This is a genomic window from Streptomyces sp. NPDC026673 (genome assembly GCF_040638135.1).
Lineage (GTDB): Bacteria > Actinomycetota > Actinomycetes > Streptomycetales > Streptomycetaceae > Actinacidiphila.
In genome coordinates, this window is the sequence record NZ_JBEZXR010000031.1 from 1 (window position 1) to 57,266 (window position 57,266).

General features: G+C 72.4%; 47 protein-coding genes and 1 pseudogene (1 of these 48 running past the window's edge). 32 read left to right on the top strand and 16 right to left on the bottom strand.

All coding sequences use genetic code 11. The features are described 5' to 3' along the window. Window positions 1–87 precede the first annotated feature (87 nt). Window positions 88–1,263, bottom strand: a complete 1,176-nt coding sequence (locus AB0F62_RS21415; RefSeq protein WP_361801128.1) for a hypothetical protein — start codon at window positions 1,261–1,263, stop codon at window positions 88–90. A gap of 206 nt (window positions 1,264–1,469) precedes the next feature. Here AB0F62_RS21415 and AB0F62_RS21420 point away from each other — a divergent pair, with 206 nt between their 5' ends. The 4 genes from AB0F62_RS21420 (at window position 1,470) to AB0F62_RS21435 (ending at window position 7,789) form a co-directional block, all read left to right on the top strand. After that, window positions 1,470–2,579, top strand: a complete 1,110-nt coding sequence (locus AB0F62_RS21420) for an aspartate aminotransferase family protein (protein ID WP_361801345.1) — start codon at window positions 1,470–1,472, stop codon at window positions 2,577–2,579. A 67-nt stretch (window positions 2,580–2,646) separates the two neighbouring features. Further along, a complete protein-coding gene (locus tag AB0F62_RS21425) occupies window positions 2,647–4,950 on the top strand; it encodes an IucA/IucC family protein (protein ID WP_361801131.1) in 2,304 nt (767 codons plus the stop codon). 21 nt (window positions 4,951–4,971) lie between these two features. Further along, a complete protein-coding gene (locus AB0F62_RS21430; RefSeq protein WP_361801134.1) occupies window positions 4,972–5,721 on the top strand; it encodes a GNAT family N-acetyltransferase in 750 nt (249 codons plus the stop codon). A gap of 79 nt (window positions 5,722–5,800) precedes the next feature. Beyond that, on the top strand, window positions 5,801–7,789 hold the full coding sequence (locus tag AB0F62_RS21435; protein WP_361801137.1) for an ATP-dependent DNA helicase: 1,989 nt from the start codon (window positions 5,801–5,803) through the stop codon (window positions 7,787–7,789). A gap of 84 nt (window positions 7,790–7,873) precedes the next feature. On the opposite strand, the gene lexA is transcribed toward AB0F62_RS21435, so the two are convergent. After that, window positions 7,874–8,644, bottom strand: a complete 771-nt coding sequence (gene lexA / locus AB0F62_RS21440) for a transcriptional repressor LexA (RefSeq protein WP_361801140.1) — start codon at window positions 8,642–8,644, stop codon at window positions 7,874–7,876. A 537-nt stretch (window positions 8,645–9,181) separates the two neighbouring features. Between lexA and nrdR the strand changes: the two genes are divergently transcribed. Both nrdR and AB0F62_RS21450 read left to right on the top strand, forming a co-directional pair. After that, a complete protein-coding gene (gene nrdR / locus AB0F62_RS21445; protein ID WP_361801143.1) occupies window positions 9,182–9,694 on the top strand; it encodes a transcriptional regulator NrdR in 513 nt (170 codons plus the stop codon). Between the two features lie 128 nt (window positions 9,695–9,822). Next, the gene (locus AB0F62_RS21450) at window positions 9,823–12,738 is read left to right on the top strand and encodes a vitamin B12-dependent ribonucleotide reductase (protein ID WP_361801146.1); all 2,916 of its coding nucleotides are present in this window, start codon (window positions 9,823–9,825) and stop codon (window positions 12,736–12,738) included. 653 nt (window positions 12,739–13,391) lie between these two features. Here the strand turns inward: AB0F62_RS21450 and AB0F62_RS21455 are convergent. From AB0F62_RS21455 to AB0F62_RS21465, 3 genes are all read right to left on the bottom strand, one after another. Further along, complete coding sequence (locus AB0F62_RS21455) at window positions 13,392–14,858, bottom strand: DHA2 family efflux MFS transporter permease subunit (protein WP_361801149.1); 1,467 nt, start codon at window positions 14,856–14,858, stop codon at window positions 13,392–13,394. 99 nt (window positions 14,859–14,957) lie between these two features. Beyond that, complete coding sequence (locus AB0F62_RS21460; RefSeq protein WP_361801152.1) at window positions 14,958–15,134, bottom strand: VOC family protein; 177 nt, start codon at window positions 15,132–15,134, stop codon at window positions 14,958–14,960. A 124-nt stretch (window positions 15,135–15,258) separates the two neighbouring features. After that, the gene (locus AB0F62_RS21465) at window positions 15,259–15,381 is read right to left on the bottom strand and encodes a hypothetical protein (protein ID WP_361801155.1); all 123 of its coding nucleotides are present in this window, start codon (window positions 15,379–15,381) and stop codon (window positions 15,259–15,261) included. A gap of 85 nt (window positions 15,382–15,466) precedes the next feature. Here AB0F62_RS21465 and AB0F62_RS21470 point away from each other — a divergent pair, with 85 nt between their 5' ends. Then, complete coding sequence (locus AB0F62_RS21470) at window positions 15,467–16,075, top strand: YdbC family protein (protein ID WP_361801158.1); 609 nt, start codon at window positions 15,467–15,469, stop codon at window positions 16,073–16,075. Between the two features lie 45 nt (window positions 16,076–16,120). Here AB0F62_RS21470 and AB0F62_RS21475 read toward each other — a convergent pair whose 3' ends face one another. Next, window positions 16,121–16,912, bottom strand: a complete 792-nt coding sequence (locus AB0F62_RS21475; RefSeq protein WP_361801161.1) for a VOC family protein — start codon at window positions 16,910–16,912, stop codon at window positions 16,121–16,123. 369 nt (window positions 16,913–17,281) lie between these two features. Between AB0F62_RS21475 and AB0F62_RS21480 the strand changes: the two genes are divergently transcribed. From AB0F62_RS21480 to AB0F62_RS21490, 3 genes are all read left to right on the top strand, one after another. Next, entirely contained in the window at window positions 17,282–17,947 is a 666-nt protein-coding gene (locus AB0F62_RS21480; RefSeq protein WP_361801164.1) for a phosphoglycerate mutase family protein, read from the top strand. Between the two features lie 55 nt (window positions 17,948–18,002). After that, window positions 18,003–18,905 carry an ADP-ribosylglycohydrolase family protein gene (locus tag AB0F62_RS21485; protein ID WP_361801167.1) on the top strand — a complete coding sequence of 301 codons (903 nt, stop codon included), beginning with the start codon at window positions 18,003–18,005 and terminating at the stop codon, window positions 18,903–18,905. A gap of 398 nt (window positions 18,906–19,303) precedes the next feature. Next, window positions 19,304–20,767, top strand: coding sequence for a DUF4173 domain-containing protein (locus AB0F62_RS21490; protein ID WP_361801170.1), 1,464 nt, complete (start codon window positions 19,304–19,306; stop codon window positions 20,765–20,767). Between the two features lie 59 nt (window positions 20,768–20,826). Here AB0F62_RS21490 and AB0F62_RS21495 read toward each other — a convergent pair whose 3' ends face one another. Then, complete coding sequence (locus tag AB0F62_RS21495; RefSeq protein WP_361801173.1) at window positions 20,827–22,374, bottom strand: MFS transporter; 1,548 nt, start codon at window positions 22,372–22,374, stop codon at window positions 20,827–20,829. 110 nt (window positions 22,375–22,484) lie between these two features. On the opposite strand from AB0F62_RS21495, the gene AB0F62_RS21500 reads away from it, so the two are divergent. The 3 genes from AB0F62_RS21500 (at window position 22,485) to AB0F62_RS21510 (ending at window position 24,589) form a co-directional block, all read left to right on the top strand. Then, window positions 22,485–23,078, top strand: a complete 594-nt coding sequence (locus tag AB0F62_RS21500; protein ID WP_361801176.1) for a TetR/AcrR family transcriptional regulator — start codon at window positions 22,485–22,487, stop codon at window positions 23,076–23,078. Window positions 23,079–23,180: 102 nt separating this feature from the next. Beyond that, window positions 23,181–23,876 (top strand): ribonuclease HII, encoded by a 696-nt coding sequence (locus AB0F62_RS21505; RefSeq protein ID WP_361801179.1) that lies wholly within the window; start codon window positions 23,181–23,183, stop codon window positions 23,874–23,876. Window positions 23,877–23,935: 59 nt separating this feature from the next. After that, the gene (locus AB0F62_RS21510) at window positions 23,936–24,589 is read left to right on the top strand and encodes a hypothetical protein (RefSeq protein WP_361801182.1); all 654 of its coding nucleotides are present in this window, start codon (window positions 23,936–23,938) and stop codon (window positions 24,587–24,589) included. Here the strand turns inward: AB0F62_RS21510 and AB0F62_RS21515 are convergent, their stop codons facing one another. Together AB0F62_RS21515 and AB0F62_RS21520 are read right to left on the bottom strand one after the other, a co-directional pair. Next, a complete protein-coding gene (locus AB0F62_RS21515; RefSeq protein ID WP_361801185.1) occupies window positions 24,590–25,186 on the bottom strand; it encodes a hypothetical protein in 597 nt (198 codons plus the stop codon). A 197-nt stretch (window positions 25,187–25,383) separates the two neighbouring features. Continuing rightward, window positions 25,384–27,543 carry a RecQ family ATP-dependent DNA helicase gene (locus tag AB0F62_RS21520; RefSeq protein ID WP_361801188.1) on the bottom strand — a complete coding sequence of 720 codons (2,160 nt, stop codon included), beginning with the start codon at window positions 27,541–27,543 and terminating at the stop codon, window positions 25,384–25,386. A gap of 154 nt (window positions 27,544–27,697) precedes the next feature. On the opposite strand from AB0F62_RS21520, the gene AB0F62_RS21525 reads away from it, so the two are divergent. Further along, on the top strand, window positions 27,698–28,939 hold the full coding sequence (locus AB0F62_RS21525) for a DUF4192 domain-containing protein (RefSeq protein WP_361801191.1): 1,242 nt from the start codon (window positions 27,698–27,700) through the stop codon (window positions 28,937–28,939). Here the strand turns inward: AB0F62_RS21525 and AB0F62_RS21530 are convergent. After that, window positions 28,851–30,161 (bottom strand): alpha/beta fold hydrolase, encoded by a 1,311-nt coding sequence (locus AB0F62_RS21530; RefSeq protein WP_361801348.1) that lies wholly within the window; start codon window positions 30,159–30,161, stop codon window positions 28,851–28,853. The two genes, AB0F62_RS21525 and AB0F62_RS21530, sit on opposite strands and share 89 nt — an antisense overlap. A 132-nt stretch (window positions 30,162–30,293) precedes the next feature. On the opposite strand from AB0F62_RS21530, the gene AB0F62_RS21535 reads away from it, so the two are divergent. The 6 genes from AB0F62_RS21535 (at window position 30,294) to AB0F62_RS21560 (ending at window position 38,670) form a co-directional block, all read left to right on the top strand. After that, window positions 30,294–32,273, top strand: a complete 1,980-nt coding sequence (locus AB0F62_RS21535) for a glycogen debranching N-terminal domain-containing protein (protein WP_361801194.1) — start codon at window positions 30,294–30,296, stop codon at window positions 32,271–32,273. A 120-nt stretch (window positions 32,274–32,393) separates the two neighbouring features. Then, window positions 32,394–33,110, top strand: a complete 717-nt coding sequence (locus AB0F62_RS21540) for an NUDIX domain-containing protein (protein WP_361801197.1) — start codon at window positions 32,394–32,396, stop codon at window positions 33,108–33,110. 32 nt (window positions 33,111–33,142) lie between these two features. Then, a complete protein-coding gene (locus AB0F62_RS21545) occupies window positions 33,143–34,774 on the top strand; it encodes an ABC transporter ATP-binding protein (protein ID WP_361801200.1) in 1,632 nt (543 codons plus the stop codon). A gap of 38 nt (window positions 34,775–34,812) precedes the next feature. Further along, window positions 34,813–35,781, top strand: a complete 969-nt coding sequence (locus tag AB0F62_RS21550; RefSeq protein ID WP_361801203.1) for a FadR/GntR family transcriptional regulator — start codon at window positions 34,813–34,815, stop codon at window positions 35,779–35,781. A 317-nt stretch (window positions 35,782–36,098) separates the two neighbouring features. Beyond that, entirely contained in the window at window positions 36,099–37,670 is a 1,572-nt protein-coding gene (locus tag AB0F62_RS21555) for an RNA polymerase sigma factor (RefSeq protein WP_361801206.1), read from the top strand. Between the two features lie 142 nt (window positions 37,671–37,812). Beyond that, complete coding sequence (locus AB0F62_RS21560; RefSeq protein WP_361801209.1) at window positions 37,813–38,670, top strand: serine protease; 858 nt, start codon at window positions 37,813–37,815, stop codon at window positions 38,668–38,670. 78 nt (window positions 38,671–38,748) lie between these two features. Here the strand turns inward: AB0F62_RS21560 and AB0F62_RS21565 are convergent, their stop codons facing one another. Then, a complete protein-coding gene (locus tag AB0F62_RS21565) occupies window positions 38,749–38,979 on the bottom strand; it encodes a hypothetical protein (protein ID WP_361801212.1) in 231 nt (76 codons plus the stop codon). A gap of 424 nt (window positions 38,980–39,403) precedes the next feature. Between AB0F62_RS21565 and AB0F62_RS21570 the strand changes: the two genes are divergently transcribed. The 7 genes and pseudogenes from AB0F62_RS21570 to AB0F62_RS21600 all read left to right on the top strand — a co-directional run bounded on the left by AB0F62_RS21570 (window position 39,404) and on the right by AB0F62_RS21600 (window position 47,354). Continuing rightward, the gene (locus AB0F62_RS21570; protein ID WP_361801215.1) at window positions 39,404–41,533 is read left to right on the top strand and encodes a DNA topoisomerase IV subunit B; all 2,130 of its coding nucleotides are present in this window, start codon (window positions 39,404–39,406) and stop codon (window positions 41,531–41,533) included. Between the two features lie 188 nt (window positions 41,534–41,721). Continuing rightward, window positions 41,722–42,171 carry a DUF485 domain-containing protein gene (locus AB0F62_RS21575; RefSeq protein ID WP_361801218.1) on the top strand — a complete coding sequence of 150 codons (450 nt, stop codon included), beginning with the start codon at window positions 41,722–41,724 and terminating at the stop codon, window positions 42,169–42,171. Continuing rightward, window positions 42,168–43,775, top strand: coding sequence for a cation acetate symporter (locus tag AB0F62_RS21580; protein WP_361801221.1), 1,608 nt, complete (start codon window positions 42,168–42,170; stop codon window positions 43,773–43,775). The genes AB0F62_RS21575 and AB0F62_RS21580 overlap by 4 nt, the downstream gene beginning before the upstream one ends. A 309-nt stretch (window positions 43,776–44,084) precedes the next feature. Next, window positions 44,085–44,222: pseudogene (locus tag AB0F62_RS21585) on the top strand (ABC transporter permease); the annotation flags it as partial. Next, on the top strand, window positions 44,171–44,923 hold the full coding sequence (locus AB0F62_RS21590) for an SDR family oxidoreductase (protein WP_361801224.1): 753 nt from the start codon (window positions 44,171–44,173) through the stop codon (window positions 44,921–44,923). The pseudogene AB0F62_RS21585 and the gene AB0F62_RS21590, both read left to right, overlap by 52 nt. A gap of 14 nt (window positions 44,924–44,937) precedes the next feature. After that, entirely contained in the window at window positions 44,938–46,587 is a 1,650-nt protein-coding gene (locus AB0F62_RS21595; protein WP_361801227.1) for a thiamine pyrophosphate-binding protein, read from the top strand. A gap of 17 nt (window positions 46,588–46,604) precedes the next feature. Beyond that, window positions 46,605–47,354, top strand: coding sequence for an IclR family transcriptional regulator (locus tag AB0F62_RS21600; protein WP_361801230.1), 750 nt, complete (start codon window positions 46,605–46,607; stop codon window positions 47,352–47,354). Between the two features lie 6 nt (window positions 47,355–47,360). On the opposite strand, the gene AB0F62_RS21605 is transcribed toward AB0F62_RS21600, so the two are convergent. Together AB0F62_RS21605 and AB0F62_RS21610 are read right to left on the bottom strand one after the other, a co-directional pair. Beyond that, window positions 47,361–48,053, bottom strand: coding sequence for a response regulator (locus tag AB0F62_RS21605; RefSeq protein ID WP_361801233.1), 693 nt, complete (start codon window positions 48,051–48,053; stop codon window positions 47,361–47,363). Next, window positions 48,050–49,702 (bottom strand): sensor histidine kinase, encoded by a 1,653-nt coding sequence (locus AB0F62_RS21610; protein ID WP_361801236.1) that lies wholly within the window; start codon window positions 49,700–49,702, stop codon window positions 48,050–48,052. Before AB0F62_RS21610 ends, AB0F62_RS21605 begins: the two co-directional genes overlap by 4 nt. Window positions 49,703–49,933: 231 nt before the next feature. Between AB0F62_RS21610 and AB0F62_RS21615 the strand changes: the two genes are divergently transcribed. Genes AB0F62_RS21615 through AB0F62_RS21625 form a run of 3 tightly spaced genes read left to right on the top strand, consistent with a single transcriptional unit; the run spans window position 49,934 to window position 52,694 of the window. Further along, the gene (locus AB0F62_RS21615) at window positions 49,934–50,749 is read left to right on the top strand and encodes an ABC transporter ATP-binding protein (protein ID WP_361801239.1); all 816 of its coding nucleotides are present in this window, start codon (window positions 49,934–49,936) and stop codon (window positions 50,747–50,749) included. Continuing rightward, a complete protein-coding gene (locus tag AB0F62_RS21620) occupies window positions 50,739–51,608 on the top strand; it encodes an ABC transporter permease (protein WP_361801242.1) in 870 nt (289 codons plus the stop codon). Before AB0F62_RS21615 ends, AB0F62_RS21620 begins: the two co-directional genes overlap by 11 nt. 48 nt (window positions 51,609–51,656) lie before the next feature. After that, on the top strand, window positions 51,657–52,694 hold the full coding sequence (locus tag AB0F62_RS21625) for an ABC transporter substrate-binding protein (RefSeq protein WP_361801245.1): 1,038 nt from the start codon (window positions 51,657–51,659) through the stop codon (window positions 52,692–52,694). Here the strand turns inward: AB0F62_RS21625 and AB0F62_RS21630 are convergent. The 3 genes from AB0F62_RS21630 to AB0F62_RS21640 all read right to left on the bottom strand — a co-directional run bounded on the left by AB0F62_RS21630 (window position 52,661) and on the right by AB0F62_RS21640 (window position 54,907). Further along, window positions 52,661–53,566, bottom strand: coding sequence for a sucrase ferredoxin (locus tag AB0F62_RS21630; RefSeq protein ID WP_361801248.1), 906 nt, complete (start codon window positions 53,564–53,566; stop codon window positions 52,661–52,663). The genes AB0F62_RS21625 and AB0F62_RS21630 overlap by 34 nt on opposite strands. Window positions 53,567–53,634: 68 nt before the next feature. Further along, window positions 53,635–53,871 carry a hypothetical protein gene (locus AB0F62_RS21635; protein WP_361801251.1) on the bottom strand — a complete coding sequence of 79 codons (237 nt, stop codon included), beginning with the start codon at window positions 53,869–53,871 and terminating at the stop codon, window positions 53,635–53,637. A gap of 370 nt (window positions 53,872–54,241) precedes the next feature. Continuing rightward, on the bottom strand, window positions 54,242–54,907 hold the full coding sequence (locus AB0F62_RS21640) for a DUF6082 family protein (RefSeq protein ID WP_361801254.1): 666 nt from the start codon (window positions 54,905–54,907) through the stop codon (window positions 54,242–54,244). Between the two features lie 338 nt (window positions 54,908–55,245). Between AB0F62_RS21640 and AB0F62_RS21645 the strand changes: the two genes are divergently transcribed. Both AB0F62_RS21645 and AB0F62_RS21650 read left to right on the top strand, forming a co-directional pair. Next, a complete protein-coding gene (locus AB0F62_RS21645; RefSeq protein WP_361801257.1) occupies window positions 55,246–56,253 on the top strand; it encodes a LacI family DNA-binding transcriptional regulator in 1,008 nt (335 codons plus the stop codon). 249 nt (window positions 56,254–56,502) lie between these two features. After that, window positions 56,503–57,266 carry the 5' portion of an extracellular solute-binding protein gene (locus tag AB0F62_RS21650; RefSeq protein WP_361801260.1) on the top strand. Its footprint extends 649 nt past the window's final position, so the window shows 764 of its 1,413 coding nt (coding positions 1–764); its start codon is at window positions 56,503–56,505; the stop codon falls past the right edge of the window.

Here is a 57,266-nt window from a genome sequence, read left to right on the forward strand (position 1 = left end):
TTGGCCATCACGTGGTGAAACGCGCCGGTCGGCTCGTTGGGAGTCTCGCCGCTGGGGGCGGCGACCCATGCCGTGGCCTGGGCGGCTCTAACCGCGGACGGCGTCGAAGATCGCCTTCGCCTCGGACCCCAGACGCGGTCCCGCGAGCCAGCGGGGGCTGTCCTGGGGGCCGATGGAGGTGTTGCTGACCAGGGCCGGCTTCCCGCCCGGCCCCCGGGCGAACCAGCCGCCGCCGGAGGACCCGGCCGTCATGGTGCAGCCGAGCCAGTGCATGGTGGGCGCGTCGGGGTCCAGCGCGAGGCGGACCGGGTCGCCCGCACAGTGGTACTGCTGGTAGCCGAAGCCGTCGAAGGGGGCCGCCGCGGGGTAGCCGCGGATGTCCATGGCGTCGATGCCGGCGGAGGTCGGCGCGTCGAACCAGACCGGCACGGAGGCCCCGACCGTCTCCTCCAGCGACGTGTCCGAGTCCGGGTTGGTCACCTTCAGCACCGCGAAGTCATAGGGGTAGGCGGAACTGCTCTCGGAGGACTCCCCGCCCCCGTCGATCCACTGCTGGGAGGTCCCCGCCTTCGTCGCCCACCAGGTGCCGTACGGGGCGAGCTGCTCCTTGCCGGCGCCCTGCAGCGCGGCACCGCTCAGGCCCTGGTCGTTGAAGGACGGCACGAACACGATGTTGCGGTACCAGCCGCCCTGGGCGCCCGCGTGCACGCAGTGGCCGGCCGTCCACACCAGGTTGCTCCGGCCCGGGTTCGCCGGGTCGGCGACCACGGTCGCCGAGCAGACCGCCTGGCCGTCGGGCATGTCGAAGAGCAGCTTGCCCGTCGCCGGAGAAGCGTCGTGGTACGGGGTCGCCAGCCGCTGCGCCCTGATCGGGCCCGGCTCCGGGTCGGTGGTGCCGTCGTCCGCCTGCCGGACGTCGACCTGCTGTTCGTCGTCCGGGGTCCCGTCGGCGTTGCGGAGCCGGTCGGCGTCCCAGAGGTCCTCGATGATGGGGTTGATGAAGTCGGCCGCGTCGCGCAGCCACTTGTCCTTGTCCCAGTCCTTCCAGCCGCCGTTCTTCAGCGCGTCGGCCCACTTGCCCAGATCGTCGATGCTGGTGGGAAGGGCGGTCGGCAGCTGGAGGCCGCCGTCGCCGGACGTCGCGGTGGGTGTCGGGCTGGGCTTGGCGTCGGCGTTGTCGTCGGACGGGCCGCAGGCCGTCGCCGTCACGGCGAGCAGTGCCACGGCGACGGCGGCCGCGGCCAACCGGCTTATCGATGGCATGGGTTGTGACCCCCCTGTTGTGAACACGGCGTCTGCCCGTTCAAGGGCAACCCCCCACTATGCCCTCGCGGAGTGGGACGGCGGAGGCCCGGCGGTCGGTTCCGTGGCGAGGATCTTGGGCACAGGCAGTTGCCGCCGCGCGCGTGCCGTCGTTGGTAGCTCCGGGGGTGCAGCAGCCGACACCGAGGAGACAGCACGTGGCCGCCATGCCGAGCGCGACGGGGCGACCGGCGGTGCACGTGGGCGACTTCGACGGCACCGGGGGCATCCCGCGCCGGCGGCCGATGCGCGAATCCGCGGCCGGGACGTACGCCCGCACGCTGCTCCTCGACTCCGCGCGCGGCGGCGGCCTGACCACCGGGGGTGCGGAGGGCCGCCACCGTGTCGTGGCGGAGGCCGATCGCGCCGTCCCCGGCTCCGGCGCCGCGCGTCATGTGCCGGGCCGCACCGCCCTCCTGACGGCCGCATGCACCGGCGACCCCTTCGCTCCCCTGCCGCGCGTGCCAACCGAGCGCCGACGCGTCCCTTGCCATGGCCCGGCCTGCGGCGACGCCGCGCCCTTCCGCACCGCGACGGGGCGCGGTGGACCGCTCGCCGTCGCCGGCGGCCGGATCGCCGGGCTCTGGTACCCGTACGGCCACCGCGGCTCGTTCGGCGTCGGCGGCCGGCAACGCGCCGAGAGCCGCGCGCACTTGGCCCGGGTGATGCCGGACCCGGCGCGCGGAATCCCGCTCGTCGCCGACGCGGCGCGGACAGGCGTGGGGCGCACCGGGGCCCTCCCGACCGCCGGGCCCGGCGGCGTCGCTCCCGACGTCATGGTGATGCCCGAGGCGATCGACGGCAGCCTCCCGCCGGCCGCCGTCGTCCACCGAGACGCACTCGACGTCCGGCAGCCCGGCTCCCCTACCGGCAGCTGCCGCGGCGACCGGCCCGCCACGGCCGCGGGGGTGGCCCCCCTCTGCTGCGCACGGCGCAACGGCCCCGCGGAACGGGCGCTTCCGCCCGGCGCCCGCATGCCGGGGCGGCCGCGGTATCCGGACGCGGCGCCCGCCCGCGGCCTCAGGCCCCTGCCCGGCCGCGAACCCTGCCGCCCGCACGCGGCCCCCGGCCGCCGGGGCCTCCCGCACACCGGGCCCCGACGCGCCCCCGCAGCCCCGCGCGCGGCCCCCGACCGCGGACCCATCGCCGAACCCGGCGGCCGCGACGGGGGCGTGAGCTGGCTGCCGCCCCCACTCACCCTCACCCAAGACATGCCAGAAGCCGTCCCGGACCGCCCCGCCGCCGCCCTTGCCGCGGCGACGGCGGCCCGGGTGTGACCCCGCGTCCGCCGGCCCGCGCCCGGGCCGGTGCCCACCGGACGCCGACCCTTCACGGAGCGAAGCGATGACCGTACGTCCCGGCGACGAAGCCACCGCGGCCGTCCCCCACCAGGCCCGGCGTGCCGCGACGGCCGACCTTGCCGGCCCCACCGAGCTGCCGGAGCGCCCCGTCCCTCCGGTCGCCGCGGTGTCCTCGGCCGACGCCGATCTCCTGGAGCGGGCCGTTCCACCGGTTGCCGGGGTGTCTTCGGCGGACGTCGGCCTGCTGGAGCGGGCTGTCCCCCTGGTTGCCGCCGTGTCGCCGGCGGAGGTCGACCTGCGGGAGCGGGCCGTCCTCCCGGCCGACGCCGTGCCACCGGCGGACGCCGACCCCCTGGAGCGGGCCGTTCCACCGGTTGCCGCCGTGCCGCCGGCGGACGTCGGCCTGCTGGAGCGCCCCGTCCCCCCGGCCGCCGCCGTGCCCCCGGCCGACGCCGACCTGCTGGAGCCGGCGGTCCCCTCGGTTGCCGCCGTGTCGCCGGCCGCCGCCGATCCCCTGGAGCGCCCCGTCCCCCCGGTCGCCGCGGTGCCGTCGGCGGACGTCGACCCGCTGGAGCTGGCCGTCCTCCCGGCCGATGCCGTGCCACCGGCGGACGCCGACCCCCTGGAGCTGGCCGACCCCTGGGCCGCCGCCGACGCGGCGGGCACGGACGCCCTGCTGCGCTGCTGGGTCCGCGAGACCGGGCTGTCTGCGGAGCCGGGCGGACGCACCCTGCGCGTACCGCTGCCCGCGAGCGGCGCGGAACTGCTCGTCCCGGTCCGGTACTGGTCGGCCGCCGGCCACCACCGCTTCGGAACACCGCGGCCCGCCGCCGGAGGCGCCCCGCTCGACGCCGTCACCCTCGCCGCGCTGCTCGCGCGGGAGGCCGCGGCGACCGGCCCGCACGGTCCGGACCTGGTGGCGCGGGTCGCCGACTCCGTACGCCACACGGCCGCGTTCCTCGCCGAGCGCCGTGCGCGCCCGGCCGCCCCGCACGGCACCCACCCCTTCCTCGACGCCGAGCAGGCCCTCGTCCTGGGCCATCCGCTCCACCCCGCGCCCAAGGGGCGGGAGGGACTGAGCGAGGCCGAGGCCGCGGTGTACGCCCCCGAGCGGCGGGGGGCGTTCGCCCTCCACTGGATGTCGGTGCACCGTTCCCTGCTGGCCGCCGACTCCGCCTGGACCGAACGCGGCCGTCCCGTCCCCGCCGAGCACCTGCTGGCGGGGCTCGCCGGCCCCGAGCTCGCCCGGCGGCTCCCCGCGGGCACCGTGCCGCTGCCCCTCCACCCCTGGCAGGCCCGCGAGGTCGCGCACCGCCCTCAGGTACGCGAACTGCTGGAGGCCGGACTGCTCCACGACCTCGGTGCGGCGGGCGGCCCCTGGCACCCGACGTCCTCCCTGCGGACGGTGTACCGGCCCGGCGCCGCGGCGATGCTCAAGCTCTCCCTGGGCCTGCGCATCACCAACTCCCGGCGCGAGCACCTCCGCAAGGAACTCCACCGGGGCGTCGAGGTGCACCGGTTGCTCCGCGCCGGTCTCGCCCGGCGCTGGCACGCCGTCCACCCCGGGTTCGACATCGTCCGCGACCCGGCCTGGCTGGCCGTCGGCACCGCCGCGGGCGTCCCCGTGCGGGGCCTCGACGTCGTCCTGCGGCACAACCCCTTCGGCCCGGGCGACGAGGTGCGCTGCCTCGCCGGGATCACGGCCCCGCGCCCCGCGCCGCAAGGCGGCGGCGCGCTGCGGTCCCGGCTCGCCGAAGTGCTGGCCCGGCTCGCGGCCCGCACCGGACGGCCCGTGGCGGCCGCGGCCACCGAGTGGTTCCTGCGCTACCTGGACGCGGTGGTCCGGCCGGTCCTGTGGCTCGACGGGGAGGCGGGCATCGCCCTGGAGGCCCATCAGCAGAACACCCTGGTCGTCCTCGACGCCGACGGCTGGCCGGCCGGCGGGCGCTACCGCGACAACCAGGGCTACTACTTCCGCGCCTCCGCGCGGGCCGCGCTCACCGACCTGCTCCCCGGGGCCGGCGAGGAGAGCGACACCTTCGTGCCCGACGCCGTCGCGGACGAGCGCCTCGCCTACTACCTGGGCGTCAACAACGTCCTCGGTCTCGTGGGAGCCCTCGGCTCCCAGCGCCTGGCCGACGAGCGGGTGCTCCTGGCCGCCCTGCGCCGCTTCCTGGAGAAGGCCGCGGCCACCGGCCGCTCCGGCCTGCCGGGGCGGCTGCTGGACGAACCCCTCCTGCGCTGCAAGGCCAACCTCATGACCCGTCTGCACGGCATGGACGAGCTGGTAGGTCCCGTCGACACCCAGTCCGTGTACGTCACCGTGCCCAACCCCCTCACCGCCTGACGAGAGGAGGCCGCCACCGCCATGACGACCGCCGACCCCACCCGCGCCCCCGCACTCCGGCCCGGTCCCGCCGAGCCCGGCGGCACCGGCGCCGAGAACGCCGACGACACCCTCGACCTGGAACTGCCCCCCGAGGTCCGCGCCCTCTTCGACGAGGACGTCACCGCCGACGACCGCGCCGGCGGCCCTGCCCCGCTCGACGACCTCCTCGACGGCGTCGCCGACTGGGGACCGGTCGGCACCCCCGCGGGTACCTTCCAGCTCGTTCCCGTACGCCCCGAACGCGACCTCCCCGTCATCACCCGCTGGATGAACGACCCCGCCGTCGCGGAATTCTGGGACCTCGCGGGCAGGCCGGAGGTCGCCGAGCGGCACCTGCGCGCCCAGCTCGACGGCGACGGCCGGAGCATGCCCTGTGTCGGGGTGCTGGACGGGGTGCCGATGAGCTACTGGGAGGTCTACCGCGCCGATCTCGACCCGATCGCGCGCCACTACCCGGCCCGTCCGTACGACACCGGGCTCCACCTGCTGATCGGGCCCGTCGCCGACCGGGCCCGGGGCGTCGGCGGCGCCCTGCTGCGCGCCGTCGCGGACCTCGCCCTGGAGCAGCGCCCCCGGTGCACCCGGGTGGTCGCCGAGCCGGACCTGCGCAACACCCCGTCCGTCGCCGCCTTCCTGGCCGCAGGCTTCCGCTTCTCGGCGGAGATCGAGCTGCCCGGCAAGCGGGCCGCGCTGCTGATCCGCGACCGCGCGCTGCGTCACGTCCTGTGACCGGCAGTGCCGGAGGGGGGTCTCCGGCAGGTCCGGCGGGCACCGCGGTGTCAGTGCCGACCCGTAGGCTGGACGCCCTATGACACAGCCCGCGAAGCCCGCCCTCACCGACCTCCTCCACGCCGCCGTCAGCGCGGTCGGCGGGGTGGAGCGCCCCGGCCAGGTCACCATGGCCGAAGCCGTCGCCGAAGCCGTCGACGACGGTTCCCACCTGCTGGTCCAGGCCGGCACCGGAACCGGCAAGTCGCTGGGCTATCTGGTGCCCGCGCTGGCCCAGGGCGAACGGGTGGTGGTGGCCACCGCGACCCTGGCCCTGCAGCGCCAGCTCGTCGAACGCGACCTGCCGCGCACCGTCGCCGCGCTGCAACCGCTGCTGCGCCGCGAGCCGCAGTTCGCGATGCTCAAGGGCCGGTCCAACTACCTGTGCCTGCACCGGCTGCACGAGGGCGTGCCGCAGGACGAGGGCGACGGCCTCTTCGACCAGTTCGAGGCCGCCGCGCCGACCAGCAAGCTCGGCCAGGACCTGCTGCGGCTGCGCGACTGGTCGGACGAGACGGAGAGCGGCGACCGGGACGACCTGACCCCGGGCGTCTCCGACCGTGCCTGGCAGCAGGTCTCCGTGACCTCCCGCGAGTGCCTCGGAGCCTCCCGCTGCGCCTACGGCGCCGAGTGCTTCGCCGAGGCCGCGCGCGAGCGGGCCAAGCTCGCCGACGTCGTGGTCACCAACCACGCGCTGCTGGCCATCGACGCCCTGGAGGGCGCTCCGGTGCTGCCGAGCCATGAGGTGCTCATCGTCGACGAGGCCCATGAACTCGTCTCGCGCGTCACCGGGGTCGCCACCGGCGAGCTGACCCCCGGCCGCGTCAACCGGACCGTGAAGCTCGCGGCCAAGCTGGTCAACGAGAAGGCCGCGGACGCCCTCATGAGCGCCTCGGAGGGCTTCGAGCGGCTGATGGAACTGGCCCTCCCGGGCCGCCTCGAGGAGCTGCCCGAGGATCTGCTCTACGCCCTGATGGCGCTGCGTGACGCCTGCCGCCTGGTCATCACCTCCCTCGGCGAGACCCGTGACCGCTCCGTGCAGGACGAGGACGCCGTGCGGAAGATGGCCCTCGCCTCTGCCGAGAACGTCCACGAGGTCGCCGAGCGCATCGTCGAGGGCTCCGAGTACGACGTCGTCTGGTACGAGCGCCACGACCGCTTCGGCGCCTCGCTGCGGGTCGCCCCGCTCAGTGTCTCCGGACTGCTGCGGGAGAAGCTGTTCACCGAGCGCTCCGTCGTCCTCACCTCCGCCACGCTGCGGCTCGGCGGCGACTTCAACGGGGTCGCGGCCTCGCTCGGGCTTCCCCCCGAGGGCACGGTCGCCGCCGAGGGGGAGGAGGAGCCACCGGCCTGGAAGGGCGTAGACGTCGGCTCGCCCTTCGACTACCCCAAGCAGGGCATCCTCTATGTCGCCCGCCATCTGTCCCAGCCCGGCCGGGACAGCGGCCGCGAGGACATGGTGGACGAGCTCGCGGAGCTGATCGAGGCCGCCGGCGGTCGCACGCTCGGCCTGTTCTCCTCCATGCGCGCCGCCCAGGGCGCGGCGGAGGCGCTGCGCGGCCGCATCGACCACCCGATCCTGCTGCAGGGCGAGGAGACCCTGGGCGAGCTGATCCGCAGCTTCGCCTCCGACGCGCGCACATGTCTGTTCGGCACCCTGTCGCTCTGGCAGGGCGTGGACGTGCCGGGGCCGAACTGCCAGTTGGTGGTCATGGACCGGATCCCCTTCCCCCGTCCCGACGATCCGCTGATGAGCGCACGGCAGAAGGCGGTGGAGGAGAGGGGCGGCAACGGCTTCATGGCGGTCGCCGCCACGCACGCCGCCCTGTTGATGGCCCAGGGGGCCGGCCGGCTGGTGCGGGCCTCCGGAGACCGCGGGGTCGTCGCAGTGCTCGACCCGAGGCTGGTCACGGCCCGCTACGGCGCCTTCATCAAGGCCTCGCTGCCGGACTTCTGGCAGACGACCGACCGCAACCAGATCCGTCGCTCCCTGGCCGCGATCGACGCCGCCGCATCCGCGGCCGAGTGACCGCGCCGGGCCTCACCGGGGAACACAACAGGGCCCCGGAACCGGCGCAGAGGTCCCGGGGCCCGGTCACGGGCGGGTCCTGGATCAGACCCGGCGCAGCACCGCCACCACCTTGCCGAGGATGGTCGCCTCGTCACCGGCGATGGGCTGGTACGCGGCATTGTGCGGCAGCAGCCACACATGCCCGTCCTCGCGCTTGAAGCGCTTGACCGTGGCCTCGCCCTCGATCATCGCGGCGACGATGTCGCCGTTCTCCGCGACCGGCTGACGGCGCACGGTCACCCAATCGCCGTCGCAGATGGCGGCCTCGATCATCGAGTCGCCGACGACCTTCAGGACGAACAGCTCGCCGTCGCCCACCAACTGGCGGGGGAGCGGGAACACGTCCTCCACGGACTCCTCGGCGAGGATCGGGCCACCGGCGGCGATCCGGCCCACCAGGGGGACGTACGAGGCCGACGGCTTGCCCGCCGTGTCCGTGGGCTGCGCCTGCGCGGAGTCGGAGGCACGCACCTCGTACGCACGGGGCCGGTGCGGGTCACGCCGCAGGAAGCCCTTCCGCTCCAGTGCCATGAGCTGATGGGCGACCGACGACGTGCTCGACAGCCCGACGGCCTGGCCGATCTCCCGCATGGACGGCGGATAGCCGCGCCGCTGGACGGAATCCCGGATCACCTCGATGACGCGCCTTTGGCGGTCGGTGAGTCCGGAACTGTCCGCCCGGATTCCCGGAGGTCGTCCGGGTAGCGCGCGTGCGGGCTTTGGTGTCTCGTCGTTCATCGCTTCCATCGGGCGTAGCCGGTCCTGGGGGCGGTCATGGGCGGTCAATGCAGCGCTGTCGGCGGTGGTGGTCACGGCGGCCCCTCTCGAGATGTTCTCCCTAGTAGGACAACGGTAGTTGCTTTCGAAAGGTTGCGCCAAACACACGTTCGAGTGAATTTGCGCAGATCCACTGTCGCGATCAAGGTGTCGATGGTATTGATCGAATATAAATTCGAATTCATCCTGCAATCGAGAGGTGAACGCCGTTCCTTCGGGCCGGTATTGCCGTCGCCCCTCGCTTCTTCCGCCCCGGGTTCCATGATGCGCGAGCCGTGACGATGCGTACACCCAGTGTGTCACTCGCGCCCCGGCTCTCCCGGGAGGCGGCGCGTCGCGTAGGCTCCCGTCCCGTCGGCGGGCCGCGACACGCGGTTCGCGCGATAGGTGAATGTGGGCACCGCGCCACCAGATCTAGTGGTTGGATAGAGCCCAGCCCCCACAAGTAGTGGTCCTGGTGTCATCAAGCCCTCCTGGATCGCCTATGCTTGTGGCTGCTTCGCGGGGCCCTGACCGGCCCCTCGGGCTCAGAAGTCGTGCGCTCACCGTGGGTGAGGGAGGGAGAGGGAAACGATGCACTGCCCCTTCTGCCGACACCCCGACAGCCGCGTCGTCGACAGCCGGACCACCGATGACGGCACCTCGATCCGCCGTCGCCGGCAGTGCCCCGACTGTGGTCGCCGGTTCACGACCGTGGAGACGGCCTCGCTGATGGTGATCAAGCGCAGCGGGGTCACCGAACCCTTCAGCCGCAACAAGGTCATCGCCGGAGTCCGCAAGGCCTGCCAGGGCCGGCCCGTCACCGAGGACGCCCTCGCCCAGCTCGGGCAGCGCGTCGAGGAGGCGGTGCGCGCCACGGGCAGCGCCGAGCTGTCGACCCACGATGTCGGGCTGGCCATACTCGGCCCGCTGAAGGACCTGGATCTGGTCGCCTACCTCCGGTTCGCCTCGGTCTACCGGGCCTTCGACTCGCTCGAGGACTTCGAGGCGGCGATCGCCGAGTTGCGTGGCCAGGGGCCACCGGGAGACGCCGGAGGGCGGGGCCGGGACGGAGCCGTCCCCACCCCCGCCATCGCCGCCGACTAGCGGCGGCGGACCGGCACGGATGTGCCGGGCACCTGTGGGGGGTGCACCGGCCGCGAGAGACACTGACGCGGGAAGACCGCGGCGCTTCAGGGCGTTTTACCTGTAATGCCTGTAATGGGAGGCGGCACATGACAGAGACGGCGAGCGGCCCGGCACGGAGTTCCCGAGCCAAGGCCGGCAAGGCGGCCGCGGCGGCCTCGGCCGCCAAGGGCCTGCGCATCGAGCGCATCCACACCACCCCGGGGACGCACCCCTACGACGAGGTGGTCTGGGAACGCCGTGACGTCGTCATGACCAACTGGCGCGACGGCTCGATCAACTTCGAGCAGCGCGGCGTGGAGTTCCCCGACTTCTGGTCGGTGAACGCGGTCAACATCGTCACCAGCAAGTACTTCCGCGGCGCCGTCGGTTCCCCGCAGCGCGAGAGCAGCCTGCGGCAGCTCATCGACCGTGTGGTGACGACCTACCGCAAGGCCGGCGAGGACCATGGCTACTTCGTGTCCCCCGCCGACGCGGAGATCTTCGAGCACGAGCTCACCTGGGCGCTGCTCCACCAGGTCTTCAGCTTCAACTCCCCGGTCTGGTTCAACGTCGGAACCGCCCAGCCGCAGCAGGTCTCGGCCTGCTTCATCCTCTCGGTCGACGACTCCATGGAGTCCATCCTCGACTGGTACAAGGAAGAGGGGATGATCTTCAAGGGCGGGTCCGGCGCCGGCCTGAACCTCTCCCGCATCCGCTCCTCCAAGGAGCTGCTCTCCTCCGGCGGCAACGCCTCCGGCCCGGTCTCCTTCATGCGCGGCGCCGACGCCTCCGCCGGCACCATCAAGTCCGGCGGCGCCACCCGCCGCGCGGCCAAGATGGTCGTCCTCGACGTCGACCACCCGGACGTCGAGGCCTTCATCGAGACGAAGGTGAAGGAGGAGGAGAAGATCCGCGCCCTGCGCGACGCGGGCTTCGACATGGACCTGGGCGGCGACGACATCACGTCCGTCCAGTACCAGAACGCCAACAACTCCGTCCGTGTGAACGACGAGTTCATGAAGGCGTACGAGAACGGCTCGAAGTTCGGCCTGCGCGCCCGGATGACCGGCGAGGTCATCGAGGAGGTCGACGCCAAGGCCCTCTTCCGCAAGCTGGCCGAGGCCGCCTGGGCCTGCGCCGACCCCGGCATCCAGTACGACGACGTCATCAACCACTGGCACACCTCGCCGGAGTCCGGCCGCATCACCGCGTCCAACCCCTGCAGCGAGTACATGCACCTGGACAACTCGTCCTGCAACCTCGCGTCGCTCAACCTGATGAAGTTCCTCGACGACGACGGCAAGGGCACCCAGCGCTTCGACGCCGTGCGCTTCGCCAAGGTCGTCGAGCTCGTCATCACCGCGATGGACATCTCCATCTGCTTCGCGGACTTCCCGACCCAGAAGATCGGCGAGACCACCCGCGCCTTCCGCCAGCTGGGCATCGGCTACGCCAACCTCGGCGCCCTGCTGATGGCGACCGGCCACGCGTACGACTCCGACGGCGGCCGCGCGCTCGCCGGCGCCATCACCTCGCTGATGACCGGTACCTCGTACAAGCGCTCCGCGGAGCTGGCCGCGGTCGTCGGCGCCTACGACGGCTACGCCCGCAACGCCACCGCCCACAAGCGCGTCATGAAGCAGCACTCCGACGCCAACGCGGCCGCCACGCGCATGGACGACCTGGACACCCCGGTCTGGGCCGCGGCCACCGAGGCCTGGCAGGACGTCGTTCGCCTGGGCGAGAAGAACGGTTTCCGCAACGCCCAGGCCTCCGTGCTGGCGCCGACCGGCACCATCGGCCTGATGATGGACTGCGACACCACCGGTGTCGAGCCCGACCTCGCCCTGGTCAAGTTCAAGAAGCTGGTCGGCGGCGGCTCGATGCAGATCGTCAACGGCACGGTGCCGCAGGCCCTGCGCCGCCTCGGCTACCAGCAGGAGCAGATCGAGGCGATCGTCGCCCACATCTCCGAGCACGGCAACGTGGTCGACGCCCCGGGCCTCAAGCCGGAGCACTACGAGGTCTTCGACTGCGCCATGGGCGAGCGCTCCATCTCCCCGATGGGCCACGTCCGCATGATGGCCGCGGCGCAGCCGTTCCTGTCCGGCGCCATCTCCAAGACGGTCAACATGCCGGAGTCGGCGACCGTCGAGGAGATCGAGGAGATCTACTACGAGGGCTGGAAGCTCGGCCTGAAGGCGCTCGCGATCTACCGCGACAACTGCAAGGTCGGCCAGCCGCTCTCCGCCAAGAAGAAGGCGGACGAGAAGAAGGCCGACGTGGCGGCGGCCGCCGCGCCCGCCGCCGTGGAGAAGGTCGTCGAGTACCGCCCGGTCCGCCGCCGCCTCCCCAAGGGCCGCCCGGGGATCACCACCTCCTTCACGGTGGGCGGTGCCGAGGGCTACATGACGGCCAACTCCTACCCGGACGACGGCCTCGGCGAGGTGTTCCTCAAGATGTCCAAGCAGGGCTCGACCCTCGCGGGCATGATGGACGCCTTCTCCATCGCCGTCTCGGTCGGCCTGCAGTACGGCGTGCCGCTGGAGACCTACGTCTCGAAGTTCACCAACATGCGCTTCGAGCCGGCCGGTCTCACGGACGACCCGGACGTGCGGATGGCGCAGTCGATCGTCGACTACATCTTCCGCCGCCTGGCGCTGGACTTCCTGCCCTTCGAGACCCGCTCCGCCCTCGGCATCCACTCCGCCGAGGAGCGCCAGCGCCACCTCGACACGGGTTCGTACGAGCCCGCCGCCGAGGAGGTCGACGTGGAGGGCCTCGCGCAGTCCGCGCCGCGCCAGACGGAGGCGCCGAAGCCGGCCGCCACCGTCAAGGCCGAGCCCGAGGCCGCCGCGGCGACCCCGGCGCCGAGGACCGCGCACAACTCCACGGAGCTGCTGGAGATCCAGCTCGGCCTCAACGCCGACGCCCCGCTCTGCTTCTCCTGCGGCACGAAGATGCGCCGCGCTGGCAGCTGCTACCTCTGCGAGGGCTGCGGCTCGACCAGCGGCTGCAGCTGAGACCGGGCGGGATCACGTCGGACGCATCGTCCGGCGTGGCCCGCGCGGGTAGCTGACCCGCGGTTCCGAAGGGGATCGGCCTCCGGCCGATCCCCTTCGCCGTGTCCGCACGGAGGAATGCCGCCGCGCCCCGCACGTGACCGTCCGGTGCGACGGCGATCACGTCGTCCGGGACCGGTGGCGTCATCCCGATGACGGCGAACTCGTCCTGCCCGCATTCCGTTTCGACGCCCTGGAATATGCCTCGGAGGTCGCGCGGGCGGCCGCGGATCACCCGTGGGAGCGGCCGGCGTGCACCATCGCTCGTCTCCTCGAGCGGAGAATCCACGCGGGTGAGTGGCTCACGCGACGGGAATGCGAACTCGGGTTTCCGTCCGCCTCGCCCTGGGATCGCGAGCGGATCGGCCTCTCCTTCTTTCATCTTCTTTCATCCGGTCCACCCGACGCGGGCGGAAGGCCGTTCATGGCCGCGGTCCCGGACGGGTATCGAGGTTTCCGGCGACGCCCCCGCCGAACAGACGGAAAGGATTCACGCGCGGATCGTGGAGTCCGATCCGCGCGTGAATGCCGAAGCCTGCGGTGGTGATGCGGAATCGGCCAGGCGACTCGGTCGTCCCTGGCTCCCGCGGCGGAACCCCTGAGTGTCCCGCGCTTCAGCCGGACCGCCCGGTGTCCTTAGCGGGCGGTGGCCGCAGCACCACGGCGGCGAGGACGAACGCCACCGCGAGCAGGGCCGCGCCCGTGCCGAAGGCGAGGCGGAAGCCGCCGGTGAGGGCGGAGGCGGTGCCGTGCCCGTCGTCGAGGAGGCTCTGCGTTCGCGACCCGGCCAGGGTGGACAGGACGGCGACGCCGAGGGCGCCGCCCACCTGCTGGGTGGTGTTGAACAGCCCCGAGGCGACGCCCGCGTCCTTTGGGCCCGCGCCGGACATGCCGAGCACGGTCAGCGCGGAGACGGCGAGGCCGAAGCCGCCCGCGAGCAGCATCGTGGGCAGCAGATCGGCGGCGTAGCCGGCGTGCACCGGCAGGCGTGTCAGCAGGCCGAGTGCCGCCACGAGCAGGGCGAGGCCGGTGAGCAGGACGCGGCGTTCGCCGAAGCGGGCGTTGAGGCGGGCCGAGAACGCGAGCGAGACCGTGCCGATGGACAGCGCGGCGGGCAGCATGGCGAGCCCCGTGGCGGCGGCACCGTACCCCCGGACGTTCTGCAGGTAGAGCGCCATGAGGATCTGGAAGCCGAAGAGGGCGGAGACCATCAGCACCTGGACGGCGTTGGCTCCGGAGACATCGCGCGAGCGGAACATGCGCAGCGGCAGCAGGGGGGACGCGGTCATGGCCTGACGGATCACGAAGGCACCGAGGAGAGCCACGGAGAGGGCGGCGAGACCGAGCGTGTACGCGGAGGCCCAGCCGTGCGCGCCGGTCTGCACGATGGTGTAGACCCCGGTCATCAGACCGCCGGTGACCAGGAGGGCGCCGAGGGCGTCGGCGCCGCGTGCCGGAGGCCGAGCGGGGTCGGGGGCCAGGACGCGTACGGCCAGGAGCGCGGCCGCAAGGCCGATCGGCAGGTTGATGAAGAAGATCCAGTGCCAGTTGGCGGCCTGGGTCAGCACCCCGCCGAGCACCTGCCCGATCGACGCCCCGGCAGCCCCGACGAAGCTGAACGCGCCGATCGCCCGGCCTCGTTCACGGGGTTCGGGGAAGAGCGTGACGATCAGGCCGAGGCTGACGGCGGAGGTCATCGCGCCGCCCACGCCCTGGAGGAAGCGGGCGCCGATGAGCACGGCCTGGTCGGTGGCGACGCCGCAGAGCAGCGAGGCCGCCGTGAAGACGGTGAGCCCGGCGACGAAGATCCGCTTGCGTCCGAGCAGGTCGCCGAGCCGTCCGGCCAGCAGGAGCAGCCCGCCGAAGGCGATCATGTAGGCGTTGACGGTCCAGGTGAGGTCGGCGGGGGAGAAGCGCAGATCGCGCTGGATGGCGGGCAGGGCCACGGTGACGATGCTGCCGTCCAGGATGATCATCAGCATTCCGGCGCACAGGACGGCGAGGGCCGGTCCACGGGAGCGGGTGCCGGGGGAGGCTCCTGGGCTTGTCGCGGCGGGCGAGAGCAGTGTGCGTAAGGACATGGCGTCGTCTCCTGGTTGTCGAGGACCCAGATACGACGCTAGCAGATTGTTTTGTTAGGGACTATCTCCTTCAGGACTTCTGAAGTTGGGTCAGTCCGGTCAGTCCGGTCGGTACGACTGGAGCTCCACGAGGGTGCCTTCCGGGGTACGCAGATGCGCGGTACGCAGGCCGGGGCCCCAATCGGGCCGTTCCTGGGGCTCGGTGAGCACGGTCGTGCCGTGCGCGGTGAGCGTTGCGGTGGCCGTGCCCACGTCGTCGACCCGCAGCACGACCATGGCCGTGTCCTGCGCGGGGGAGCGCGGGGGAGCGCGGGGGCAGGGTGTCGGTGCCGATCGTCCGGGCGAGCGCGGCCCGGGAGTAGAGCGTGAGGGCGGCTTCGCCGCCCGGATCCCAGTTGGCCTATCCCGGCTGCGGGATCACCTTGACCGGCTCGATGCCGAGCAGATCGCGCAGAGCCGCGGTCCGGAAGCGGGAGGCGGCGTCGAAGTCCTCGACGAGGAGGCGCGGGTGCAGGGCGTCCATGTCCTGATCGTATTCCTCGCCCCTTCAGGGGAGTTGGCTCCCTCCGTGGGACGAAGGAAACGCCGGCGGGTCATAGGATGGCGCGGTGTTGGTGAAGTGGATTCGCTGCGGAGTCGTCGAGCGCGCCGGATTCGAGCGCGGGCAGCGGAAATGGGCCAACGGGCTCATGGGGGAGCCGGGGTTCCGGGGACAGGGCGGTGGCTGGAGCCGCAGCCAGCCCGGCGTCGCGCACGTCTTCGCGTTCTGGGAGGACCGCGACTACCACGACGCCTTCATGGCCGGTGCGCACGACCGCCTCGCGGCCGCCCAGGCCGGTACCTACGAGAGCCTCGGCGTGAAGCTCTTCGAGCGCCGGCTGGACGTCAAGGTCGGCTTTCGCCCCCGGTTCGGCGACAGCGATGTGCTGCGGCTGGCGCACTGCAAGGTGCGGCCGGACCGTGTCGATCACTTCGTGCTGATGCAGGAGAAGGTCTGGAACCCGGCGATGGCCGGATCCCCGGGGATGCTGCGCGGTGTCTTCGCCCAGGGCCCCGAATCCGACTTCCTGGTGCTGTCGATGTGGGACTCGGCCTCCGAGCACGCCAAGTACCGGGACGGATCCATCACCCGGCTCTCCGAGCGTGCCGATCTGGAGGCGGACGTCCTCACCGTCGCGGGTGATGTCGTCGACCTGGAGCAGGCCTGGTCGATATGACGGCGCGGTGACCGCCGGCCGGTCCCCCAGTGGGAGCCGCCCGGATCAGCCCTTGCCGCCCCGTGCGGGACGGGTGATCACCGAGAAGTAGGCGCCGTGCGGATCGTCGAGTACCGCGACCCGCCCGACGTGTTCGAGGTCGAACGGCGGCACGGAGACGCTGCCGCCGAGCTCCGTGGCCCGCGCGGCCGCCGCGTCGGTGTCGGCGACGGAGAAGTAGTGCATCCAGTGCTGGGGTATCTCCTGCGGCCAGGCGTCGTTCATGAGCAGGACGCCGCCGAACTTCCGGCCCGTCCCCTCCACTTCGAGCTCGGTGTACGAACTGTCACCGGCGAAGGGATGGGTCTGCCCCGTCCAGCCGAAGACGCTCCGGTAGAAAGCGCGGGAGCCGTCCACGTCCCGGGTGTTGAGCTCGATCCAGCACAGAGTGCCCGGCTCGTCCATCAGGCCCGCGCCCTTGAAGAGGCCGGGCTGCCACGCGGCGAACTCCGCCCCGTGCGGATCGGTGAACTGCGCGAAGCTGCCCTGGTCGAAGACCGCCATCGGCGGCACGCAGACCGAGCCGCCCGCCGCCTCGACCGCCTTGGCCGTGTCGGTGACGTCGTTCGTGGCCATATAGGTGATCCACCGCGGCCGGTCGCCCTCGGCCATCACCGGGCCGACGGCGGCCACGTGCTCGCCGCGCAGGCTGAAGAAGGTGTATCCCCCCGCCTCGGGGGGACCCGCCTGGGAGTCCCAGCCGAACAGGCCGCCGTAGAAGGCACGGGAAGCCTCGATGTCGGGACTGCTCAAATCGGTCCAGCACGGTGTGCCGGGAACGAACGACGTGGTCTTCATGGCGGCCTCCAACCCGTGGCGCCCGCGAAGGCGCTCCCCTCTTCATGCTGAGTCTGCGACACGCCACTGACAATCGGGGGCGACCGGCCCCCTGCCTGCGGCGGCCGCCGGACGCGGACACCCCTCGGTACACGTCCCGAGCGGGGGCGCGGGCGGGCAGCGGCGGCCGTCCGCGCATGCGGCACCGGGTGCCAGGCCGGACGTGTGCGCCGCGGCCCCCACAGGACGGGCCGCGGAGTGACCGGGCGTACGACCCGGCAGCCCGCCGACGGCCCCACGGGCTCTCGGACGCCCCGGGGCGGTCGCTGCCCCGGGTCCCCGGCGGGGACCGCCGCGCCCGTGTTCGCGCGTACGAATTACAGTGAGGCCATGGCCCGACCGCGTCGCATAGTGCTCATCAGGCACGGAGAATCCCAGGGCAATGCCGACGACACGATCTACGAGCGGGTGCCCGATCACGCGCTGACCCTCACCACCAGGGGAGAAGAGCAGGCCCGCGCGGCGGGTGGGGAACTGCGGGAGCTGTTCGGCGAGGAACGGGTGCAGGCCTTCGTGTCGCCATATCGCCGGACGCATCAGACCTTCCACCTGCTCGGCCTCGACCCGTGCCGCACCCGGGCCAAGGAGGAGCCGCGGCTGCGCGAGCAGGACTGGGGGAACTACCAGGACGCCGAGGACGTGCAGCGCCAGCGCAAGGCAAGGGACGCCTACGGCCACTTCTTCTACCGCTTCGCCCAGGGGGAGTCCGGGGCGGACGTCTACGACCGGGTCGGGGCCTTCCTGGAGACGCTCTACCGCGCCTTCGACAAGCCGGAGTTCCCGCCGAACGTCCTGCTCGTCACCCACGGGCTCACCATGCGGTTGTTCTGCATGCGGTGGTTCCACTGGACGGTCGACGAGTTCGAGTGCCTGTCCAATCCCGACAACGGCGAGACGCGGATGCTGCTGGCCGAGCCCGACGGCCGGTACCGCCTCGACCGGCCTTTCGCCCGCTGGCGGACCGCCGACTCCGACCTGGCGCGATATCACGGGTGAGATTGCGCACAGGAGGATTGACCCGGGTGGCACCGGATGTCAGAGTTCTCCCGCCATGACCGCTGATCCGCTCGACCTCCCTCGCCGCCGCGCGCTCGCCAGCCTGCGCGGACTCGCCCTGGGTGACGCCCTCGGCTCCCAGTTCTTCGTCCCTGCCCACTACCCGGCACTGCAGAGCCGCAGCCTGCCGCCGGGAGTCTGGCAGTGGACGGACGACACCGAGATGGCGTGCTCGGTGGTCGCGGTGCTGGACACGTACGGCGCGATCGACCAGGACGCCCTGGCCGCCTCCTTCGCCGCGCACCACGACTTCGACCGCGGCTACGGGCCCGGGGTGAACCGGATGCTGCGGCTGATCCGGCAGGAGGGCGCCGACTGGCGCACGCTCGCCGCCGAGATGTTCAACGGACAGGGCTCCTGGGGCAACGGAGCCGCCATGCGGGTGGCCCCGCTCGGCGCCTGGTACGCGGGCGAGCCCGAGAAGGCCGCCGAGCAGGCAGAACAGTCGGCGTACACCACCCACCAGCACCGCGAGGCCGTGGTCGGCGCCATGGCGGTCGCGGCCGCCGCCGCGCTCGCCGCGGACCCGGCCGGCTCCACCGGTCCGGCGGAGCTCATCACGCGGGTCGTGACGCTGCTGCCCCGCAGCGCCGTGCACGCCGGGCTGCGCCGAGCCGTGGACATGCTCGACTACGACGACGTCGCCACCGTAGCGGCCGTGCTCGGCAACGGGCGCCGCACCAGCGCGCACGACACCGTCCCCTTCGCCCTGTGGGCCGCCGCCCGCGGCCTGGGCGACTACGAGGGAGCCTTCTGGTCCACCGCCCGCGCGGGCGGGGACGTGGACACCACCTGCGCCATCGTCGGCGGGATCATCGCCGCGGGGCCCGGCGGGGAGCCCCCGCGGGAGTGGCAGGAGCGCTGCGAACCGCTGCCGGAGTGGCTGCCGGCCGACTGAGCGACGCTCTCCGGCCCGGTTTTCCGCGCCGCAATCCTCTGTATTGTCACGGCCCTGTCACAGACCGGCCCCCGGGGCCCGCCCCGCGTATCCGCCGCTGGTCGGCGCCTCTAGCCTGTCGGCCACGCCATCCGGTCGATCTTCGCCGGATGCGCAGTCGAGACCGGTCCCGCGCCGCCGCACCTCCACCGTCGCGCGACCGGCGGGGAGGGGTTCTCATGACCGACAAACCGTCCGATGCCGCGCCGACGAGGCCTGCGCAGGCGCCCCCGCAGGCGCCGTCTCCGAAGCAGGGCCCACCCGTCCACCCGATGCCGCCGTACGCGCGCGTGTGGACGCCGCCGCCCCCGCCTCCGCCGCCCGCGTGGGTGATCGCGAGCCGTGCGAGGACGCCTCGTGTGGTGCGGCCCGCCGTGCTGTGGGCGGCCCTGTTCACCGGAGTGCTGGCCGCGATCCTGCTGCGGGGCGGCCTGGGGATCAATCTCCTGCTGGTCACCGTTCCCGCCGCCGTGGCGGCCGCGGCCGCCGCCCTCGACCACGACCGCCGGCTCAGGCCCTGGACCGCGGTCTGGGCGGTGGCGGGCCTGACGCTGCTGCTGATCCCGGCGCTGCGGGACGCCTGGTGGCCGTCGTTCCTGGCCGTGGTCGCCGCCGCGTTCCTGGGCTCGATGGCGCTGCACGGCGGCCGTCGCTGGCCGGGCGTCCTGTTGGGCGGCACCGGGCTGTGGTTCGCGCCGGTGCCCGCGATCGGCTGGGCGCTGCGAGGGCTGCGCGAGCGGACCACCCATGACCGGCACCGGCTGGTGCCGATGCTGAAGGCCGTCGGTGTGACGGTGGTGCTCCTCGTCGTGTTCGGCGCGCTCTTCGCGGGGGCCGACGCGGCCTTCGCCGACCTGCTGGGCGACCTCACACCGGATGTGACCGTCACCGACGTCCCGCTGCGCGTCCTGCTCTTCTCCGTCGGCGTGCTGTTCGCGCTCTGCGCCGCGTGGACGGCCGCGGCGCCGCGCCGCTGGGACCGGATCGAGGTGAAGCCGGGCCGGGCGCGCCGGCGGGCCGAGTGGGCGCTGCCCCTGGTCGTCCTGGCGGCGCTGTTCGCCGCCTTCAACGCCGTCCAGCTCGCCGTCCTGTTCGGCGGCTACGAGAAGGTGCTCGCCAAGACCGGCCTGACCTACGCGGAGTACGCCCGGCAGGGCTTCTGGCAGTTGCTCGTCGTCACCCTGCTCACCGTCGCGGTCATCGGCCTCGCCCTGCGCTGGGCGCCGCGCGGCACCGACCGCGACCGCCTGCTGGTGCGCTCCGTCCTCGGTGTGATCTGCGTGCTGACCCTGGTCGTCGTCGCCTCGGCGCTGCGCCGCATGGACCTGTACGTCGACGCGTACGGCCTGACCCGGCTGCGGATCTCGGTGGCGGGGGTGGAGCTGTGGCTCGGGCTGCTGATCGTCCTCGTCATGGCGGCCGGAGGGTTCGGCGCGCGGTGGCTGCCCCGCGCCGTTGTGGTGAGCGCCGCGGCCGCCGTCCTCGCCTTCGGCCTGGTGTCGCCCGACGCGCTCATCGCCCGGCAGCAGGTGAGCCGCTACGAGAACAGCGGGAAGATCGACCTGGCGTATCTGCGGAACCTCTCGGCCGACGCGGTCCAGGAACTGGACCGGCTCCCGGAGCCCCAGCGCTCCTGCGCCCTGGAGAAGATCGTGGACCATCTCTACGAGGACGAGACCGAGGCGTGGTTCACCACCAGCCTGGGCGAGGTCCGGGCACGGTCGCTGCTCGACGAGCGCCCGCCGTCGACCGATGTCCGGCCGTGCGAGGCGGCGGGTCTCGAGGGCTTCTACGACGAGTGGCGCGACCCGCTGGTCCCGTGACGTGACACGCCGTGTGCCGCCGCCCCGGCCTCCCCTCGGACCGGGCGGCGGCGCCGCCGTCAGGCCGCGGGCACGCCCGCGGTCCCGCTGAGCGCCTCCAGGTCGCTCTTCCGTACCCGGATCACGAAGACCGCGGTGACCAGCGCCAGCACGACCAGCCCCACGGCCGCGTAGAACGCGGTGGAGATGCCGTGCGCCAGGACCTCGTGCCCCCATGGCGGCGGCAGTTCGTGCGTCCGCTGGAAGGCGGCCTGCTGCTTCGGCGTGGCGTGCGCGAGGAAGTCCGGGACGAGACCGGTGGCCTTGTCGCGGCTCGCGGTGCCGAACACCGTCACCAGGATGGACAACCCGAGTGAACCGCCCACCTGCTGCATCGCGTTGAGGAGTCCGGAGGCGGCCCCGGCTTCGTGCTGGGCGACGCCGGAGACGGCTGTCAGGGTCAGCGTGACGAAGTTCAGGCCCATGCCGAAGCCGAAGAGCAGCATGGGGCCGAGCACCCCGCCCGCGTAGCTGCTGCCGGGGTCGATCAGGGTCAGCCACGCCATCCCGGAACCGGTCAGGGCCGAGCCGGCCACCAGGAACGGCTTCGGTCCGAGCACCGGCAGGAAGCGCGTCGACAGCCCGGCCCCGGTCACGATGGCGACGGTGACCGGCAGGAAGGCGAAGCCCGCGGCGATGGCGCTGTAGCCGAGCACGTTCTGCACGAAGATGACGATGAAGAAGAACATGCCGAACATGGCCGCGGCCAGGCTCAGCATCATCACGTAGGTGCCCGAACGATTGCGGTCCGCGAACATCCTGAGCGGGGTGATCGGCTCCCGTGCCCGCCGCTCGATGGCCACGAACGAGGCGAGGAGCACGACCGCCGCCCCGAAGGACGAGAGGGTGAGCACGTCCCGCCAGCCCTCGGAGGCGGCGCGGATGAAACCGTAGACCAGCGAGGCCATGCCGAGCGTCGAGGTGACGGCGCCGGCGATGTCGAACCGCCCCGGATGCCGCTCCGACTCGTTGATGAACCTCGGCGCGAGGAAGGCGATCAGCAGACCGATGGGCACGTTGACGAAGAGCACCCAGCGCCAGTCGAGCCAGTCGGTGAGCATGCCGCCCGCCAGCAGGCCCACGGCGCCACCGCCGGCGGAGACCGCGGCGAACACGCCGAAGGCGCGGTTGCGCTCCGGGCCCTCGGGAAAGTTGGTGGTGATGAGGGCGAGCGAGGTGGGCGAGGCGATCGCGCCGCCGACGCCCTGCAGGGAGCGCGCGGCGAGCAGTTGCCAGGGCTCCTGGGCGAAGCCTCCGAGGAGGGATGCGAGGGAGAACAGCAGGATGCCGAAGACGAACACCCGGCGCCGTCCCAGGATGTCGCCGGCCCGCCCGCCGAGCAGCAGCAGGCCGCCGAAGGTGAGCGTGTAGGCGTTCAGTACCCAGGACAGATCGGTGGTGGAGAAGGAGAGCGCGTTCTGGATGTGCGGGAGCGCGATGTTCACGATCGTGGCGTCCAGCACGACCATGAGCTGGCAGGCCGCGATCACCGCGAGTGCGATGCCCGGCCTGCCGCCGCCTCGCGCGGCGCCGGGCTTTCGTGGTGAGGTGAGTTGCTCAGTCGTCACGAGGTCCCCCAGTCGGTGACTTAGTGAACGGTCGCGTTCACTGTGTACGACACTAGAGTGACGGTCGTAGTGAACGCAAGCGTTCACTGAAGAGCGAATGAGAAGGTGGCATGGCCATGTCGCAGGGAGCGGGAACCCGCCGTCGCGGGCCCGTTCTGGAGCGGGCGATCCTCGGGGCCGCCCTGGAGCAGCTGAGCACGGTGGGCTGGCGAGGGCTGACCATGGAAGGCGTCGCCGCCGGCGCCCAGACCGGCAAGGCGGCCGTCTACCGCCGCTGGCCGTCCAAACAGGCCCTGGTCGCCGACGCCCTGCAGACGGCCTTCCCCGAGGTCCCCGACGTGCCGGACCTCGGCGCCCTCCGGGACGACCTGGTCTTCCTCGTACTGCGGATGCGCGAGGCGATGTACTCGCGCGGCGGGCTCGCCCTGCGCTCGGTGATCGACGAGTGCGACCAGGAGGCCGCCCACTGCTTCGTGCGGCTGATCATGGAGGGGGTCGTCGAACCGACCAAGCAGCGCATCCTGGACGTCGTACGGCGGGGCATCGAGCGCGGGGAGGTGCGGCCCGACGCCACCGGCGACATCGTCGCCGACGTCGTGCCCGCGCTGATGATGTACCGGTCCAAGATCGGCGGACGGGAGATCACCGAGGAGGACCTGATCGAGGTCGTCGACCAGGTGATGGTGCCGCTGCTGCGCCCGTGACGCGGTCGCGGGGCCCCGCGCGGTCGGGGCCGGAGTCCTCGGCGGAGCTTTCCGGACCTCCTCCCGGGAGGGCCGACACGGGAGCGTAGGGTAAGCCTTGCCATGGTCCACGAACCTCCCACCCACACCGTCGAGCGCTCGCTGCGCGCCACCCTCGGCGTCAAGGTCGTCGCCGGAGTCGACGAAGTCGGACGGGGCGCCTGGGCCGGGCCCGTCACCGTGTGCGCGGCCGTCACCGGCCTGCGGCGGCCGCCCGACGGCCTCACGGACTCCAAGCTCATCACCGTCAGGCGCCGTACCGAACTCGCCGAGGTGCTCACCGGATGGGTGAACTCCTACGCGCTCGGTCACTCCTCCCCCGAGGAGATCGACGAGCTCGGGATGACGGCGGCGCTCCGGCTCGCCGCCACCCGTGCACTGGAGGCGCTGCCGGTGCGGCCGGACGCGGTGATACTCGACGGCAAGCACGACTACCTCGGCGGCCCGTGGCGCGTGCGCACGGTCATCAAGGGCGACCGCTCGTGCGTGGCCGTGGCGGCCGCGTCCGTGATCGCCAAGGTGCGGCGGGACGCGATGATGGCGGAACTGGGCGTCGACTATGCTCCGTTCGGCTTCGAGGCCAATGCCGGGTACCCTTCGCCGGTGCACCGGGCGGCACTGGAGGAGCTGGGGCCCACCCCCCTCCACCGGCTGTCCTGGGCATATCTCGATACGCTGCCGCGTTGGCAGCACTTGAAGAAGGTCCGGGAGATCGTGGAGGCGGGGGAGACGGGTGAGCAACTCGGGTTCGACTTCTGAGCCGAGTTGTGACCTACCCGCCGCTGCGTTGTTCCGGCGCATTTGATAGACATCAGCACATGCCTCTCACCCCCGAGGAGCCTCAGATTCACGAGAGTGTCCCGGGTCCCCGCGTAGCCCCGGCCGCCGGCCGGTCCGCGTCGACCCCCCGCCCCGTACCGGGCCCCGGCCCTCGTCCCGCGCCTCCGCGTCCCGCGCCGCCGCGTGGCGCTCCGGCGGCGAACGCCCGTCCCGGCCGTCCCGGCCCGGCCCGCGGGCCCGTCGTGCCCCCGCAGCAGCGCTCGCCGCGGGACGCCGAGGCCGCGCCCCCCGTCCCCGTCGGTTCGTCGGCGCAGATCCAGCTCATCCCCGCCTCGGTGGACGGCGCGCTCGACGCCGCCGACGAGGCCGTCGACCTGCTGCTCGACAGCGGGCGGGCGCCGGGTGAGGTCCTGGTGCTCACCACCGGCGAGCAGCACCCGTGGGCGGCCCACGAGCTGAGCTTCGGCGAAGCGTCCTACTGGGCCCAGCACGACGCCGGCGACGACGTGTTCTACGCCGAGCACGACGCCGACCGCGTCAAGGGCCGCCCCGTGGTGGTCGTGGCCGTCAACGGCGGATCCGACGAGGCCGTGGCGCGTCTGCTTCCCTCGGTGATGGCGCAGGCCGGAGCCCTGCTGATCGTCTGCGGCGACCCGCAGCGGATCAACGCGCTGCTCGGCGCCAACGCCTGATCAACGCGCCGCCGCGCGGCGCAGGGGCGGCGTCCCACTGGGACGCAGGCTCGCTGCGCCGCGGCTCGTGGCCGTCCAGGAGGTCGCGTTCGGCGTCCGCCCGGTACGGTCCTCGCCCTGTACCCGCCAGCCGTCCTCGGTCAGCGTGATGTACGAACCGGGGCGCAGCCCGTACAGGGAGCAGGCGTCGCGCAGTCCCCACATCCAGGCGCCGTCCACCTCGGTCCAGCCCGCGTCACCGTCCCGGCAGACGAGCAGGACCGCGGTCCGCACCGGCCTGCGGCGCCGGAGGTCGTCCGCGGTGACCCGGCGCAGGTGGGAGAGGATCGCGTTGCGCCGCTCCCAGCCGTCGGTGACTCCGGGGCGCTGCGCGAAGGACGCGCTGGCCGTCAGCCGTCCGTCGGGGGAGTAGACCGCGACCACGGCGGTGCCCGGCGCCGGGAGGTGGCGCGTGTGGAGGTCGGTGACCACCTCGCGCGGGTTGATGAGGAGCGGGATGCCGGCGGCGGTCCATTCCGACGGCTCGACGGTGCGATGGCGTCCGGCACGGCGGGAGGAAGTCACGGAAGTGGTTTCCGGAGCGAAGCCGATGGCCACGGTCCTCCCTTCGGGTATGCGTCCGCGACCGGGCGTGCGCGGGCATGCCGGTCGTAGGGCTCGAAGAGCCGGTGCGGGGATCCGACTTCAATTGTTCCTGTCGCACACGCGGGCGGCAACGGTCATTTTGTCGACCTGTCTGTTATCTGACCCTCCGCCGCATAGATCCCGTCTCCATCTCACATGGTGACTACCGGTCAGCCCTGCACGGCCAGGACCAGCGGAAACACCGCGGTAACGCCGGCACGGCGCAACAGCCGTGCCGCGACGGCCACGGTCCACCCGGTTTCGGTGAAGTCGTCGACCAGCAGGACCGGGCCCGGGGCCGAGGCCAGGGCGCCGGAAAGGCCCGGTGGGACGGTGAACGCCCCGTGCAGCGCCCGCAGTCGCTGTGCGCTGTTGCTGCGCGGCACCCGCGAGGGTTCCAGGTCTCCGCTGTGCGCGACCTCACCGAGCAGCGGCATGCGGCCGACCTCCGCGATGCGCGCGCCCAGCGACGCGATGAGCTGCGGCCGGGTGTGCGAGGCGACGGTCACCACGCCGACGGGGCGCTGCGGGGCGTCGGGCCCACCGCTCGCCCAGCCGCCCGGGCCCTTCGCCCAGTCGGCCAGCACCTGCACCACGGCCTGCGCCACGTCGTCCGGGACGGGGCCGTCCGTCGCGTTGGCGGCGAACAGCGGGCGCAGCCGGTTGCCCCAGCCGATGTCCGAGAGCCGCCCCAGGGCCCGCCCGGTCGCGGCCTGTTCGCCGGACGGGATCCGACCCTTGAGGTCGATGCCGATCGCCGGCAGACCGGTCGGCCACATACGGCGGGGCTCGACCTCGACACCGGGGCGCCCGAGGGCCGCCCGCGCCGCCTCCAGGGCCTCACGGGAGACGTCCTCGCCGAAACGTGCCCCCGCGCAGTTGTCACAGCGGCCGCAGGGGGCGGCCTGCTCGTCGTCGAGCTGGCGGCGCAGATACTCCATGCGGCACGCGGTGGTCGTGGCGTACTCCCGCATCGCCTGCTGTTCCGCCGTGCGCTGCCGTTCGACCCAGGCGTACCGCTCGGTGTCGTATGTCCAGGGCTGCCCGGTGGCCGTCCAACCCCCGCGCACCCTCCGCACCGCGCCGTCCACGTCGAGGACCTTGAGCATGGTCTCCAGCCGGTTGCGGCGCAGATCCACCCGGGCCTCGAGTGCGGGCACCGACACCGGGCCCTCCGCGGCGCCCAGCGTCTCCAGGGTGCGCCGCACCTGCTCCTCGCGGGGGAAGGCGAGCGAGGCGAAGTAGCGCCAGATCGCCTCGTCCTCGGGCCCGGGGAGCAGCAGCACCTCCGCGTGGTCGACGCCGCGTCCGGCGCGGCCGACCTGCTGGTAGTAGGCGATGGGGGAGGAGGGCGAGCCCAGGTGCACCACGAAGCCGAGATCCGGCTTGTCGAAGCCCATGCCCAGCGCGGAGGTGGCGACCAGGGCCTTGACCTCGTTGTTCAGCAGCGCGGCCTCGGCGGCCCGGCGGTCGGCGTCCTCGGTGCGTCCCGAGTACGCGGCGACCCGATGGCCGCGCTGCCGCAGGAAGGCGGTGACCTCCTCGGCGGCCGCCACCGTGAGGGTGTAGACGATGCCGGAGCCCGGGAGGTCGCCGATGTGGTCGGCGAGCCAGGCGAGCCGGTGGGCGGCGTCGGGCATGCGCAGCACTCCGAGTGAGAGGCTCTCGCGCTCCAGCGGCCCCCGCAGCACCAGGGCGCCCTCGTGGTCCCCGGTCCCCAACTGCTCGGCGACGTCGGCCGTCACGCGCGCGTTGGCGGTGGCGGTCGTGGCCAGCACGGGCACGCCCGGGGCCAGATCGGCGAGCATGGTGCGCAACCGGCGGTAGTCGGGCCGGAAGTCGTGGCCCCAGTCGGAGATGCAGTGGGCCTCGTCGACGACGAGCAGGCCGGTCGTGGCGGCGAGTTTGGGCAGCACCTGGTCCCGGAAGTCGGGGTTGTTGAGCCGCTCCGGGCTGACCAGCAGGACGTCGACCTCGCCCGAGGCGACCTCGGCCTGCACGGTGTCCCACTCCTCGGGGTTGGCCGAGTTGATCGTACGGGCCCGGATGCCCGCGCGGTCGGCGGCGTCGATCTGGTTGCGCATCAGCGCCAGCAGCGGGGAGACGATCACGGTGGGACCGCTGCCGCGCTCGCGGAGCAGCGCCGTGGCCACGAAGTACACGGCCGACTTGCCCCAGCCCGTGCGCTGGACCACCAGGGCCCGGCGCCCGTGCGCGACCAGCGCCTCGACGGCGCGCCACTGGTCCTCGCGCAGGCGTGCGGTGCCCGTCGGGTCCCCGACGAGCCGGCTGAGGATCGTGTCGGCGGCGGTGCGCAGTGCGGTGGTCATGGCTCCATGCAACCCGATGGCACCGACACCGCGCCAACCGCGCCGAGTGAGCCTGTGGACAACCTGGTGTCGTTCATTGTGATGATATGCGCGAGTTATCCACAGGTTTCGAAGGGGCCTGGCGGAGATCCACGCCGTACGGGACCTTCGGATCATGACTCAGCACACCGAATCCCCCCGCCCCTCGGACGACCCCAAGGTCACGCTGCGCAGCCCGGCCGAACTCGCCGCCGCGCTTCCGTACCTCTGCGGTTTCCACCCCGACGACAGCATTCTCATGATCGCCCTGCACGGCGAGCGCGGCCGCTTCGGCGGCCGGGCCCGGCTGGGCATTCCCGGGGACGCCGGCGAGTGGCCCGGTGCGGCCCAGCAACTGGCCGAGTGCCTCGTGCGCGGCAGTGAGCAGCGCAGCGCCCGGCCCGACGCGATCGTGCTCTTCCTCGTGCAGGACCCCGCGCCCGGCGAGACCCCGCAGCAGGTCATGGAGCGGCTGCGCCCTCTGGCGCAACGGCTGCGGATTTCCTGCGGCACCCTTGACGTTCCCGTTGTCGAGGCACTGTGCGTCTCCGCCGGCCGCTGGTGGTCCTATTGCTGCCCGGATTCGGAGGCGTTCCCGCCGGAGGGCATCGGGATCGCGCGGTCCGGCGATTCCGTGATGGCCGCGGCGGCCGCCTACGCGGGCCTGCGGATCAGCGGGTCCCTCAAGGAGATGGAGGACCGCCTCACCCCGCCGCCGCCCGGCGTACCGGCGTCCGCGGCCCGCGGTGACGCCCTGGACGCGGCGGCCGCCGCGCTCGTTCCCCGCATGCTGGAGCGCGACGACTCCGAGGAAGTGCGGCGCACCACCCTGCGCCTGCTGCGGGAGGCGCTCGAGCGCTTCCGCGCCGCCACCCCGGTCGGCGACGGCCCGGACGCCGACCGCGACGACGACGCGCTGCTGGACGACGCCGAGGCCGCCACGATGATCCTGGGCCTGCAGGACCGCACAACCCGGGACGAGGCCGCCGAGTGGATGGACCCGCCCCACACCGACCCCGCGATGCGCCTGTGGCGGGCCCTCGCCCGGCGTTGCGTCGAGCCCTACCACGAGCACGCCGCGGCGCCCCTGACCCTCGCCGGCTGGGTGGCCTGGTCCGCCGGGGACGAGGCGTCGGCACGTGTGGCCTTCGGTCGTGCCCTGCACCTCGCCCCCGACTACACCTTCGCCCGGCTGCTGCACGCGGCCGTCAACAACGGGCTCTCGCCCGAGCCGCTGCGCCGCTACCTGCGCCGGCAGAGCATCGCGCGGGCCCGCCGCGCCGCCCTCTTCACAACTCGCCGCGGACCAGTTGGATCAGCCGGTCGAGGACCCGGCCGCCGCTCACCCGGAGCCCGTCGTGCTCGTACTCGTCGGTGACCCAGGTGCGCAGGCCCCGCACCGAGCGCGCCGTGACCAGCGAGTCGGCCGCGTCGACGTACATGTCGTCGTGGTAGACGGCCGCCGCCACCGGCACTTCGTTCCGCGCCAACTGCTGCGGGTCGTAGAGGTCCGGCCACTCCTCGTGCTGCGCGAGGTGGTGCGCCGTCTCGCGCAGCGGTGCCAGCGCCGGATCCGTGGCGAACATCCACGGGTAGATCATCTCGCCGGTCAGCAGCACCGGCGCGTCGTCCGCCAGCGGCTTGTCGACGTCGAACTGCGGGAATTCGGCCCGGACGGACTCGGCGGCCCAGCCGGTGGCCCGCGGGGACACCGAACGCTGTCCGTAGATCGACTCGTGCAGCACCGCGTAGAGCGGATTGCCGGCGAAGGACAGATGGCCTTGGACCTCGGCGAGGAAGGAGTCGGAGAGCTGGTGGCCGGATCCGCCGGCCACGAAGGCGTCCTCGAGCAGGTAGTGCAGCGCGTGCGAACCGGTGCCGGTGCCGAGCAGTATGCCGGTGGCCTGGAAGGCCTCCGCGGTCAGCAGACCGCCGCCCGGCAGCCTGACCTCGCGCTCGCGCAGGTGCCGCACGATCGAGCGGACCGTCTCGACGTCCTCCGGATAACGCGCGTAATGCGCCGCGGTCTTCCGCTCCACACGGGGATAGGCGGCCCGGTAGACGTCCTGCGCGGTGCTGCGCAGGCCGGCGAGTCCGCCGGTCACGAAGGCCTCGCGCACGCCCTCGGGGGCGTAGGAGAGGTAGGTGAGCGTGCAGAAGCCGCCGTAGCTCTGGCCGAGCAGGCTCCACTGGCCGTCCTCGCCCTGGAGTTCACGGCGAATCAGCTCGCAGTCGCGGACGATCGAGTCGGCCCGGAAGTGCTCCAGATACCGGGCCTGGGCGGACGCGTCCCCGCGCAGCGGCAGGGTCTGCCGGTTCGCGGGGGTGGAGCGGCCGGTGCCGCGCTGGTCGAGCAGCAGCACCCGGTAGTCGTCCAGCGCCCGGGTCAGCCAGCTGTCGCGGCCCAGCGGCCGCGGTGCCCGGCCGCCCGGCCCACCCTGCAGGAACAGCAGCCAGGGCAGCGGATCTCGTTCCTTGCCGGCGGCCACGACCTCCCGTGCGTACACCTCGATCCGCTCACCGCCCGGGGCCGCGTGGTCGAGCGGCACCTGGAAGGTGTGATCGGTGATGACGGTTCCCGGCTGGCGGTAGACGGCCATGGCTCTCTTTCCGGTCATACGGACGGCTTCTCGATCAGGAACGGTAGACGGCGCGTGACCCGAGTGCCCACACGGCCGTTCTCGTGGGTAGTGGCGGCAGCGCCCGAGCGACCGAGTCGACGAGGAGATGGCATGAGCCCGCAGCCGGCCAACCGGCCGTCCCGGCAGGACCGGGGGCCGCAGCCGGTGCACGACGCGGTGATCTGCGTCGCCGCCCCGGCGCTCGCGGTCTCGGCGGAGCACGGACAGCTGTACGGAAGCGGTCTCGACGGCTTCTATCAGGGCGGCCGCCGGGTGCTGGCCCGCTGCGAGGTCCGTGTCGCCGGAGGGCCGCCGGTCCCCGTGCAGGGCGGGCTGGTCACCGCCGGGCGCGCGCGGTTCACCGCGGTCGCCCGCGTTCCCGGCGACACGGCCCCCGATCCCGCCCTCACCGTCGAGCGGCTTCGCACGGCGGGTGGCACCGAGCGCATCACGGTGCACAACACCGGCTCCCGGGCGCTGCGCATCCCGTTGGAGGTGGCCCTGGCGACCGACCTGGCCGAACTGGCGGCGATCGCCGCTGGTTCCTCCGGGCCCGAGCTGCAGCCCAGTGTCTGCGACGCCGGGCTGCTCTGGTCGGGAGAGGGCGTACGGGCCCGGGTCACCGCCGTGCCGGCGCCCGAGAGCGCCATGGCCTCGGCGGGGCTGCTGTGCTGGGAGCTGGCGCTGCCCGCGGGGGCATCTCGCACCATCGAGCTGCGCGCGACGCTGGAGCCCGCCGTGGCCGGAGTGAACGGGGGTTCCGCCCCGGCGGTCCCCGTGCCCTGGTCGGCGGCGGAACTCCGCTGCGGTGACGGCAGGGGGGAGGCGCTGCTGCGCACCGCCCTCGACGATCTGCGGGCACTGCTGCTGCGCGACCCGGGGCATCCGCTGGACGTCCATGTGGCGGCCGGCGCCCCCTGGCGGCTCGGGCCCGCCCCGGCCGACGCCCTCTGGGCGGCACGCATGATGCTGCCGCTGGGTACCCGCCTGGCGGCCGGCACGCTGAGGGCCTTCGCCCGCCGCCAGGACCAGGAGACGGGAGGCATGCCGGGCCCGCTGCGGCACGCCGGCCCCCATCTGCCGCCCACCTGCTCCGGAGTGGAGGCCGGGCTGCTCTTCGTCACGCTGCTCGCCGAAGCCCGCCGGTGGGGACTTCCGGATCGGGACGCCGAGCAGCTCCTGCCGGCCGCCGAACGCAGCCTGCGGTGGCTGCGGTCCGTCGCGGGGGAGGGCGGTTACATCCCCGACCCTGTGCCCGGCGGCCCTCTGCGCTGCGACGTGCAGGCACACGCCCACCGCGCCATGCTGCACGGTGCCGATCTGCTGGACGCCCACGGCCGCCCGGGCGCGGAGGAGTGGCGGGAGCGAGCCGAGGCCATGCGCCGGAGGTTCCGGGAGGACTTCTGGCTGGACGACTCCGCCGGAGGCGGCCCTGCCGCCGCGCTCACCCCCGACGGCAGACCGGTGCCGCACCTGGGCTCGGCCGCCGCCCATCTGCTGGACACCGGCCTGCTCGGTGGCTGCGAGCTCGCCCCCGGCCTGCTGGACAAGGTGCAGACGGAGCAGCTCGCCCGCCTCCTCGCGGCTCCCGAACTCGACTCTGGATGGGGCCTGCGCACGCTGTCCGCCAGGGCTCCCGGTTACAACCCCTTCGGCCATCGCGGCGGGGCGGTCCGCGTCCATGAGACGGCGGTCGCGGTCGCAGGCCTGGCCGCCGGTGGTCATGAGCGCGAGGCCGCCGCACTGCTGCTGGGTGTCCTGGACGCGGCCGTCGCGTTCGGCCACCGCCTTCCCGAGATGTACGCGGGCGAACAGCGCGACGAATCCCGCCGTCCCGCCCCCCACCCGACGGCTTCGCGGCCCGCCGCCGTGGCCGCCGCCGGGGCCGTCCATCTGCTGATGGCGCTGGCCGGGATCCGCCCCGACGCCCCCGAGCGGATCGTGGCCGTGCGCCCCCTGGCGAACACCCCGCTCGGTGATCTGAGCCTCGTCGGCCTGCGGGTGGCCGAGGAGCCCTTCTCGCTGCGGGTCGGGCCATCCGGGACGGCCGTGATCGAGGAGGCCGCCCCCGGGCTCCAACTGGGCACCTGACCGGCCGGCCGGCACCGGCCGAGGAGCCGCCGTCCCGGCATCGAACAACAGGCCGAAAGGGGGTCGCGTCATCCCGTCAACCTGCTGTTTATCGTCAGGCAGACGACTATGATCGCGGGCATGGCGCCCTACGATCCGTCAGCTTTCCCGCCCTTCGCCGTCACTGTCGATCTCGTTGTGCTCACAGTGCGCAGCCACGCCCTGTGCGCCCTCGCGGTCCGCCGCGGTGAACCGCCCTATCAGGGCCGGTGGGCACTGCCCGGCGGCTTCGTACGGGGCGACGAGGACCTGTCCGAGGCGGCCGCCCGCGAACTCGAAGAGGAGACGGGGCTGCGCGCCGGCAGCGGCGTCCACCTCGAGCAGTTGGCCACCTACGGCGACCCCAAGCGCGACCCGCGCATGCGCGTGGTGAGCGTCGCCCATCTCGTGCTCGCCCCCGACCTGCCGGCGCCCCGCGCCGGCGGCGACGCGCACAGCGCCCGCTGGGCCCCCGTCGACGAACTGCTGCGCAACGGGGACGAGGGCGCCCTCGCCTTCGATCACGCCCGCATCCTGGCCGACGGCGTGGAGCGCGCCCGCTCCAAGCTCGAGTACTCGGCACTGGCCACCGCCTTCTGTCCGCCCGAGTTCACCGTCGGCGAGCTGCGCCGGGTCTACGAGGCGGTGTGGGGCGTTGCCCTCGATCCGCGCAACTTCCACCGCAAGGTGACCGGCACGGTCGGCTTCCTCGTCCCCAGCGGCGGCACGACGACCCGTCAGGGCGGCCGTCCCGCACAGCTGTTCCGCGCCGGGGGTGCAACCATCCTCAATCCGCCCATGTTGCGACCAGAGGTGTAATTTCCGGGTCATTTGCGCGTTATGGTGCAAGAGTGATCCAGGCCATCGGATTGACCAGCGCGTCCCGGGGCGAAGAACCCCCTGCCGTCGACGACCTCACCTTCGACGCCCGCCCCGGCGAGATCACCGTCCTGCTCGGCGACGGCGGTGCCGGCAAGTCCACCGCACTGCGACTCATGCTCGAACTCGAACCGGGGCGCGGCATCACGCTGTTCGGCGGCCGCCCCCTGCACCGCCACACCCACCCGGCCAACGCGGTGGGCGTCCTCCTCGGCGACGTCCCCGGCCATCCCGGACGGACCGCGCGCGGGCACCTGCGCATGCTCGCCGCCGCGGCGGGGGCGCCCGCCGAACGCGCCGACCAGGTCCTGGAGATCGTGGGCCTGCGTGAGACGGCCGGCCGCCGCCTGGCGACCTTCTCCCTCGGCATGGACCGCCGCCTCGGTGTCGCCGCGGCACTGCTCGGCGACCCGCCCGCGCTGCTTCTCGACGATCCCGCGCAGGGACTCTCCCCGCACGACATCGCCTGGTTGTACGGCCTGCTCAAGGCCTACGCCGCGCGCGGCGGCACCGTCGTGCTGACCTGCGCCGACCCCAGGTCGGCGAGCCGGCTCGCCGACCGGATCGTCACCCTCGACAAGGGCCGGCTCGTCGCCGACCAGTCCGCCGACGAGTTCGGCCGCCGCCGGCTGCGCCCCTACGTGGCCGTCCAGTCCCCCCAGGCCGAACGCCTGGGCCTGCTGCTGACCGACGACGAGACCGAGGTCACCCACGAGAGCGGCAGCCGCATCCGCGTCCACGGCGCCACCACCGCGCAGGTCGGCGAGACGGCCTTCCGGCACGGCATCCTGCTGCACCGCCTCGCGGACGAGATCGCCGACACCGGCGTGCCGGAGTCGCCTCACGGCGACCGTGACCGGTCCGCCGTGCCCCTGGCGGCGGCTCGCGCGGCCGTGCCGCCCGCCGGCCCCGCCCGGCCCGTCCGCTACGAACTGCGGCGCCTCACCGGCATCCGGGGCCCCTGGCTCATCACCGCCGCCTCCGTCCTGGCCTCCGGGCTCGCCACCCTGGTGCTGCTGCGCACCGGGCACCACGCCTTCTCCCTGCGCCTGCTGAGCGGCTGGTCGCACTCCCTGCCGCTGCCGCCCGCCGCGTTGGGCGGCGGTCTCCTCGGTGCGCTCGCCTACGGCCAGGAGTTCCGCTATCCCGCGCTGGCGCCCGCGAACGCGCCCGTGCCCCGCCAACTCCGACTGCTGCTCGCCAAACTCGTCGTCAACGGATCCGCGGCCGTGCTGATCGCCCTGGCGGGAGCCGCTCTCGGTGTCGTCGCGACGCGCCTCGAACTCGGACCGGCCGGCGTGCCCTCGCCGTTCGCCCTGGCGTCCGTCGTGGCGACCTGGGCGGGCCTCGCGCTCGTCTGCTGCTGGGCAGGCGTGCTGGCGGCGGGGGTGTTCCGGACTACGGCGCTGGGGCTGGCCGGCGTTCTCGCGGTTCCCCTGCTGGTGGCCCCGCTGGTCAGGCGGGCGGCGTCCGCCCCGGCGATCGACGCGGCCCTCCTGGCGACCCAACCGGTGCGGTATTCCTTCGCTTTGTCGCTGCTCGCTCTCTTGTGTGCCTATGTGGCAACGGTCTTGCGCCGGAGAAACCCCATTTCCTTCCGATAAAGCGTCAATTATCAGGTGATGAGTGCTCACCCTTTCGTGTGCTTTTCAGGAAAGCCCTCAAGGCCTCCGGCGCCATCGCCGACAAAGGATGCGTGAGTACCCTTGCGCACACCATGATGACCGCGGCCCGCCCCGCCGACTCCAGTCTCGGCGGCGGGGACCTCGACCGCTATCCGTACGCCGACGCCCCCGCCGGCTCCCCCCTCGACCGACCGGGAGGCTCGCCCTCCTGGGACGGCGGCGACGCCGACATGGGCCGGGTCGGCCGCCGGACCGCCGGGAGCCGTGGCCGCGGGCTGCACGGCCAACTCGTCCAGCAACTCGGCCAGATGATCGTCTCCGGCGATCTCGGGGCCGACCGCCCGCTCGTCCCCGAGGAGATCGGCCAGCGTTTCGAGGTCTCCCGTACCGTCGTCCGCGAATCGCTGCGGGTGCTGGAGGCCAAGGGCCTCGTCAGCGCCCGGCCCAACGTCGGTACCCGGGTCCGCCCGGTCAGCGACTGGAACCTGCTCGACCCCGACATCATCGAATGGCGCGCCTTCGGCCCGCAGCGCGACGACCAGCGCCGCGAGCTGTTCGAACTGCGCTGGACGATCGAGCCGCTCGCCGCCCGCCTCGCCGCGGGACACGGCCGCGAGGACGTTCAGCAGCGGCTCGTCGACATGACCGACATCATGGCCCATGCCGTGGCCCAGGGTGACGGCCTCACCTTCTCCCGGGCGGACGCCGAGTTCCACGCCCTGCTGCTCCAGGTCGCGGGCAACCGCATGCTGGAGCACCTGTCCGGCATCGTCTCCTCCGCCCTTCAGGTCTCCGGCGGCCCCGTCACCGGCTGCGAGCGCCCCGGTGAGCACTCGGTGGCCCTGCACACGCGGGTCGTCGAGGCGCTGGCCGCCTCCGACGGTGCCGAGGCGGAGACCGCGATGCGCCAACTGCTCGCCGTCCACCCCGACGCGGGTCCCGGCGGTTCCCCCGACCATGTGGTCCCCGCCCCACGCGAGCACTGACCGTCCCCACCCGGTACGAGACGGCATCGACTTCCGCCGCCGGCCCACGCCCTCCGGGCCCGGCGGCGGAGCCGTCCGCCGTCTCCGCCGTACCCATTCGTCCGCACGCGGTCGTCCGGTGTACGGAGAGTGTCCTGGTGTCGACCGTTTGGTGCCGATCCGGGGTGTGACTCGGACCACGTAGGGCCGGGCGTAACGCTCTCGGCGGCAGCGCGATGACCTAAGAGGTGGCGGCCGTGCGAGGAATATCCGCGACGAACATGACGCTGAGTTGCTGAGCGGTTCCCACCGTAGTCGTTTTCCATCGTTCCGAGAGGTTGTTCGTGTCGGCCAGCACATCCCGTACGCTCCCGCCGGAGATCGCCGAGTCCGAGTCTCTGATGGCGCTCATCGAGCGGGGTAAGGCTCAGGGTCAGATCGCCGGCGACGACGTGCGCCGAGCCTTCGAAGCGGACCAGATCCCGGCAACCCAGTGGAAGAACGTTCTGCGCAGCCTCAACCAGGTCCTCGACGAGGAGGGTGTGACGCTGATGGTGAGTGCCGCCGAGGCGCCCAAGCGCACCCGTAAGAGCGTCGCAGCCAAGAGCCCGGCGAAGCGTACTGCCACCAAAACCGTCGCCACCAAGGCCGCCCCGGTCAAGAAGACCGTCGCGGCCAAGGCCACCACGGCCCCCGCCCCCGGCATGGCGGCGGAGTCCGTGGCCGAGCCGGAGGACGAGGCCGTGGCACCCGCGAAGAAGGCCGTCGCCAAGAAGACTGCGGCGAAGAAGACCACCGCGACCGCCAAGAAGACCGCGGCGAAGAAGACCACCGCCGCCAAGACCAAGAAGGACGACGAGCTCGTCGAGGGCGAGGAGCTCCTCGAGGACGTCGCCCCCGGCAAGGACGAGGACGTTCCGGCCGAGACCGAGGCGGAGAGCTTTGTGCTGTCCGACGAGGACGAGGACGACGCGCCCGCGCAGCAGGTCGCCGCGGCCGGCGCCACCGCCGACCCGGTCAAGGACTACCTGAAGCAGATCGGCAAGGTCCCGCTGCTCAACGCGGAGCAGGAGGTGGAGCTCGCCAAGCGCATCGAGGCCGGTCTGTTCGCCGAGGACAAGCTGGCCCAGGCCGACAAGCTCGCCCCGAAGCTCAAGCGCGAGCTGGAGATCATCGCCGAGGACGGCCGCTGGGCCAAGAACCACCTCCTGGAGGCCAACCTCCGTCTGGTGGTCTCGCTGGCCAAGCGCTACACCGGCCGCGGCATGCTCTTCCTGGACCTGATCCAGGAGGGCAACCTCGGTCTGATCCGCGCGGTCGAGAAGTTCGACTACACCAAGGGCTTCAAGTTCTCGACCTACGCGACCTGGTGGATCCGCCAGGCGATCACCCGCGCGATGGCCGACCAGGCCCGCACCATCCGTATCCCGGTGCACATGGTCGAGGTCATCAACAAGCTGGCTCGCGTCCAGCGCCAGATGCTCCAGGACCTGGGCCGCGAGCCCACCCCGGAGGAGCTGGCCAAGGAACTCGACATGACCCCCGAGAAGGTCATCGAGGTCCAGAAGTACGGCCGTGAGCCCATCTCGCTGCACACCCCGCTCGGCGAGGACGGCGACAGCGAGTTCGGTGACCTCATCGAGGACTCCGAGGCGGTCGTCCCGGCGGACGCGGTCAGCTTCACGCTGCTGCAGGAGCAGCTGCACTCGGTGCTCGACACGCTCAGTGAGCGCGAGGCGGGCGTGGTCTCCATGCGCTTCGGCCTCACCGACGGTCAGCCGAAGACGCTGGACGAGATCGGCAAGGTGTACGGGGTCACCCGTGAGCGCATCCGCCAGATCGAGTCCAAGACCATGTCCAAGCTGCGGCATCCGTCGCGTTCCCAGGTGCTCCGCGACTACCTGGACTGATCCGGCAGACGCCCGGACGGGCCCGTGACCGCCATCGGCGGCCGCGGGCCCGTCGGCTTTTCCGGACAGTTCTCCGGATGCGGGTGTCGCCCGGCCGGGTCACTGTGGGTGCTCTGGGCATTCCGGACGGTGAGGAGAATGCATGCGTTCCTCGATCCGCACGCTGATCGGCGGGCTCATAGCCGGGTCTGCGCTCGCGCTGTCGCTGCCGGCTTCCGCCACCGCCGCGGCGGTGGGGTACGCCCCCGGCGCCCCGGGCGCCGACAACGGTGTCATAGGCGGCACGCCGGTCACCACGGAGCAGTATCCGTGGGCGGTGATCCTGTCGAGCCGGTCCCGCTATGGAGAGGGCCGCTCGGGGCAGTTCTGCGGCGGAGCACTCGTCGGGCCGAACACCGTGGTCAGCGCGGCGCACTGCTTCAGCCCGACCGCGCTGGGCGGCGACTGGAGCCAGGTGCCCGATCTGCGCATCATCGCCGGACGGACGGATCTCGCCGGCTCGCAGGGCGCGGAGGTGCCGGTCCGCAAGGTCTGGGTCAATCCCGCGTACGACCCGACGACGAACAGCGGTGACGTGGCGGTCGTCACAACGGCCGAGCCGTTCCCCGCGGGGAGCGCGATACGCATGGCGGCGCCCGGGGACACGGCGCCGTACGAGGCCGGTACGCCGGCGCAGGTCTTCGGCTGGGGGGACACGGCGGGCCTGGGAACCTACTCGAACATCCTGATGGCGGCGAACGTCTCGGTACTCGCCGACTCGGTCTGTGAGCAGGCCTATCCGGGCAGTGCGGAAGGCACGTACCAGAGGAGCGGCATGGTGTGCGCCGGCGATCTCGCCGGAGGGCACGACTCGTGCCAGGGGGACAGCGGCGGTCCGCTGGTGGCGGACGGGCGGCTGATAGGGCTGGTGTCCTGGGGCGCGGGATGCGCGCAGGCGGGCCACCCCGGTGTCTACACCCGGGTCTCCGCCGTGGCGGGACTGGTCAGCCGGCATTCATGACGTGGAGCGGACAAGCCGACGGGCGGCCCTCCACGAGGAGGGCCGCCCGTCTTCGAGAGCTCGTCGCAGTGCTACGCGTCAGCGTTCGTCATCGCTCGCGACGGCCGGCGTGGCGGTGAGCCGGCCGGTCTCGTCCTGTATTTCCGCAGCGATCTTCTTCAACTCGGGCTCGAACTTCCGCCCGTGGTGCGCGCAGAAGAGCAGCTCGCCGCCACTGATGAGGACGACGCGCAGGTAGGCCTGGGCGCCGCAACGGTCGCAGCGGTCCGCCGCAGTCAGCGGGCTCGCGGGGGTCAGAACTGTAGTCACGTCGCCTCTTCTCTAGCTCGACGAGCTGTCGTACCAGGGTCAACATCCAACCAGGCCGAAACTGTTCCCGCTCAGGTCTTTTCCTTGGAAACTGTTGTTGTAGCGGCCGGATGCTACCGATTGGCGGCGAATGATCCTCTGGCGTCTTATCTGTCGGCTTCGGGTCGTTCTGGCAGATCTGGTCAGATTGTTCAGTTGTCTCCCCCCGGCCCTGCGGCCGGTTGTTGAGGAGGACGTGCCCCGAGCCTAAATGGTTCATGCCTCCAGGGGAACGTGACATGTGTATCACTCAAACGAGGGATCGAACGTACCTTCGATAACGGGCTAGCATGGTGCCCATACCGGGTCGCGGCGAAACGGCCGCGCGTGACCTCGGTACCCTCTCACCGATACGGCTGAAGAACTTCATCGAGGAGACGTTCGCGTGACCGCCGAGACATCCGTGCCGTCCACCGCGTTGCTGACCGGTGCAGATCGTGACGGCTCCAACTACACCGCGCGACATCTGCTTGTGCTCGAGGGTCTCGAAGCGGTCCGCAAGCGCCCTGGCATGTACATCGGTTCGACCGACAGCCGCGGCCTCATGCACTGCCTGTGGGAGATCATCGACAACTCGGTGGACGAGGCCCTGGGCGGCCACTGCGACCACATCGAGGTCATCCTCCACGACGACGCCTCCGTCGAGGTACGGGACAACGGCCGCGGCATCCCCGTCGACGTCGAGCCCAAGACCGGTCTGTCCGGCGTCGAGGTCGTCATGACCAAGCTGCACGCCGGCGGCAAGTTCGGCGGTGGCTCCTACGCCGCCTCCGGCGGTCTGCACGGCGTCGGCGCCTCCGTCGTCAACGCGCTCTCCGCGCGGCTGGACGTCGAGGTCGACCGCGGCGGACACACGCACGCGATCAGCTTCCGCCGCGGGGTCCCCGGCGGCTTCGCCAAGGCCGGCCCCGAGGCGCCCTTCGAGCCGGGCAACGGGCTGGACAAGGTCAAGAAGGTGCCGCGCGCGCGGACCGGCACCCGCGTCCGCTACTGGGCGGACCGCCAGATCTTCCTCAAGGACGCCAAGCTCTCGCTGGACACCCTCCACCAGCGCGCCCGCCAGACCGCGTTCCTGGTCCCCGGGCTCACGATCGTCGTCCGCGACGAGCGCCCCGACAACGGCTCCGAGGACGGCAAGCCGGTCGAGGACACCTTCCACTTCGACGGCGGCATCAGCGAGTTCGCCGAGTACCTCACCCCCGACAAGCCGATCTGCGACGTGCTGCGGCTGACCGGCAGCGGCACCTTCAAGGAGACCGTCCCGGTCCTCGACGACCGCGGTCACATGACCCCCACCGAGGTCACCCGCGAGCTCGGCGTCGACGTCGCCCTGCGCTGGGGCACCGGGTACGACAGCACGCTGCGCTCCTTCGTGAACATCATCGCCACCCCCAAGGGCGGCACCCATGTGCGCGGCTTCGAGGGCGCCGTCACCCGGACCTTCAACGAGGTGCTGCGCGCCACCAAGATGCTGCGCGTCGCCGAGGACGACATCGTCAAGGACGACGCCCTGGAGGGCCTGACCGCGGTCGTCACGGTCCGTCTCGCCGAGCCGCAGTTCGAGGGGCAGACCAAGGAGGTGCTCGGCACCTCGGCGGCCAACCGCATCGTGGCCAATGTGGTCTCCCGCGAGCTCAAGGCCTTCCTCACCTCCACCAAGCGGGACGACAAGCAGCAGGCGCGCGCCGTCCTGGAGAAGGCGGTGGCCGCCGCCCGCACCCGGATCGCCGCCCGCCAGCACAAGGACGCCCAGCGCCGGAAGACCGCTCTGGAGTCCTCCTCGCTCCCCGCCAAGCTGGCCGACTGCCGCAGCGACGACGTGGACCGCAGCGAACTCTTCATCGTCGAGGGCGACTCGGCGCTGGGCACCGCCAAGCTCGCACGGAACTCGGAGTTCCAGGCGCTGCTCCCGATCCGGGGCAAGATCCTCAACGTCCAGAAGTCCTCGGTCACGGACATGCTGAAGAACGCCGAGTGCGGCGCCATCATCCAGGTCATAGGAGCCGGCTCGGGCCGCACCTTCGACATCGACCAGGCCCGCTACGGCAAGATCATCATGATGACGGACGCCGATGTCGACGGCAGCCACATCCGCTGTCTGCTGCTGACGCTCTTCCAGCGCTACATGAGGCCCATGGTCGAGGCCGGCCGGGTCTTCGCCGCCGTGCCGCCGCTGCACCGGGTGGAGCTCGTCAACCCCCGCAAGGGCCAGGACAAGTACGTCTACACGTACTCGGACCGGGAGCTGCGCGAGACGCTGCTGGAGTTCGAGCGCAAGGGCATCCGCTACAAGGACTCCATCCAGCGCTACAAGGGTCTCGGCGAGATGGACGCCGACCAGCTGGCCGAGACCACGATGGACCCGCGCCACCGCACCCTGCGCCGCATCAACATCAGCGACCTCGAAGGCGCGGAGCTCGCCTTCGACCTGCTGATGGGCAACGAGGTCGCGCCCCGCCGCGAGTTCATCGCCAACTCCGCCGCCACACTCGACCGTTCCCGGATCGACGCCTGACGGACCGCGTCACGCACACCGGCGCCCCCGCGGTCATCCGGCCGCGGGGGCGCCGGCGTTTCCCCACCCTCAGGAGTGGGGCACCGTCACCCGATGAGGTGAAGGTTTCTGCTTGGGGGCTCCCGGATCTTCCCGCAATGTCCATGCTTGGGCGCACGGCCGATCGGCCGGTGAAGCGAGGAGAGTTCGTGAAAGAGCACGACCGGGCGGAAACCGGAGGGCTGCGGGTGGACGACCCCTGGTACGACGTCCTGGCCGCGGGGGAGTGGGAGGGGCCCGAACCGCCGCCCGTCTCCGTCCCGTCGCAGGCCCGCCCGGCCGAAGGACACGCCGGGGTGTACCGGGAGGTGCAGGCCAGCGGCCCCTTCCAGGAAGTGCGTTCACGCTACCGCCGGTTCGTCTTCCCGGCGGCCGCCGCATTCCTCGCCTGGTATCTGCTCTACGTCGTCCTCGCCACGACCGCGCCGCGGCTGATGGCCCGGCCGCTGGTCGGCGAACTCAACGTCGCGATGGCGCTCGGACTCGCCCAGTTCGCCTCGACCTTCCTGCTGACCTGGGCCTACGCCCGGCACGCCCGGCTGCGCCGCGACCGGGCCGCCCTCGACCTGCGCTGGGACACCCAGGAGCGGATGCGGTGACCGGCAACCACCAGGGACTGGCGCTGGTCCTCTTCACCGTCTTCGTCTCCGTCACCCTGGCGATCACCGCCTGGGCGGGCCGCCGGCGCAGCTCGTCGGTGGAGTTCTTCGCCGGCGGCCGTCTCTTCTCCCCTCTGGAGAACGGATTCGCGATCGCCGGCGACTACATGTCCGCCGCCTCCTTCCTCGGCATCTCCGGACTCATCGCGCTCTTCGGCTACGACGGCATGCTCTACTCCGTCGGCTTCCTCGTCGCCTGGCTGCTCGTGCTGTTCCTCGTCGCCGAACTGGTCCGCAACTGCGGCCGCTACACCCTCGCCGACGTCCTCACCGCCCGCATGCGACAGCGCCCGGTCCGGATCGCCGCGGGCACCTCCTCGGTCACCGTCTCCGTGCTCTACCTCGTCGCCCAGATGGTCGGCGCCGGAAGCCTGGTCTCCCTGCTGCTCGGCGGTCAGGGTTCGGCCGCCCGCACCTGGACCGTCATCGGTGTCGGCGCGCTCATGGTCTTCTACGTGGCCTTCGGCGGCATGCGCGCCACGACCTGGATCCAGATCGTCAAGACCGTGCTCCTCATGGGCGGCACGATCACCCTCACGGTCCTGGTCCTCCTCCGCTTTCACGGCGACCTCGGGGCGCTGCTGCGCTCGGCGGCCGACGGAAGCGGCCACGGCCGGAGCTTCCTCGGCCCCGGCGTCCTGTACGGGCACAGCTGGACCGACCGGCTGGACTTCATCAGCCTCGGTCTCGCCCTGGTCCTGGGAACCGCCGGGCTGCCGCACATCCTGTCCCGCTTCTACACCGTGCCCACGGCGCGGTCGGCGCGGCGTTCCGTGGTGTGGGCGATCGGCCTCATCGGCGGCTTCTACCTGATGACGATCGTGCTCGGCTTCGGCGCGGCGGCGCTGGTCGGCTCGAATGCGGTGCGTGCCTCCAACGCCGCCGGCAACACCGCGGTGCCACTGCTCGCCCTCGATCTGGGCGGCGGCGCGGGGTCGACCGGTGGAACGGTTCTCTTCGCGGTCGTCGGAGCGATCGCCTTCGCCACGATCCTCGCCGTCGTGGCAGGCATCACCCTCGCCTCGTCCGCCTCGGTCGCGCACGACCTCCACGCGACGCTGCGCCGCCGCAGGCCGGCGGCCGGCGGCAAGCGCTCGGAGCACCAGGAGGTGCGGGTGGCCCGCGTGGCCGCGGTCTGCATCGGCGCAGTGGCGATCACGCTGAGCCTCTTCGCGCAGGGCCAGAACGTGGCCTTCCTGGTGGGGCTCGCGTTCGCGGTCGCCGCGTCGGCCAATCTGCCGGCGCTGCTCTACACGCTGTTCTGGCGGAGGTTCACGACCCGCGGCACGGTGTGGGCGATCTACGGGGGCCTCCTTCCGGCGGTGGTGCTCGTGCTGCTCTCCCCGGTGGTGTCGGGCAGTCCGCAATCCCTCTTCCCGGGTGTGGACTTCCAGTTCTTCCCCCTGGAGAACCCCGGCCTGGTGTCCATCCCGCTCGGCTTCGCCGCGGGATGGCTGGGCACGGTCCTCTCCCGCGAGCGTGCCGACGAGGACAAGTTCGCCGAGGTCGAGGTGCGTTCCCTCACCGGGGCCGGCGCGGTGTGACACCGGCCCCCCAGGGCGCCGCGCCACCCGGACACCGCTGCGCACCGCGCCCCAGAGCACGGCGTTCCGCCTGACGGAACGCTCTGATTGCCGCGGGTCCGCAACGCCTTCACGCTGTGCGGCATGCCATCCAGACCTGTGCGTTGGCTGCTGCGCGACGAGACGGGCGTGGCAGCGGTCCTGGTGTTGCTGGTGCTCGTCGTGGGCCTGGCCGAGCCGGACTTCGTGTCGCGGTCGAACCTGACCGGGACCGCCCACAGCGCCTGCTATGTGGGCCTGATGGCGGCCGGCATGGTCTTCGCCCTCGCCATGCGCGAGGTCGACCTCTCGGTCGGCGGGGTCTACGCACTCGGGGTGACCGTGGGGGCGGTGTGCATCCGCGACGGCTGGTCCCCGTGGGCGGCGTCCGCGGCGGTACTGGTGCTGTCGGCGCTGCTCGGCGCGGGCAACGCGGTCGTGGCGACATACGTGGGACTGCCGACGTTCATCGTCACCCTCGCCACCGCCATGCTGCGCTGCGCGCCGCCGCGGCCGAACTGGGCGACGAGCGCTGCGCCGTTTACGTCGCGGACGTCACCGTGGCCGCGCAGGTGGCCGCCGCCGTGGCCGGTGGCCTCGCACGCTTCGGACGGCTCGACGTCGTCTTCAGCAACGCCGGGATCACCGGCGAGGTCGCCGCCATCGAGGACTACCCGGAGGAGGTCTTCCGGCGGGTCCTCGACGTCCATGTCGTCGGCGCGTTCCTGCTGCTCCGGCAGACCCTCCCGCACCTCGGACCCGGCGGCTCCGTGATCATCAACTCCAGCGTCGCCGGACTCACCGCCGACCCCGGCATCAGCGGCTACGCGGCCGCCAAGCACGCCCAGGTCGGGCTGATGCGCGTCGCGGCACGCGAGGCCGCCGCCCGCGGCATCCGGGTCAACAGCATCCACCCCGGCCCCACCGACACGCCCTTCATGCGGCGCATCGAGACCGCCGCCACCGGGCAGCCTTCCGAGCACGCGGCCAGGGCGTTCGACGCGATGATCCCCCTCGGCCGGCACGCGACACCCCAGGAGATCGCCCGCACCGTGCTCCACCTGGCGGGCGAGGACGCGAGCTTCACCACCGGAGCCACCGTCGCGGTCGACGGCGGCATGAGCGTATGAGAGGCGCCCCCGCCATGACGACCGCTCTGCGGGCCCTGCTGGAGATCCTCGCCGACGAGGGCGTCGACCGGGTCTTCGGCAACCCCGGCACCACCGAACTGCCCTTCCTCGAGGCGCTGTCCGGGCCCGGCGCCACGCCCGAGTACGTCCTCGGCGTCCAGGAGGGCTCGGTCGTCGCCATGGCCGACGGCTACGCCCGGGCCACCCGCCGTCCGGCCTTCGCCAGCCTGCACATCGCCGCGGGCACCGCCAACGGCCTGATCGGGATGCTCAACGCCCGGCGCTCCCGCACCCCGCTGGTCGTCATGGCGGGCCAGCAGGACCGGCGCCACCTCCTCCAGGACCCCATGCTCGCCGGGGACCTGGTCGCCCTCGCCTCCGGCGCGGCCAAGCGCGCCGAGGAGGTGCACCGCCCCGAGGACCTGCCGCTCGTGCTGCGCCGGGCCTTCGCGCTGGCCCGGCAGCCGCCGCAGGGGCCCGTGTTCCTCTCCGTGCCGATGGACGTCCTCGAGGACGCCGCACCCGTGGAGGTCCCCGCACGCTCCCCCCTCGCGCCGCCGGGACCCGCCGGCGGGCTCGACCGGGCCGCGGTCCTCCTGGCCGCCGCCGAACGGCCCGCGATCGTCGCGGGCGACGGCGTCGGCAGGGAGGGGGCGGTCGCGGGCTTGGTCCGCGTCGCCGAGGCGCTCGGCGCGGTCACCTACCACCAGCCGATGAACGACCACCTGGACTTCCCCGGTTCCCACCCGCTCTACGCCGGGCCGCTGCCACCCGTCAACGCCCGCATCCACGAAGAGCTGAAGGGGCACGACGCGCTGCTCATCGCCGGCTGCCGCGCCTTCACCCCGCACCACTACAGCCCCGGCCCACCCGTCCCGGAGCACCTGACGGTCGTCCAGATCGACGCCGACGCCGCCGAGCCGGGGCGCAACTTCCCCGTCGCCCTGGGCCTGACCGGCCCGCTGGACTCCTCCCTGGCCGTGCTCGCAGGCCACCTGGCCCGGCTGGTCCCCGAGGAGACCGCCCGCGACCGGATCCGGGAGGCGGGTGCCCGCCACGCCGAGGCACGGGCCCGGTGCGACCTGCGGGCCCGCTCGGCGCGGAGCCGTATCCCGGTCGACCCGCTCGCCGCCGCGCACGCCCTGGCCACCGCGCTGCCGGAGGACGCGGTGCTCGTCGAGGAGTCGATCACCGTCGGGGTGCACCTGCGCACCGTGCTGCGCCGGGACCGGCCGGGCGGCTTCGTGCACACCGTCGGCGGGGGTCTGGGCTGGGGCATCGGCGCGGCCGTCGGCCACCGTCTCGGCGCGCCGGAACGCCCGGTGGTGGCCGTCCTGGGCGACGGCTGTGCGATGTTCGGGCTGCAGGGGCTGTGGAGCGCGGCGCGCCACCGGGTGCCGGTCCTCTTCGCGGTGATGGCCAACGGCGAGTACCGCACCCTGAAGGACACCCTCGGCAGCCGGGGCGGCACCGGGGGCGGCACCCCCGCCGCCCCCCATCCCGGCCTCGACCTGGGCGAGCTCGACTGGCGGCTGGCCGCACGCTTCTTCGGCGTCCCCGCGGTCCGTGTGGACGGGACGGAGGAACTGGCGCGGACCGTCGCGGCGGTGCGCGGACTCGACGGCCCGCTGCTGGTCGAGGTGCCCTTGCGGGGCCACTCATGAGCGCCGAGGATGCCCCCGTGACGGAGAGCCGGTCGATGCTGGCCCGCGGAGCCGCGCTGCTCGGCGCCTTCGCGGCGGGCGAGGACGTGATCCCGCTCGGTGAACTCGCCGCCCGCACCGGACTGCCCAAGTCCACCGTGCACCGGTTGCTCGCCGAACTGACCGACGTCGGTCTCGTCGAGCGCGGAACGGACGGCTACCGGCTCGGCCTCGCCCTCTTCGAGCTGGGCCAGCGGGTGCCGCACCGGCGACTGCGCGAGGCGGCGCTGCCGTTCATGGAGGAACTGTACGAGGCCACCCACGAGAACGTGCACCTCGCGGTCGTCGACGGCGCCGACACCGTCTTCCTGGAGAAGCTCACCGGCCGCCGCTCCATGCCGATCGTCTCCCGGGTCGGCGGCCGCCTCCCCGCGTACTGCACCGCCACCGGCAAGGCGCTGCTCGCCTACGGCACCCCGCCGGGCCTGGCCGCGGTGCTCGGCGTCGGGCTGCGCCGGCGCACGCCGCGCACCATCGTCGTGCCGCGGTTGCTCCAGCAGGACCTCGTCCGCACCCGCGCTCGCGGCTACGCCGTGAACTGGGAGGAGGCAGAGGTCGGGGTCTCCGCCGTCGCGGCACCCGTCTACGGCCCCCGGCTCGGCTCCCGTGCCTTCCCCGTCGCCGCCGTCTCCGTCACCGGGGCCACACGGGGGCTGCGGCTGGACCGCGTCGCACCCGTGGTGTGCGCCGCGGCACGGGCGCTGAGCCATGAACTCGCCCGCCGGTGAACCGGATCAGCCGGACCGCGCCCACGCGTACCGGTGCTCGGGGCGGCCGGTGTCGCCGTACTTCAGGGTGAGGCTGATCCGGCCCTCGCGCTCCAGGAACTTCAGATAGCGCTGGGCGGTGGAGCGGCTGATCCCCGCGCGCTCGGCGACCTCGTGGGCGGACAGGGGCCGCGCGGCCTCGGTGAGGACCTTGCGCACCAGGTCGGCGGTGGGCGCCGAGTGCCCTTTGGGCAGCTCCGCCGGCGCCGCCCCGGCGGTGCGCAGCGCGCCGAAGATGCGGTCCACCTGCTCCTGGCCGGCCTCGCCGCGCCCGCCGACGCCGTCGAGCGTGCGCCGCAGCGCCGCGTAGCCGTCCAGTTTGGCCCGCAGGCCGGCGAAGCTGAACGGCTTGACCAGGTACTGCAGTGCCCCGAAGCGCATCGCCGCCTGCACGGTCGCCACGTCGCGGGCGGCCGTCACCATGATCACGTCCGCGGTGTGACCCAGCTGCCGCATGCGCCGCACCAGGGTCAGCCCGGTCTCGTCCGGCAGGTAGTGGTCGAGCAGCACCAGGTCGACGTGCATGCGCTCCAGGGTCGCCAGCGCCTGGGCGGCGGTGTGGGCCCGGGCGGTCACCCGGAAGCCGGGCACCTTGGCGACGTACGCCGCGTTGATCTCGGCGACGCGGAAGTCGTCGTCCACGACCATGACATCGATCATCGTGTCCCCCCTGCCGGTGCCGGTGCCGGTGCCGGTGCCGGTGCCGCGGACGCCGTCGACGCCGCGGTGGTGAGTTCCGCGTCGGCGAGCGCCTCCGGCAGGACGACGGTGAAGACCGCGCCGCCGCCCGCGCGGGCGGTCACCCGGGCCATGCCGCCGTACCGCTCGGCGAGCCGCCGTACGAGCGCGAGGCCGAGCCCGCGGCCGCGGTGTGCCGGGGACCGCTTCGTCGTCCAGCCCTCGGCGAAGATCCGCTCACGCGCCTCGGGCGGTACGCCCGGGCCGTCGTCGGACACCCGCAGGACGGCCGTCGTCCCCTCGGCGCGCAGCTCCACCTCGACGAGCGAACCGGCCGCGTCCAGGGCGTTGTCGATGAGGTTGCCGAGTACGGTGACCAGGTCGCGTGGGTCCACGACGCGATCGGGCAGCAGGGTGGCGGGGGAGACCGACAGGGCCATCCCCCGCTCCGCGGCGATCGCCGACTTGCCGACCAGCAGGGCGGACAGCAGCGGATCCCGGACCCGCTCGGCGACCTGCTCGGCGGAGGCCCGCTGGGCGTCGGCGACCTCTCCGACGAAGTCCACGGCCTCGTCGTACAGGCCCAGCTCCAGCAGCCCGAGCAGGGTGTGCAGCCGGTTGGCGTGCTCGTGGTCCTGGGCGCGCAGCGCGTCCAGCAGTCCGTGCGTGCTGTCCAGCTCCCGGCCCAGCCGCTCCAGTTCGGTGCGGTCCCGCAGGGTGGCCACGGCCCCGCCGTCCCCGGTGGGCATCCGGTTGGCGACGAGCACGCGCGTCCCACTGACCGTCAGCAGGTCGGTGCCCACGACCCGGCCGGCCAGCAGGTCGGTGGTCCGCCCGGGCGGCAGCAGCTCGTCCAGCGCACGGCCCGTGGCGTCCGGGCCGAGGCCGAGCAGCCGCTGCGCCTCGTCGTTGAGCAGCCGCACCCTGCCCCGGGCGTCCAGCGCGATGACGCCCTCACGGATGCCGTGCAGCATCGCCTCACGCTCGTCGAGCAGCGCGGAGATGTCGGCGAAGGCCAGCCCGTGCGTCCTGCGCTGCAGCCGCCGCGACACCAGCAGCGCCGCCAGCACGCCGACCCCGAGCGCGGCGCCCGCGTACAGCAGCAGCACGGGGACGGTGGCCAGCAGCCGCTCGCGGACGCTGTCGTAGGCGATGCCCACCGACACGGCGCCGACGAGCCTGCCGTCGTCGCCGTACAGCGGCACCTTGGCGCGCGCGGAGCGGCCGAGGGTGCCCCGGTCGATCTGCATGATCTCCCGCCCCGACAGGGCCACGCTGGGATCGGTGGAGACATGCCGGCCGATCCGGCCGGCGTCGGTGTGCGACCAGCGCACGCCCCGGGTGTCCATGACGACGATGTACAGGGCGCCGGTGGCACGGCGGATCCGCTCGGCCTCCTCCTGCACCGGTCCGCCGACGCTGGGCCGGGTGGTGACCAGATCATGGGCGAGACCGGGGGTCGCGGCGGTGGTCTGCGCGATGGACAGCGCCTGCCGCATCGCCTGCTGGTCCAGCTGCGAGCTGAGCGGGGCGAGGAACAGCCCGGTGGCCAGGGTGATCACGCCGGTGGTGAGGACCACCTGGACGAGCAGCACCTGGGCGAAGACACGGCGGGGCCAGCGGATGCGCATGTACGTCACCCCCACCCTTCCCGGTGTTCCGCGCCCTTGCGGAATTCGCTCGTCCGTTTGCCCGGCTGTGAACGCAACGTAAACGCGGCCGGGGTCCGCTGCCCAGCCCCTGTGGCTCTTTCGTTGTCGTAGCGCGAGCAAAACGAGCAGAACAGGGGGTTGTGGGCACAACACGGAGTTGTGACCGCAAGGCTGCCCCCGCCACCGGGGCCGCACCTACCGTCCCGGCCCATGAGCACACAGACCAGCCCCGCCATCGAATTGCGGGGTGCGAGCAAAGCGTTCCGGACCCCGTCGGGGGCCCTGCACACGGCCGTCCGCGACCTGGACCTGACCGTCGGGCGCGGAGAGTTCGTCGCCGTGGTCGGCCCCACCGGCTGCGGCAAGTCCACGACCCTGACCCTGGTCAGCGGGCTGGAGGAGCCCACCGAGGGCGAGGTGCTGGTCGCCGGCGAGCCCGTGCGCGGCATCGGCGACAAGGTCGGCTTCGTCTTCCAGCAGGACGCCGTCTTCCCCTGGCGGACCGTGCTGTCCAACGTCATGGCCGGGCCCCGCTTCCGCGGCGTGCCCAAGGCCGAGGCCAGGGAGCGGGCCCGCGCCTGGCTCGCCCGCGTCGGCCTGTCCGCCTTCGAGGACCGCTACCCGCACCAGCTCTCGGGCGGCCAGCGCAAGCGCGTGGCGCTCGCGGCCACCTTCGTCAACGACCCCGAGATCCTGCTGATGGACGAGCCGTTCTCGGCGCTCGACGTGCAGACCCGCGCGCTGATGTCCGACGAGCTGCTGGAGCTGTGGTCGGGCACCGGTGCCTCGGTCGTCTTCGTCACCCACGACCTGGAGGAGTCCATCGCGCTCGCCGACAAGGTCGTCGTCATGACCGCCGGTCCGGCGACGGTCAAGGAGGTCTTCGAGATCGACCTGCCGCGCCCGCGCAAGGTCGAGTCGGTGCGGCTGGAGCCGCGGTTCATCGAGATCTACCGCGAGATCTGGGCCTCGCTCGGCGAAGAGGTCCGCATCACCCGCGAGAGGGGTGCCTTTGATGCCGCCTGAGACCGTGGCGGCCCCTATGGCCGCCGTCACCAAGACCACCGACCGCGCGCGGGCCCGCGCCCGCGCCGCCCGCAACCGCGCCTACCTGGTGTACGGCAGCCGGGCGTTGCTGCTGATCGCCGTCCTGGGCCTGTGGGAGTGGCTGGCCAGGGCCGAGGTCATCGACCCCTTCCACTTCTCGATGCCGTCGCGGATCTGGGAGCAGATGCGCACCTGGGCCGTGGACGGCACCGCCCAGGGCTCGTTGTGGGAACAGATCTGGTACACGCTCTACGAGGCCCTGCTCGGCTGGGCCATCGGCGTCGTCGCCGGCGTGGTGCTGGGCATCGCGCTCGGGCGGGTCCGCTTCCTCGCCGACGTGCTCGGCCCCTACATCAAGGTGCTCAACGCACTGCCGCGCATCGTGCTCGCGCCGATCTTCCTGATCTGGTTCGGACTCGGCCCGGCCTCCAAGGTCGCCTCCGCGGTCGTCCTGGTCTTCTTCCCGGTCTTCTTCAACGCCTTCCAGGGCGCTCGCGAGGTGGACCGCAACCTGGTCGCCAACTCCCGCATCCTGGGCGCCGGAGACCGCCAGGTCACCCTCCAGGTCGTCATCCCCTCCGCGACGTCCTGGATCTTCACCAGCCTCCATGTGAGCTTCGGATTCGCCCTGATCGGCGCCATCGTCGGCGAGTACATCGGCGCCACCAAGGGCCTCGGCCTGCTGGTCGCCGCCTCGCAGGGCACCTTCAACTCCGCCGGCGTGTACGCCGCGATGGCGATCCTCGCGGTCGTCGCGCTGCTCGCCGAGGGCCTGCTGACCTTCCTGGAGAAGCGGCTCTTCCGCTGGAAGCCCGCCGAGTCCGGCTCCGGCCGCTGACCCGCACGACCACCTCCCGCAAACCCCCTTCACAAGGACGTGAACCAGATGCGCGCACCCCTCAAGGTCGCGGCCGCCGTCGCCGCCTCCGCCGTCGCCCTCACCACGCTGACCGCCTGCGGCGGAGACTCCGCCTCCGCCTCCGGAGGCAAGGGCGACAAGGTCAAGATCATGGTCGGCGGCCTCGACAAGGTCATCTACCTGCCCGCGATGCTCACCGAGCGGCTCGGCTACTTCAAGGCCGAGGGCCTGGACGTCCAACTGCTCACCGAACCCGCCGGTGTGCAGGCCGAGACCGCGCTCGTCTCCGGCGACGTGCAGGGCACCGTCGGCTTCTACGACCACACGCTGGACCTGCAGGTGAAGGGCAAGCAGGTCGAGTCGGTGGTGCAGTTCTCGCAGGCACCCGGCGAGGTGGAGATCGTCTCCAACGCGGCGGCAGGCGATCTCACCGCCGCCGGGGACTTCAAGGGCAAGAAGCTGGGCGTGACCGGCATCGGCTCGTCGACGGACTTCCTCACCAAGTACCTGGCCGTCAGCAACGGCGTGAAGACCAGCGAGTTCACCCCCGTCGCTGTCGGTGCCGGCCAGACCTTCATCTCCGCGATGGAGCAGGGCTCGATCCAGGGCGGCATGACCACCGACCCCACCGTCGCCACGATCCTGGACAAGGGCCTGGGCAAGGTGCTCATCGACATGCGCACCCCCGAGGGCTCGCGGAAGGCGCTCGGCGGGCTCTATCCGTCCTCCAGCCTCTACATGCAGACGGAGTGGGTGAACACCCACAAGGAGACGGTGCAGAAGCTCGCCAACGCCTTCGTCAAGACGCTGAACTGGATGTCCACACACAGCGCGGCGGAGATCGCGGCGAAGATGCCGGCCGACTACGCGCAGGGCGGCGGGCAGGAGCTCTACGTCAAGGCGATCGAGAGCACTCTGCCGATGTTCACCAAGGACGGCGTGATGCCCGAGGGCGGCCCCGAGACCGTCGAGCGGGTCCTCAAGGCGTTCAACCCCAACCTGCAGAACGCGAAGGTGGACCTCGCGAAGACCTACACCACGGAGTTCGTCAAGAGCGCCGGCTGAATGCCGCTGATCTCCATCCGCAGCGGCGCTCCCAGGGCCGCCCCGCAGCTTTCGGGCCGGGGCGGCTCCGCCGCGACCGGTGTCACCTCGACGTCCCAGGCCCGCCCGTCGACGTGCCGTACGCGGGTCCCGCCGGCACCGTCCACGGTCAGCGCCTCGGCCCGCAGCTCACCGGTCAGCCGCCGGACGGCCAGTTCGGCGGCCTGCCCCGGGCGCTCCCACGCGGACCGGCCGCGGCAGCCCTCCAGCACCATGTCGCCCTCCCGGGCGGCCGCCAGCACCTGCCGGGCCAGCCGGGCGTCGACCCGGGCGTACGCGTAGCCGTACGGCAGCACGAGCATCGTCGGGGAGAAGCGGTGCCCACCGAGGTGGGTCACCTCCCACACCTCGCCGAGCCCCGAGGCGGCGAGTTCCGCGGCGAGCGGCCGGCCGTTGAGGGCGCAGCAGCGGTCGCGCTTGCCGTTGGTGCACACGAGGGCGAGCGGGCCGCCCTCGTACGGCATCCCGAAGCCGCGGTGGTCCCCGCGGCCCAGCGCGTCGAAGTCCAGGCCCAGCAGCGCGGCCGGGTCCTCCACGACCGCGTCCCGCACCCATGAGCCGCCCGGCGCGGTGTGCGCCACGTAGGCGGTACGCCGCCGCACGTCGTGCCGGTCCGCGTGCCGCCCGGGCCGCCGGATCAGCCCGACCCGCACCCCGGTCCCGGCGGCGGCCCGCTCCAGCGCCCTACCCACCCGGGGATCCAGATGGCTCCCGGTCAGCGCCTTGGGTCCCCACGGGCCCGGCTGCTCGAGCAGCAGCCAGGTCCGCGCGGTGGCCGCGGTGGCGGCGAGGGGCTCCGCCAGCGAGCTGGACGCGGAGGTGCAGGTGCTCATGAAGGTAAGCCTAACCTTCCGCACCACCCCCGGCGCTCCCGCCCCTCCTGTACGGCGTAGGGGAGCTCTCAGGCGTCCGGGATGTCGGCCTTCGCCCGGACCAGGGTCTCTCTACTGATCACCACGATGCGTTCGTAATCTGCTCGGCCGGCGTCGGCGGGGAGTCGCCCGTCGAGCGTTGCTGTCGCATCGGTGCCAATGACGGCGAAATCACCGTTCGCCAGTTCGAAAATGTCCGGACATGTCGTCCCGTTCATGCTGCCGCGTTCACGTGGGGACGCACCGATGCGTCGCAGGATATCCATGGGATCAGAGACTGTCATCAGGCAGCCCGTGGTGGTGGGAAATCCGGGGCTGTTGGAGTGGCGGGTGGGAACTGGGAGGGCGTGTGCGCTCAGGGGCGGCGTCGGCCTCGGAGTGCGTGAATCACCTCGGCGAGGGCGCGGAGGACATCGGGCTTGGGGGTCACGCCAGACGATCACCACGGCTGTTACGGCGGTGATCAATGTGATCAGGACGCAGGCCGCAATGCCGGCGAGGGCGGGGTTCACGTCGAGGGCCGCTGTCCGAAGGTCGGTCACGGGGCGAGAGAGTGTCATCACGTAGCCCCAGCGGGAAAGCGTCCGTCTCGTTGGAGTGACGCATGGGGCGTTGGCGTGGCAGCACGCGAATGCGTCAGACGCCTCCGCGGCCCTCGAACTCCTGGATCGCCCCGTCGACGATCGCGCCGAAGAGACGTTCTTCGCCGGCCGGGTCCAGGACGGCGCGATGTGCCGCAGTGAACGCCCAATACTCGCGGAATCTGCGGCTCTGGACGAGCACCCGCAACTGTCCGCGTATCTCGGGCAGCGGATACGTACCCAGCCGGTATGCCAGGAGGTAGTGGGAGAAGATCAGGTTCGCGTACAGCATCTCGCGGCCCTGCTCGGCGGACACTTCGTCGAATCCCGCCCAGACGACCATGAGTTCCGGGTTGTCGATGGCCAGCTTGAGCAACTCGACGTGCAGGGTACGTAGGTCCGCCTCCGCGCTGCGGTACAACTGGGCGTGCGTCCGCGTGAGTTCGCGCCGCTGTAGGGACAGCTCCCGCCGACTGTGCCGGGCTTTCCGCTGCTGTACCGCGAAGGTCACCAGTACCGCCGCCAAGGCCAGCCCCGAGAACGCGGCGTTCGCGGCCATGAAGGTCGACGCGGCGGAGTCGGGGGCCGTGCCCGAGGGCGATGCGAGGGCCACCATGAGTTTGCCCAGGGCCACGGCGACGGCGGCCGTGAGCACCAGGACGGCGGTGACCCCGACGACCAGCAGGGCGGCGATTCCGCCCACCTCTCTGGAACGTGCCATGTGACCCCCCGATCCGCGCATGACCGCCCGACGGAGCGGCCGCAGCCCGAAGAAACGAAGCTCCGGGCAAGTGCGAGCGGCTCTGGTCGACTGCCTCGGAGAGGTGAGAAGCACGCAGGGACGCACGGGTCCGGCACCCGCCGTCCAATGAGTGTTACCCGCAGGGAACGGCCGTGAAGCGTGCTATTCAGGACAGGTGGCCGCTGTATTGGCGCAGGTTGGAGGCTGGACGTCACTTCTGCCCCACCCGTCCCGGCGGAACGGCCGGGTGACCGGCGTCCCAGCGGCCTTGCGCAAGAGCGCAAACCACTTGCATGTCATGTCGTATGCTTGCGCGCATGACGCGACGGCTTGCCGAAGTAGCGAAGAAGGTCGGGGTCAGTGAGGCCACCGTCAGCCGTGTGCTGAACGGGAAGCCGGGGGTGTCCGAGGGCACCCGCCAGGCGGTGCTCACGGCGCTGGACGTGCTGGGGTACGAGCGGCCGACGCAGTTGCGGGGGAATCGCGCGCGGCTGGTCGGGCTGGTGCTGCCGGAGCTGCAGAACCCGATCTTCCCGGCCTTCGCCGACATCGTCGGCGCCGCCCTCGCCCAGCAGGGCCTGACGCCGGTGCTGTGCACGCAGACGGCCGGCGGGGTGTCGGAGGCGGACTACGTCTCGCTCCTGCTGCAGCAGCACGTCTCCGGCGTGGTCTTCGCCGGCGGCCTCTACGCGCAGGCGGACGCGCCGCACGACCACTACCGCCTGCTGGCCGAGCGGAACCTCCCGGTCGTGCTGATCAACGCCGCCATCGAGGACCTCGGCTTCCCGAGGGTGTCGTGCGACGACGCGGTCGCCGTGGAGCAGGCCTGGCGGCACCTGGCCTCGCTCGGCCACGAGCGGATCGGCCTGTTGCTCGGGCCGACCGACCACATGCCGTCGCGGCGCAAGCTGGCCGCGGCGCGGGCCGTGGCCGCCGCGGGCGGCACGGCGCTGCCGGACGAGCATGTGGGGCGGGCGATGTTCACCCTGGAGGGCGGCCAGGCGGCGGCCGCCAAACTCTGGGAGCGCGGGGTCACCGGGATCATCTGCGCCAACGACCCGATGGCGCTCGGCGCGGTGCGGGCGGCCCGTCGCCTCGGGCTCTCCGTGCCCGGCGACGTATCCGTGGTCGGCTACGACGACTCGGCGTTCATGACCTGCACCGACCCGCCGCTGACCACCGTGCGGCAGCCGATCGAGGCGATGGGCCGCACGGCCGTCGAACTGCTCGCGCTGAAGATCGCGGGCAAGCAGGTCGCCTCCGACGAGCTGCTGTACGAGCCGGAGCTGGTCGTCCGCGGGACGACGGGGCCCGTGCGCGGCTGAGCCCCCGCGCGCGCCGCGGACCGGGCCGTTCCGACACCGTCGGAACGGCCCGGTCCGCGTTTGCGGCGGTCCGTCTCCCGCCCCGTTCATGACGTCGTGGCGCTTCGCAGCTGAGCTGCGCAAGGTCGTCAATCTTTTGCGAAATCTGCGCGAGATATTGCGGACACCTGTTTGTGGTGCTTGAGTGTGCGACGCCCCCGCTGCGTGTGGTCGGGGGCCTTCCACGCTCATGCCCGAAGGGGACCACCGATGAGAAGCTCCTGGTTCCGCTCCGCCCGCCGTGCCTCCGCGGCCGCGCTCGTCTCCGCGCTGGCCCTGGCCGCCCTCACCGCCTGCGGTACCAGCAGCAGCGCGGACAACGACAACAACGCGGGCGGCGGTTCGTCCGACCCCACCGCCCCGCTGGACCCGAAGGCCAAGGTCACGCTCACCATCGACTGCATGCCGCCGGCCGCGAAGAAGGCGGAGCTCAAGGAGTGGAAGGAGGACGTCGCCGCCTTCAACAAGAAGTACCCGAACGTGACGATCGACGGTAAGTCGACGCCGGGGCAGTGCGAGGAGCCGGCCCGCTTCACGGCCGCGCTGAAGGCCAAGTCCCAGCCGGACGTGTTCTACACGTACTTCACCGACCTGCAGCAGGTGCTCGACAACGACGGCGCCGAGGACATCACCGCGTACGTCACCGACAAGACCGTCCCGGCCCTGAAGGACATCGACACCAACGTGCTCGACGTCCTGAGGAAGGACGGCAAGCTCTACGGGCTGCCCACCAGCAACTACCGCATGGGCCTGCTCATCAACCGCAAGCTCTTCACCCAGGCCGGCCTCGACCCCAACAAGCCCCCGACCACCTGGGAAGAGGTGCGCACCGCGGCCAAGGCCATCGCGGGAGTGGGCAAGGGCGTGTCGGGTTACGGCGAGTACAGCGCCCAGAACACCGGCGGCTGGCACTACACCGCGACGATGTACGGCCTCGGCGGCGAGATCGTGTCCACCGACGGCACCAAGGCGGC

What these genes read in the sequence shown, in the direction of transcription:
- AB0F62_RS21510 (WP_361801182.1), top strand. Translation starts at nt 23,936, where the DNA reads ATGCCTCTCACCCCCGAGGAGCCTCAGATTCACGAGAGTGTCCCGGGT.
- AB0F62_RS21425 (WP_361801131.1), top strand. Translation starts at nt 2,647, where the DNA reads ATGACCGTACGTCCCGGCGACGAAGCCACCGCGGCCGTCCCCCACCAG.
- AB0F62_RS21610 (WP_361801236.1), bottom strand. Translation starts at nt 49,702, where the DNA reads ATGCGCATCCGCTGGCCCCGCCGTGTCTTCGCCCAGGTGCTGCTCGTC.
- AB0F62_RS21635 (WP_361801251.1), bottom strand. Translation starts at nt 53,871, where the DNA reads ATGGATATCCTGCGACGCATCGGTGCGTCCCCACGTGAACGCGGCAGC.
- AB0F62_RS21620 (WP_361801242.1), top strand. Translation starts at nt 50,739, where the DNA reads ATGCCGCCTGAGACCGTGGCGGCCCCTATGGCCGCCGTCACCAAGACC.
- AB0F62_RS21415 (WP_361801128.1), bottom strand. Translation starts at nt 1,263, where the DNA reads ATGCCATCGATAAGCCGGTTGGCCGCGGCCGCCGTCGCCGTGGCACTG.
- AB0F62_RS21625 (WP_361801245.1), top strand. Translation starts at nt 51,657, where the DNA reads ATGCGCGCACCCCTCAAGGTCGCGGCCGCCGTCGCCGCCTCCGCCGTC.
- AB0F62_RS21465 (WP_361801155.1), bottom strand. Translation starts at nt 15,381, where the DNA reads ATGGACGCCCTGCACCCGCGCCTCCTCGTCGAGGACTTCGACGCCGCC.
- AB0F62_RS21455 (WP_361801149.1), bottom strand. Translation starts at nt 14,858, where the DNA reads ATGTCCTTACGCACACTGCTCTCGCCCGCCGCGACAAGCCCAGGAGCC.
- AB0F62_RS21560 (WP_361801209.1), top strand. Translation starts at nt 37,813, where the DNA reads ATGCGTTCCTCGATCCGCACGCTGATCGGCGGGCTCATAGCCGGGTCT.
- AB0F62_RS21540 (WP_361801197.1), top strand. Translation starts at nt 32,394, where the DNA reads ATGGCGCCCTACGATCCGTCAGCTTTCCCGCCCTTCGCCGTCACTGTC.
- AB0F62_RS21420 (WP_361801345.1), top strand. Translation starts at nt 1,470, where the DNA reads ATGCCGAGCGCGACGGGGCGACCGGCGGTGCACGTGGGCGACTTCGAC.
- AB0F62_RS21605 (WP_361801233.1), bottom strand. Translation starts at nt 48,053, where the DNA reads ATGATCGATGTCATGGTCGTGGACGACGACTTCCGCGTCGCCGAGATC.
- AB0F62_RS21630 (WP_361801248.1), bottom strand. Translation starts at nt 53,566, where the DNA reads ATGAGCACCTGCACCTCCGCGTCCAGCTCGCTGGCGGAGCCCCTCGCC.
- AB0F62_RS21640 (WP_361801254.1), bottom strand. Translation starts at nt 54,907, where the DNA reads ATGGCACGTTCCAGAGAGGTGGGCGGAATCGCCGCCCTGCTGGTCGTC.
- AB0F62_RS21480 (WP_361801164.1), top strand. Translation starts at nt 17,282, where the DNA reads ATGGCCCGACCGCGTCGCATAGTGCTCATCAGGCACGGAGAATCCCAG.
- AB0F62_RS21525 (WP_361801191.1), top strand. Translation starts at nt 27,698, where the DNA reads ATGACTCAGCACACCGAATCCCCCCGCCCCTCGGACGACCCCAAGGTC.
- AB0F62_RS21475 (WP_361801161.1), bottom strand. Translation starts at nt 16,912, where the DNA reads ATGAAGACCACGTCGTTCGTTCCCGGCACACCGTGCTGGACCGATTTG.
- AB0F62_RS21485 (WP_361801167.1), top strand. Translation starts at nt 18,003, where the DNA reads ATGACCGCTGATCCGCTCGACCTCCCTCGCCGCCGCGCGCTCGCCAGC.
- AB0F62_RS21615 (WP_361801239.1), top strand. Translation starts at nt 49,934, where the DNA reads ATGAGCACACAGACCAGCCCCGCCATCGAATTGCGGGGTGCGAGCAAA.
- AB0F62_RS21530 (WP_361801348.1), bottom strand. Translation starts at nt 30,161, where the DNA reads ATGGCCGTCTACCGCCAGCCGGGAACCGTCATCACCGATCACACCTTC.
- AB0F62_RS21500 (WP_361801176.1), top strand. Translation starts at nt 22,485, where the DNA reads ATGGCCATGTCGCAGGGAGCGGGAACCCGCCGTCGCGGGCCCGTTCTG.
- AB0F62_RS21450 (WP_361801146.1), top strand. Translation starts at nt 9,823, where the DNA reads ATGACAGAGACGGCGAGCGGCCCGGCACGGAGTTCCCGAGCCAAGGCC.
- AB0F62_RS21535 (WP_361801194.1), top strand. Translation starts at nt 30,294, where the DNA reads ATGAGCCCGCAGCCGGCCAACCGGCCGTCCCGGCAGGACCGGGGGCCG.
- AB0F62_RS21435 (WP_361801137.1), top strand. Translation starts at nt 5,801, where the DNA reads ATGACACAGCCCGCGAAGCCCGCCCTCACCGACCTCCTCCACGCCGCC.
- AB0F62_RS21595 (WP_361801227.1), top strand. Translation starts at nt 44,938, where the DNA reads ATGACGACCGCTCTGCGGGCCCTGCTGGAGATCCTCGCCGACGAGGGC.
- AB0F62_RS21520 (WP_361801188.1), bottom strand. Translation starts at nt 27,543, where the DNA reads ATGACCACCGCACTGCGCACCGCCGCCGACACGATCCTCAGCCGGCTC.
- AB0F62_RS21430 (WP_361801134.1), top strand. Translation starts at nt 4,972, where the DNA reads ATGACGACCGCCGACCCCACCCGCGCCCCCGCACTCCGGCCCGGTCCC.
- AB0F62_RS21505 (WP_361801179.1), top strand. Translation starts at nt 23,181, where the DNA reads ATGGTCCACGAACCTCCCACCCACACCGTCGAGCGCTCGCTGCGCGCC.
- nrdR (WP_361801143.1), top strand. Translation starts at nt 9,182, where the DNA reads ATGCACTGCCCCTTCTGCCGACACCCCGACAGCCGCGTCGTCGACAGC.
- AB0F62_RS21645 (WP_361801257.1), top strand. Translation starts at nt 55,246, where the DNA reads ATGACGCGACGGCTTGCCGAAGTAGCGAAGAAGGTCGGGGTCAGTGAG.
- AB0F62_RS21460 (WP_361801152.1), bottom strand. Translation starts at nt 15,134, where the DNA reads ATGGTCGTGCTGCGGGTCGACGACGTGGGCACGGCCACCGCAACGCTC.